The sequence below is a fragment of the Mesorhizobium sp. NZP2234 genome, assembly GCF_013170765.1.
Taxonomy (GTDB): Bacteria; Pseudomonadota; Alphaproteobacteria; order Rhizobiales; family Rhizobiaceae; genus Mesorhizobium; species Mesorhizobium loti_D.
In genome coordinates, this window is sequence record NZ_CP033364.1 from 5,599,845 (window position 1) to 5,657,515 (window position 57,671).

Annotated in this window: 46 protein-coding genes (2 of these 46 cut by a window edge); 19 read left to right on the forward strand and 27 right to left on the reverse strand. The window is 63.9% G+C overall.

What is annotated here, in order from left to right:
* The 6 genes from EB230_RS27545 to EB230_RS27570 all read right to left on the reverse strand — a co-directional run.
* Positions 1-482, reverse strand: the 5' portion of a protein-coding gene (locus EB230_RS27545; RefSeq protein ID WP_056565741.1) for an ABC transporter substrate-binding protein. 526 nt of this gene lie to the left of the window's left edge; 482 of the gene's 1,008 nt are visible here — the first part of the coding sequence; its start codon is at positions 480-482; its stop codon lies beyond the left edge, outside the window.
* 217 nt (positions 483-699) lie between these two features.
* On the reverse strand, positions 700-1,998 hold the full coding sequence (locus tag EB230_RS27550) for a hypothetical protein (protein WP_056564847.1): 1,299 nt from the start codon (positions 1,996-1,998) through the stop codon (positions 700-702).
* 107 nt (positions 1,999-2,105) lie between these two features.
* Positions 2,106-2,837 (reverse strand): histidine utilization repressor, encoded by a 732-nt coding sequence (gene hutC, locus EB230_RS27555; RefSeq protein ID WP_056564850.1) that lies wholly within the window; start codon positions 2,835-2,837, stop codon positions 2,106-2,108.
* A gap of 31 nt (positions 2,838-2,868) precedes the next feature.
* On the reverse strand, positions 2,869-3,894 hold the full coding sequence (locus EB230_RS27560; RefSeq protein ID WP_056564853.1) for a zinc-binding dehydrogenase: 1,026 nt from the start codon (positions 3,892-3,894) through the stop codon (positions 2,869-2,871).
* A gap of 15 nt (positions 3,895-3,909) precedes the next feature.
* Complete coding sequence (hisD, locus tag EB230_RS27565; protein WP_172374303.1) at positions 3,910-5,232, reverse strand: histidinol dehydrogenase; 1,323 nt, start codon at positions 5,230-5,232, stop codon at positions 3,910-3,912.
* 82 nt (positions 5,233-5,314) lie between these two features.
* Entirely contained in the window at positions 5,315-6,088 is a 774-nt protein-coding gene (locus EB230_RS27570) for a glucose 1-dehydrogenase (protein WP_056565743.1), read from the reverse strand.
* A 226-nt stretch (positions 6,089-6,314) separates the two neighbouring features.
* On the opposite strand from EB230_RS27570, the gene EB230_RS27575 reads away from it, so the two are divergent.
* Together EB230_RS27575 and EB230_RS27580 are read left to right on the forward strand one after the other, a co-directional pair.
* The gene (locus tag EB230_RS27575; RefSeq protein WP_246738860.1) at positions 6,315-7,418 is read left to right on the forward strand and encodes a histidinol-phosphate transaminase; all 1,104 of its coding nucleotides are present in this window, start codon (positions 6,315-6,317) and stop codon (positions 7,416-7,418) included.
* Positions 7,419-7,585: 167 nt separating this feature from the next.
* Entirely contained in the window at positions 7,586-8,869 is a 1,284-nt protein-coding gene (locus EB230_RS27580; protein ID WP_172374304.1) for an FAD-binding oxidoreductase, read from the forward strand.
* A gap of 44 nt (positions 8,870-8,913) precedes the next feature.
* On the opposite strand, the gene fghA is transcribed toward EB230_RS27580, so the two are convergent.
* Positions 8,914-9,771 (reverse strand): S-formylglutathione hydrolase, encoded by an 858-nt coding sequence (fghA, locus tag EB230_RS27585; protein WP_056564859.1) that lies wholly within the window; start codon positions 9,769-9,771, stop codon positions 8,914-8,916.
* Between the two features lie 172 nt (positions 9,772-9,943).
* Between fghA and EB230_RS33025 the strand changes: the two genes are divergently transcribed.
* From EB230_RS33025 to EB230_RS27600, 3 genes are all read left to right on the forward strand, one after another.
* Positions 9,944-10,075, forward strand: a complete 132-nt coding sequence (locus EB230_RS33025) for a hypothetical protein (protein ID WP_274534538.1) — start codon at positions 9,944-9,946, stop codon at positions 10,073-10,075.
* Positions 10,076-10,228: 153 nt separating this feature from the next.
* Positions 10,229-11,296: a histidinol-phosphate transaminase gene (locus EB230_RS27595; RefSeq protein ID WP_244493911.1), complete on the forward strand. Its 1,068-nt coding sequence runs from the start codon at positions 10,229-10,231 to the stop codon at positions 11,294-11,296.
* A gap of 48 nt (positions 11,297-11,344) precedes the next feature.
* A complete protein-coding gene (locus EB230_RS27600; RefSeq protein ID WP_056564865.1) occupies positions 11,345-12,247 on the forward strand; it encodes an allantoinase PuuE in 903 nt (300 codons plus the stop codon).
* A 91-nt stretch (positions 12,248-12,338) separates the two neighbouring features.
* Here EB230_RS27600 and EB230_RS27605 read toward each other — a convergent pair whose 3' ends face one another.
* The 4 genes from EB230_RS27605 to EB230_RS27620 form a co-directional block, all read right to left on the reverse strand.
* On the reverse strand, positions 12,339-13,241 hold the full coding sequence (locus EB230_RS27605) for an SMP-30/gluconolactonase/LRE family protein (protein WP_056564868.1): 903 nt from the start codon (positions 13,239-13,241) through the stop codon (positions 12,339-12,341).
* Positions 13,242-13,351: 110 nt separating this feature from the next.
* Positions 13,352-15,772: an FAD-dependent oxidoreductase gene (locus tag EB230_RS27610; protein WP_056564871.1), complete on the reverse strand. Its 2,421-nt coding sequence runs from the start codon at positions 15,770-15,772 to the stop codon at positions 13,352-13,354.
* A 117-nt stretch (positions 15,773-15,889) separates the two neighbouring features.
* Entirely contained in the window at positions 15,890-17,545 is a 1,656-nt protein-coding gene (locus EB230_RS27615; RefSeq protein ID WP_056564874.1) for an ABC transporter substrate-binding protein, read from the reverse strand.
* A 194-nt stretch (positions 17,546-17,739) separates the two neighbouring features.
* Complete coding sequence (locus EB230_RS27620; protein WP_056564877.1) at positions 17,740-18,627, reverse strand: LysR substrate-binding domain-containing protein; 888 nt, start codon at positions 18,625-18,627, stop codon at positions 17,740-17,742.
* A gap of 167 nt (positions 18,628-18,794) precedes the next feature.
* On the opposite strand from EB230_RS27620, the gene EB230_RS27625 reads away from it, so the two are divergent.
* The 5 genes from EB230_RS27625 to EB230_RS27645 all read left to right on the forward strand — a co-directional run bounded on the left by EB230_RS27625 (position 18,795) and on the right by EB230_RS27645 (position 25,280).
* Positions 18,795-20,213: an MmgE/PrpD family protein gene (locus EB230_RS27625; RefSeq protein WP_246738861.1), complete on the forward strand. Its 1,419-nt coding sequence runs from the start codon at positions 18,795-18,797 to the stop codon at positions 20,211-20,213.
* A 63-nt stretch (positions 20,214-20,276) separates the two neighbouring features.
* Entirely contained in the window at positions 20,277-21,185 is a 909-nt protein-coding gene (locus tag EB230_RS27630) for a dihydrodipicolinate synthase family protein (RefSeq protein WP_056564880.1), read from the forward strand.
* Positions 21,186-21,193: 8 nt separating this feature from the next.
* On the forward strand, positions 21,194-22,162 hold the full coding sequence (locus EB230_RS27635; protein ID WP_172374305.1) for a D-2-hydroxyacid dehydrogenase: 969 nt from the start codon (positions 21,194-21,196) through the stop codon (positions 22,160-22,162).
* 76 nt (positions 22,163-22,238) lie between these two features.
* The gene (locus EB230_RS27640) at positions 22,239-23,780 is read left to right on the forward strand and encodes a trimethylamine methyltransferase family protein (RefSeq protein WP_056564887.1); all 1,542 of its coding nucleotides are present in this window, start codon (positions 22,239-22,241) and stop codon (positions 23,778-23,780) included.
* Between the two features lie 12 nt (positions 23,781-23,792).
* Complete coding sequence (locus tag EB230_RS27645; RefSeq protein WP_172374306.1) at positions 23,793-25,280, forward strand: D-aminoacylase; 1,488 nt, start codon at positions 23,793-23,795, stop codon at positions 25,278-25,280.
* Here the strand turns inward: EB230_RS27645 and EB230_RS27650 are convergent.
* Genes EB230_RS27650 through EB230_RS27680 form a run of 7 tightly spaced genes read right to left on the reverse strand, consistent with a single transcriptional unit; the run spans position 25,265 to position 32,436 of the window.
* The gene (locus EB230_RS27650; protein WP_172374307.1) at positions 25,265-25,930 is read right to left on the reverse strand and encodes an isochorismatase family cysteine hydrolase; all 666 of its coding nucleotides are present in this window, start codon (positions 25,928-25,930) and stop codon (positions 25,265-25,267) included. The two genes, EB230_RS27645 and EB230_RS27650, sit on opposite strands and share 16 nt — an antisense overlap.
* Entirely contained in the window at positions 25,927-27,210 is a 1,284-nt protein-coding gene (locus tag EB230_RS27655) for a Zn-dependent hydrolase (RefSeq protein WP_172374308.1), read from the reverse strand. Before EB230_RS27655 ends, EB230_RS27650 begins: the two co-directional genes overlap by 4 nt.
* Positions 27,207-28,373 (reverse strand): FAD-binding oxidoreductase, encoded by a 1,167-nt coding sequence (locus tag EB230_RS27660; protein WP_172374309.1) that lies wholly within the window; start codon positions 28,371-28,373, stop codon positions 27,207-27,209. The genes EB230_RS27655 and EB230_RS27660 overlap by 4 nt, the downstream gene beginning before the upstream one ends.
* Complete coding sequence (locus tag EB230_RS27665; protein WP_172374310.1) at positions 28,370-29,719, reverse strand: Coenzyme F420 hydrogenase/dehydrogenase, beta subunit C-terminal domain; 1,350 nt, start codon at positions 29,717-29,719, stop codon at positions 28,370-28,372. The genes EB230_RS27660 and EB230_RS27665 overlap by 4 nt, the downstream gene beginning before the upstream one ends.
* A 12-nt stretch (positions 29,720-29,731) precedes the next feature.
* Positions 29,732-30,646 carry a nitrilase-related carbon-nitrogen hydrolase gene (locus EB230_RS27670; protein WP_172374311.1) on the reverse strand — a complete coding sequence of 305 codons (915 nt, stop codon included), beginning with the start codon at positions 30,644-30,646 and terminating at the stop codon, positions 29,732-29,734.
* Positions 30,631-32,061: a dihydropyrimidinase gene (hydA, locus tag EB230_RS27675; protein ID WP_172374312.1), complete on the reverse strand. Its 1,431-nt coding sequence runs from the start codon at positions 32,059-32,061 to the stop codon at positions 30,631-30,633. The genes EB230_RS27670 and hydA overlap by 16 nt, the downstream gene beginning before the upstream one ends.
* A 24-nt stretch (positions 32,062-32,085) precedes the next feature.
* Positions 32,086-32,436, reverse strand: coding sequence for a RidA family protein (locus EB230_RS27680; RefSeq protein ID WP_056564911.1), 351 nt, complete (start codon positions 32,434-32,436; stop codon positions 32,086-32,088).
* A 250-nt stretch (positions 32,437-32,686) separates the two neighbouring features.
* On the opposite strand from EB230_RS27680, the gene EB230_RS27685 reads away from it, so the two are divergent.
* The 6 genes from EB230_RS27685 to EB230_RS27710 are packed head-to-tail and all read left to right on the forward strand — an operon-like array spanning position 32,687 to position 38,894.
* The gene (locus EB230_RS27685; RefSeq protein WP_348646671.1) at positions 32,687-33,994 is read left to right on the forward strand and encodes an MFS transporter; all 1,308 of its coding nucleotides are present in this window, start codon (positions 32,687-32,689) and stop codon (positions 33,992-33,994) included.
* Positions 33,995-34,004: 10 nt separating this feature from the next.
* On the forward strand, positions 34,005-34,754 hold the full coding sequence (locus tag EB230_RS27690) for an SDR family oxidoreductase (RefSeq protein WP_172374313.1): 750 nt from the start codon (positions 34,005-34,007) through the stop codon (positions 34,752-34,754).
* 30 nt (positions 34,755-34,784) lie between these two features.
* Positions 34,785-35,810 (forward strand): NAD(P)-dependent oxidoreductase, encoded by a 1,026-nt coding sequence (locus EB230_RS27695; protein ID WP_056564915.1) that lies wholly within the window; start codon positions 34,785-34,787, stop codon positions 35,808-35,810.
* Between the two features lie 12 nt (positions 35,811-35,822).
* Complete coding sequence (locus tag EB230_RS27700; protein WP_172374314.1) at positions 35,823-36,758, forward strand: allantoinase PuuE; 936 nt, start codon at positions 35,823-35,825, stop codon at positions 36,756-36,758.
* Positions 36,733-38,115 carry a dihydroorotase family protein gene (locus EB230_RS27705; RefSeq protein ID WP_244493913.1) on the forward strand — a complete coding sequence of 461 codons (1,383 nt, stop codon included), beginning with the start codon at positions 36,733-36,735 and terminating at the stop codon, positions 38,113-38,115. The genes EB230_RS27700 and EB230_RS27705 overlap by 26 nt, the downstream gene beginning before the upstream one ends.
* Before the next feature lie 5 nt (positions 38,116-38,120).
* Positions 38,121-38,894 carry a glucose 1-dehydrogenase gene (locus tag EB230_RS27710; protein WP_056564919.1) on the forward strand — a complete coding sequence of 258 codons (774 nt, stop codon included), beginning with the start codon at positions 38,121-38,123 and terminating at the stop codon, positions 38,892-38,894.
* Between the two features lie 40 nt (positions 38,895-38,934).
* Here the strand turns inward: EB230_RS27710 and EB230_RS32760 are convergent, their stop codons facing one another.
* Positions 38,935-39,444 carry a hypothetical protein gene (locus tag EB230_RS32760; protein ID WP_244493914.1) on the reverse strand — a complete coding sequence of 170 codons (510 nt, stop codon included), beginning with the start codon at positions 39,442-39,444 and terminating at the stop codon, positions 38,935-38,937.
* A 342-nt stretch (positions 39,445-39,786) separates the two neighbouring features.
* Here EB230_RS32760 and EB230_RS27720 point away from each other — a divergent pair, with 342 nt between their 5' ends.
* A complete protein-coding gene (locus EB230_RS27720; protein ID WP_056564922.1) occupies positions 39,787-40,335 on the forward strand; it encodes a glutathione peroxidase in 549 nt (182 codons plus the stop codon).
* Between the two features lie 87 nt (positions 40,336-40,422).
* Complete coding sequence (locus EB230_RS27725; RefSeq protein WP_056564925.1) at positions 40,423-41,223, forward strand: SDR family oxidoreductase; 801 nt, start codon at positions 40,423-40,425, stop codon at positions 41,221-41,223.
* 402 nt (positions 41,224-41,625) lie between these two features.
* On the opposite strand, the gene EB230_RS27730 is transcribed toward EB230_RS27725, so the two are convergent.
* The 8 genes from EB230_RS27730 to EB230_RS27765 all read right to left on the reverse strand — a co-directional run bounded on the left by EB230_RS27730 (position 41,626) and on the right by EB230_RS27765 (position 57,082).
* On the reverse strand, positions 41,626-46,428 hold the full coding sequence (locus EB230_RS27730) for a hypothetical protein (RefSeq protein WP_056564930.1): 4,803 nt from the start codon (positions 46,426-46,428) through the stop codon (positions 41,626-41,628).
* Positions 46,425-47,561, reverse strand: a complete 1,137-nt coding sequence (locus EB230_RS27735; protein WP_056564934.1) for a MoxR family ATPase — start codon at positions 47,559-47,561, stop codon at positions 46,425-46,427. Before EB230_RS27735 ends, EB230_RS27730 begins: the two co-directional genes overlap by 4 nt.
* A gap of 14 nt (positions 47,562-47,575) precedes the next feature.
* Positions 47,576-49,273 (reverse strand): hypothetical protein, encoded by a 1,698-nt coding sequence (locus EB230_RS27740; RefSeq protein WP_172374315.1) that lies wholly within the window; start codon positions 49,271-49,273, stop codon positions 47,576-47,578.
* A gap of 146 nt (positions 49,274-49,419) precedes the next feature.
* On the reverse strand, positions 49,420-50,676 hold the full coding sequence (locus tag EB230_RS27745; protein ID WP_172374316.1) for a S8 family serine peptidase: 1,257 nt from the start codon (positions 50,674-50,676) through the stop codon (positions 49,420-49,422).
* Positions 50,677-50,720: 44 nt separating this feature from the next.
* The gene (locus EB230_RS27750; protein WP_196772367.1) at positions 50,721-51,584 is read right to left on the reverse strand and encodes a DNA/RNA non-specific endonuclease; all 864 of its coding nucleotides are present in this window, start codon (positions 51,582-51,584) and stop codon (positions 50,721-50,723) included.
* Between the two features lie 153 nt (positions 51,585-51,737).
* Positions 51,738-54,542 carry a S8 family serine peptidase gene (locus EB230_RS27755; protein ID WP_172374317.1) on the reverse strand — a complete coding sequence of 935 codons (2,805 nt, stop codon included), beginning with the start codon at positions 54,540-54,542 and terminating at the stop codon, positions 51,738-51,740.
* A gap of 4 nt (positions 54,543-54,546) precedes the next feature.
* Positions 54,547-55,527 carry a hypothetical protein gene (locus EB230_RS27760; protein WP_172374318.1) on the reverse strand — a complete coding sequence of 327 codons (981 nt, stop codon included), beginning with the start codon at positions 55,525-55,527 and terminating at the stop codon, positions 54,547-54,549.
* Positions 55,528-55,615: 88 nt separating this feature from the next.
* Positions 55,616-57,082 (reverse strand): YcaO-like family protein, encoded by a 1,467-nt coding sequence (locus EB230_RS27765; RefSeq protein WP_162258871.1) that lies wholly within the window; start codon positions 57,080-57,082, stop codon positions 55,616-55,618.
* Here EB230_RS27765 and EB230_RS27770 point away from each other — a divergent pair.
* Positions 57,081-57,671: the 5' portion of a hypothetical protein gene (locus tag EB230_RS27770; RefSeq protein WP_172374319.1), read on the forward strand. The gene runs 1,443 nt beyond the window's last position; only the first 591 of its 2,034 coding nucleotides appear in the window; it begins with the start codon at positions 57,081-57,083; its stop codon lies beyond the right edge, outside the window. The two genes, EB230_RS27765 and EB230_RS27770, sit on opposite strands and share 2 nt — an antisense overlap.

The following is a 57,671-nucleotide window of genomic DNA, read 5'->3' on the forward strand; positions in this document are numbered from 1 at the left end:
TTTGCCAGTGCGTATTTGAGCAGGATGTCGCTCGTCGTGCCTTCCTCGAAGGCAACCTGCTTGCCCTTGAGGTCAGCGATCGAGGTGACGTCCTTGCCTGCGATGATGGCGTCGGCCGTCATGGAGACATCGAGCAGCAGCACGATCTTCACCGGCAGGCCGGCGGCGACCATGCCCATCGCCGTGTGGGTGGCGATGTTGGCCGCGTCGAGCTGGCCGCTGGCCAAGGCGGCATTGATGTCCTTGTCCTCGGCGAAATTGACAATCTGGACGTCCGACAGGCCGTTTGCTTTGAACAGGCCCTTGGCGTCAGCGACGTGCCACTGGCCATAGCCAAGCCAGGGCTCGATGCCGATCTTGAACGATCCGGCCTCGGGCGTCGTGGGAATGGCCGCATCGGCCGCGTAGGCCGCTGGGGCGGCGGCGAGCCCGACGGCGGCGGCCATCATGAGCGCGCGAAATTGTCCTGCTAGGTTACGCATCATCTCTAAGTTCCCCTTGATGATCAGACCGCTTTTATACCCAGGCATCCGGTCTGGTGAGACTGTGGGTTTCTGCTCTCGCGGCAATGAGCCCCGGCGTCTTGCCCACCACTTCGTGGTGAAGTGCAAGGATATTTCAGCGTCAGCGGCAGCGGATGTCAAGGCTAAAATACATACATGCATATACAAGTTGGCGTGACTCCATTTTGCCCTGTGATCAGGCGCGTCCGCCCGTCCCTTCAGGATCGATCCGGTCGAGGAAATCGGTGACCCGATCGACCCCAGCGACGGGCTCGCTGCCGACCATGACCGCGACCGAAAAGGCAATCAGGGAAGAGACCGGCGTGTGGCTGCGCGCGCCGGCCCGCAGGTTCATGACCAGGGTCGGCGACAGGAAAAGCCCTGCGCGCAGAACCGCGCGCCAATCGGCCGGCAGCATGCCGCGCCGATTGAGCTCGAGCAGCAAGGGCCGCCACAGGGCGGTCGCCTTGACCTCCAGCAGGTCGCGGCGGACAGGACTCAGATCCCAGTCCGTGTCGACATGAAAGAGGCTTCCGTCCAGCCGCGCCCGCGCGCGAAAAACCTCCGTCGCGATGGCCGGATCGTAGAGCCAGAACGGGTGGGCGAAGATGTTGTGGAACGTTGCCTTCACCTCCGCCAGCAGCGTGGGGATGTGCGAACCGGCGAAGGCGGGATCGAAGAAGGACAGTTCCGCCCCACTCGCCTTCGCCGTGTACCAGACATTGGCATTGTGGGCATCGCCATGCGCGACCACGCCGCCGGCATCGGCAAGCCGGTCCGGCCGCAGCCGCGCGGCCGCGGCGTCGAAAAGCTCACCGATGCTGCTGGTGTAAGGCCGGCCGTTGACGACGAATTTCAGCCGGGAGAACTGCTCCCAGTCCAGTTCCTGATCTGGGAAGACAAACGGCTTGCCGATATAGAAATCGGCCAGTCGGCCGCCCGGCGACGAGCGTGTATCGGCGTCGATCAGCCGCTCATGAAACAGCCGGTGGATAGGCTCCGCCGCGACCTGCGCGACGGTCACCGGATGCAGCGTCTCGAGATAGACCTCGAGCAGTCTGGCCGAAAGCTCGCGCTCGGCATGAACCGCCTCGCGCCGCTTGCCCGCATCATCCTCGGTATCCAGCGCGAACAGCACGTCCGAAAATCTCGGATCCGTGCGGCGGCGATAGACAAGGATCTGCTCGCCAGGCTGGGCGGACATATGGACGGGCTGATCGACCGGCAGGCCTGCACGCGACAGGATCTCGGCCCGGTAGTATTCGCCGGTCATGCCCTCCTCGCGTTCTTCCTGATGGAACTTGAAGAAGTAGGCCTGACCGTCGCTGTCAAAAAAGCCGTTCAACGAATTGAGGCTGTATTTGTCGAAATTGATGCGGACATTGCTGGGGCTCAGCCCGAACAGATCGGCCAGCAATGTCATCAGCGCGCGCTGCGCCTCGGCGACATCGTGCTGTGCGAGAGCGCGGATCCGCGCCGTGCGGCTCTGCATCATCGGTCGTCCCTTCCAGCGATTCCGACCGCAAGGCAGGAAACGGCTCTTATCAGTGCATGTACATACATCTGCGTCGAAAGCTTCGTGATCCGCATCCGCTTTCGAAGTCAGTGGGTCCTGGAGGGTGAATACCGGCTGCCGAGCGAATAGCGGCTGCCGGCATAAGTCAGCTTGCTGATCGTCGCCACGACGGCGCCCGTCCATGTGCGGCGATGCAGGAACAGGCAGCAGCTGCCGACATCGATGTTCAGATGCCGCGCGGTCTCGGCATCGGCGGGAATCGCCGAGATGATATGCTCGACCTCGGTCACCGGAGTCTTCTGCATGAGGTAGTCGTAGGTCGCGGTCTTTGAAAAATCCTGCTTGTCGTAGTCGGGGATCAGGCTCGGATTGACGAAGCGCTCTTCCAGTTGCACCGGCAAATCGTTCTCGAAATTGACGACGACGGAGTGATAGATCGAAACCCGCTTTGGAAACTCGAAGGACAGAGCGAGCTCCTTGGTCGGCATGATGGTTTCGAGCACCAGGACTTCGGAGCGATGCCTGTTGCCGCGCTCGACGATTTCGGCCGCGATGTTGTTGATCTCGATCAGCGTCGATTGCGGCCGGGGCGGCGCGATGAAGGTGCCCACACCTTGCAGCCGGATCAGGAACCCCGCCGCGGTCAGTTCCCGCAAGGCGCGGTGGACCGTCATGCGCGAGACACCAAGCGAAACCACCAGCTCGTTCTCGGACGGCAGCTTGCGATCCTTGCCCCACCGGCCCGTTCCGATGTTGGCCAGGATGTAGTCCTTCACCTTCTCGTAAAGAGGGCTCGCCGTATCGGGCAAATCGATCATTTCAAAGTCCTTTCCGGCAATTTATCGGAAATCACGCCGGCTCAACAGGTTGCCGCATGCGGATGATTGTTTTCAAGCCATCGCTCTCCCCCGCCAACAGCCGCTCATAGGCGGCCGGAATGTCGTCGAGACCGATCTCGCGATCGATCAGGGCGAGCAACGGTTCGCTGAGTTCACGGAGCATCCCAACGGCGTCGGGCAGCTCGTCGGCGAAGGCATGGCATCCCAACAATGCGATCTCGCGTTCGACCAGGAGATTTGGGTCGATGTCGAGACGACCATGGAAAATGCCGACCATCGCCACCGCGCTGCCGGAATCGAGAACGCCGAGCAACTGAGTGAATGCGGCGATGCTGCCGGTCGCCTCGACGGCCGCCAGCAGCGGCGCATTGGCCGTCGCGGCGGCAATCGCCTCACGGTTGAGGTCGACGCTTGTTGCTCCGGTCACCTTCGCCACGCGGGCACGGCGCGCCTGGTTGCGGTCGGCGACAAGCACCGTGCCGGCAAAGCTCCGGGACAGCAGCAGCGCGGCAAGACCGCCGATCGGCCCGCAGCCAACGACCAGCACCGAGCCTGCCGTCTTCGGCAGGCGCCGCACCGCGTGAAGCGCCACCGCAAGCGGCTCGGCCATTGCTGCGACCCGCTCGTCAAGCGCGGCATCGACAACATGCAGCAGGCGTGCGGGCAGCACGGCTTGCTCGGCAAAGCCGCCGTCGCAGACTTCGCCGATGAAGCCCAGCGAAGCACAGAGATGGCGCCTGCCGGCACGGCACTGCGCGCAGTCTCCGCACCAGAACCGGGAATCGGCAACCACCCTGTCGCCGACGGCGACGGTGTCGACGCCCTCGCCCACGGCAATCACCGTGCCGGTCAGCTCATGGCCGGCCGTCGAAGGCGAGCGGCTTATCCATTGGCCGGTGCGGAAATTGTGCAGGTCCGACCCGCAGATGCCGGCGGCATCGATGCTGAGCTTTACCCAGCCCGCATCCGGAATGCCCGGTGCGGCGATATCCTCCACGCGCAGATCGCCGGGTCCATAAAGCCGTGCCGCCTTCATCGCGATCGTCTCCGTTCAGCCGGCGAGATAGCGGTCGCGGATCTCCGAGACCGCGTTTTCATGCGAACTGAAGCCCTCGTAGCGGGCGAGCCTGCGGGCATGTTTCGCCAGTTCCGGGTAGGCGGCCGAGGTGACATAGCCGACCGACGAGCGCTTGACGAAATCCGTCACCGAAAGCGGTCCATAGGTTCGCGCCCAGCGGCTGGTCGGCAGCACCGCGTTCGGCCCAAGGACGAAGTTGGCAAGCGTCACCGGCGTGTGCGGACCCATGAGGATTTCGGCGGCCTCGGTGATGTGTCCGAGATGCGCGAACGGCTCCTTCGACAGGATTTCCAGGTGTTCGGGCGCATAGTCGTTGATGAAGCGATAGCTGTCTTCCAGCGATGCGGTCAGCACGATGCCGCCGCGCTTTCCCGTCAGCACCGCGCGTGAGAATTCCACGCGCTGCTCCGTCATCCGCGACCAGTGTTCCGGGAGTGCGGCAAGTGCCGCCTCGGCAACCTTGCGGCTGTGCGTCACCAGATAGGCCGAGGAATCCGGCCCGTGCTCGGCTTCGATCAAGAGGTCAAGCGCGGCCAGGCCGCCGTCGATACTGTCATCGGCAAAGATGATGGCTTCCGACGGACCAGCCGGAAGACCGGTGTCGATGATCGACGACAGCACGCTTTTCGCCGCCACCACCCACGGGCTGCCGGGACCGACGATCTTGAGCGCGGGCTTCACCGTCTCGGTGCCGTAGGCGACGGCGGCGACAGCCTGTGCGCCGCCGCATTTGTAAACGGTGTGAACGCCGGCGAGGCGAGCGGCGACAAGGGTCGCCGCATCCACCGAACCGTCCGATGTCGGCGGCGTCACGATGGCGATCTGCGGCACACCGGCAATGACCGCCGGGACCGACGTCATCATCGTCACCGAAGGAAAGGCACCCTTGCCGCGTGGCACGTAGAGCGCGACCGAGGCGATCGGCGTGTATCGGTCGCCGGCATAGGCGCCCGGCCGGACTTCCTTGAGCCACATCGTCTCCGGCTTCTGCTCCTCATGGAAATGCCTGATGTTGTCGATGCCGAAGCCGATGCTTTCCACGACGTCCTTTTCGACCTTGTCGAAGGCCGCGTCGAACTCGGCTTCCGACACCTTCAGTCCGCCCTCCGTGACATTGGCCTTGTCGAGTTCCCTGGCGAAGCGGATCAGCGCGGCGTCACCCTCGTCCTTGACGGCCTGGATGATCGGGCGGACCTTTTCGACGAAGACCGACAGATCGGCCTCGGCGCGTTTCAGCAGGCCGGCCCGCTGGCTGGCATCGAGCGATGACAGATCGTGGAAGCTGATGTCGGACATGGGTATTCCTCTTTGTTGGAGCGCAACGTGCCGGCAGGTTACGTTGCGGGAGACGTTGATTTCGAACCAGTGGCGAGCTGCCTCAGATCGATGCCAGGAAACCGCCATCCACCGGAATGGACTGGCCGGTTATGTAGGCCGCGGCGTCCGAGGCAAGGAACACGGCAACGCCGTGCAGATCGCCGAGATCACCGAAGCGATGCTGCGGGATCTTGGCCAGCATGGACTGCTGCCATGCCTCGTTGTTGTAGAACACATCGGTCATGGCCGTCCGGAAATAGCCCGGGGCGATGGCGTTGACCCTGATGCCGAGATCGGCCCACTCCGCGGCAAGCGCTCGCGTCATGCCGAGCAGGCCTGACTTCGACGAGCCATAGGGCACCGCGGTGGGAATGCCGACTTCCGAGGTCAGCGAGCAGAGATTGATGATGGCGCCGCCACGCCCGGCGTCGCGCATCTGTCGCGCCGCGGCCTGCGCGCAGAAGAACGCCCCCTTGAGATTGGTGTCGACGATCCGGTCCCAGAGCGCCTCGTCGACGTCGAGCGAGGGCCGGACCTCTTCCATCCCCGCATTGTTGACGAGGATGTCGAGACCGCCAAGCAGGCCGGCAGCCTCGGCGATGGCCGCATGGCAGCGGCCGACATCGGTGACGTCGAGGGCGACGGCATGCGCCACCCCGCCGGCCGCGCGGATCGCCGCTGTCGTTTCCCCGAGGGAGGCCAGGCTGCGCGCGGTGACCGCGACGTCGGCGCCGGCAGCGCTCAATGCCTCGGCGATGCCGCGGCCAATACCTCGGCTGGCGCCGGTGACCAACGCCTTCCTGCCGGCGAGATCGAACAGAGAAGCATTGCGCATGTGATCCTCCTTGCCGGTGTCGGCTTGCGCTTCCATAGCGAGACTATCAGATCAAGTTACATATACAAGCATATACAAACCATTTCGGCTACGCTACTCCTGGCAAAATTCGCTGCACCAGCCGCCGCCGACGACCAGGCGCGCGCGGGGCGATGCAGCGAAACCAATGTTTGAGAACCCGATCGACGGACAGGTGTCTGTCGACCGACCACAGAGGAGCCCGCTCGTGTCGAAAGCTTCAGACATGGTCCGAACCGAAGTCACACGCCTGTCGCCTTACAATTCCGGACTGACCATCGGCGAGGTCATGCAGCGATATGCTCCGGCCAGGATCGCCAAGCTGGGCTCGAACGAAAACCCGCTTGGCCCGAGCCCGACGCTCGCCACGATGATGCAGGCCGGCCCCGAGATGTTCCGGCTCTATCCGGATCCGGCCGGGCGCAAGCTGCGCCAGGCCATCGCAGCCAAATATGAATTCGGCGAGGACCAGATCATCCTCGGCAATGGCTCGGAGGACCTTCTCTCCGTCATCAGCCGTGCCGTGCTGCGGCCCGGCGACGCCGTCGTCACGCTCTATCCGTCGTTCCCGCTGCACGAGGACTATGCGACGCTGATGGGCGCGACCATCCACCGTGTGGCCGTCAACGACGATCTCACGATCAATGTCGACGCCCTGATCGAGGCGGTGCGCGAAAGGCCGCGCTTGCTGATGTTCTCGAACCCTATGAACCCCGTCGGCAGTTGGCTCTCCGGCAGCGATCTGTCGAAGGTGCTGGATGCCGTCGGTGACGAGACGCTTGTTGTCATCGACGAAGCCTATGCCGAATATGCGCTAGGCGAGGACTACGCCTCGTCAATGCCTTACCTCTGCAAACGCGATCTGCCCTGGATCGTGCTGCGGACATTTTCAAAGGCGTTCGGCCTGGCCGGATTGCGGATCGGCTTCGGCATCGTCGGCGATCCGGAATTGCGTGCGCTGCTCGACAGGGTGCGCACACCGTTCAACGCCAATGGCGTTGCGCAAGCGGCCGCGCTGGCAGCGCTCGCGGATGAGGGACACCTCGCCAAGGTCGTCGCGCTGGCCAGGACGGAGAGAGCCCGTCTCGAAGATTTCCTGGTGAGCAAGGGCCTCGAAGTCGCCCGTTCCCGAGGCAATTTCCTGTTCTTCAACTGCGGGCAAGATGCCTCCGCCTTCGCCGAGGGCCTGCTTCGCGAAGGTGTCATCGTCAAGCCGTGGAAGCAGGAAGGTTTTGACAGCTACGTGCGTGTCAGCATCGGCTCGCCAGCGGAGAATGACCACTTCATGGCGGCGCTGTCGCAGCTGTTGTGATTTCCCGAAAGCCATGCTGAATTGCCTGGCGCGCACCGGGCACGATGGCCGACGGTCTGCCGTTGCCATATGGAGTTTTTCGCAGGTGGCGCATCCCCTTTCGCCCGACGGCTTCATCCAGCCTCCCGGGCCTGTTTTCCTCCCCGGTCACCCTGACGATGCCCAGCATGCTTGAGAGCAACCCACCGAAGAGCCTCTACCGCGAAACGGCCGGCGGCACCGGCTGCTACCCTGCCCTCGCCGGCGCGCAGCGGGCGAGGGTCGCGATTGTCGGCGGAGGTTTCACCGGCCTTTCGACTGCCCTGCATCTGGCGGAAGCCGGCGACGACGTTGCCGTGATCGAGGCCCGACAGCCGGGCTGGGGCGCGTCGGGCAGGAATGGCGGCCAGGTCAATCCCGGCCTCAAATACGATCCCGACACGATCGAGGCGATGTTCGGCCCTGAGCTTGGGCCTCGGATGGTCGATTTCTCCTATGGCGCGCCGGACTTCACCTTCGATCTAATCAGGCGCCTGTCGATCGCCTGCGAGGCGCGGCAGAACGGCACCATACGCGCGGCCATCCGGCCGAAGCCGGAAGCCGCCGCACAGACCACGGCCGCGCAATGCATACGACGGGGAATGCCGGTCGAAATGCTGGACGCACAGGCGATGGCGGCGCGCACCGGAACCGACAGATACATAGCCGGCATGTTCGACGCCCGCGGCGGCGACCTCCATCCCCTGAAATACAGCCTTGGGCTGGCAGCCGCCGCGCGGGACGCCGGCGCGCGGATATTCGGCGGCAGCGAAGTCCTCTCGCTGAAGAGGGAGGCCGGGCGATGGGTCCTCAAAACCGCGAACGGCTCAGTCAGCGCCGAGAAGGTGCTTGTCGCGACCAATGGCTATACCGGAAGCCTGTGGCCGGACCTGCGGCAGTCCCTGGTTCCGGTGTTCAGCGCGATCGCGGCGACCGAACCGCTTTCACCGGCGGCCGCGACCCAGATTCTCCCCGACAGGCCTGTCGTCTACGAGGCCGGCAACATCACCGTGTACTACCGCATCGACGCCCAGAACCGTCTTCTCATGGGCGGCCGGGGACCGATGAGGCCCATCGGAGATGCTTCCGCCATCCGCTACCTCACCGACTATGCGCTGCGACTTTGGCCAGCGCTTGCAGGGGTTCGCTGGACACATGGCTGGAACGGCCGGGTCGCGATCACCAATGACCATCTTCTGCACATTCACGAGCCGGAAGACGGCGTCCTGATCTGCCTTGGCTACAATGGCCGTGGCGTCGCCATGGCATCGGCAATGGGCGCTGCCCTGGCGCAGCGCCTGCGAGGCAAAGAGACGCCGCCGTTTCCCATGCCGATATCGCCGCTCCAGCCAATCCGGTTTCACCGGTTCTGGCCGCTCGGGGTGAAGGCCGCGATCCTTTCCGGGCGGCTGAAGGATCGGTTCGGCATCTGACGCGGAGCCCGCATGGCCTGGCGGCTTACGGGTCGCGAGAAAAACTATGCTTTCAGGTCAGACAATCTCTGGGCATGCCATCTCAGATGGTCGTCCATGAATGTCGAAATGAAGAAATACGAATGGTCATAGCCATCCTGCATGCGCAGGGTCAGCGCAATGCCGGCCTTGGCGCAGGCAGCCTCCAGAAGCCAGGGCTTCAGCCCGTCATTGAGAAATCCGTCAGATGTCCCCTGGTCGACGAAAAACTCCGGGAAACGGTGGCCATCCTCGATGAGCAAGGTGGTGTCGTAAGGCCGCCATGATGTCTCGTCCGCGCCGAGATACTTTTCGAAAGCCGGCCGCGACCAGCCGGCGGTGCTCGGCTGCACGATCGGCGCGAAGGCCGAGCAGCTTTTGAAACGTCCGGGATTCTTGAGCGCGATCGTCAGCGCGCCATGCCCGCCCATCGAGTGGCCGAAGATCGCCTGGCGCGTCATGTCAGCCGGAAATTCCCGCGCGATCAACGCCGGCAATTCCTCGGTGACATAGGAATACATGCGGTAGTTCCTGGCGTAGGGCTCTTGCGTCGCATCGAGGTAGAAGCCGGCACCGCCGCCGAACTGCCAATTGTCCTTCTCGTCGGGGATGCCGGCGCCGCGAGGGCTGGTGTCGGGACAGACGACGATCAGGCCAAGCTCGGCGGCCATCCGCCTGTACTCACCCTTGTCCATGACGTTGGCGTGGGTGCAGGTGAGGCCGGAGAGGTACCACACGACAGGACAAGGTTTTTCGCGAGCCTGCGGCGGCACGAAGACGGCGAAAATCATGTCGCAGGAGCAGACATCCGAAGCGTGGGAATAGACGCCCTGCACGCCGCCATGCGACTTGGCCGAGGAGATGGTCTTCATCCGGTCCGACATGTGTTTCTTCTCCGCCAAACGTCCTTCACGGCCGCCTGTCTACGGCATGGGCCGGGATCGCGGCAACCCTGATGGATTGGACCATGGTTCCCAGGCGAGGCGGCTGCCGAAAATCATCCCCATAAGGGCCAAACCATTGAGGGTCACCCAGTGCAGGTCCGGGTCGTCCGACGTGATGCGCGTAACAACGCTGACGATGGATGGAGCGGGCACATCGGCCGACACTTATGCGCCGGATGGCATTGACGGCGATATCCCCACCGTGCTGTGGCCCGTGCACAACGGCCTGCTGCGCTACGGATGACAAGCGCATCGCAAAACAAGGGCCAGAATTTCGCAGCCATTGCGCGGTAAGTTTTTGCTTGTGAACAAGCTGGCGGATTGTAGCCTGCGCACGAGCCGGTCCAACAAAGGTGGTGCGCGAGATGGTCGACATCCAAATCCCGATGGATGCAGCGTGCCGCTGAAAGCAGTAGCTCATATCGAGGCCATGTCCGCCTTCGCGCTTGCGAATTTCGGCGGCTATGACGGGCCAACCCTTGCTCAGAATGAAAGCGCTTTTCCGCCCAGCCCCATGGCCATTGCCGCTGGCCAGGACGCGATTGCCCGCAGCCATCTCTATCCCGATCCGGACTGGACGGCACTGCGCGGGGCGATCGCGCAAGCCTATGGTGTCGAGCGCGACATGATCCTGTGCGGCGCCGGTTCAATGGACCTGATCAATTGCACCATCGCGGCGTTTGCGGGCCCAGGCGCGGAGGTGCTGGGCACCTCCTATGCCTATAATTTCGCCGCATCCGCCGCCGCGCGTGTCGGTGCGGCCTACGTCAAGGCAGCAGAGTACGATTTCATCGTTTCGATCGACAGCATCCTGGCTGCCGTCACGCCCGCAACGCGTATCGTTTTCGTCTGCAATCCGGGCAATCCGACCGGCACCCGTATCCGCAACAGCGAACTGCTGCGGCTACGCGCGGCGTTGCGGCCGGACGTGCTCCTGATGATCGATCAGGCCTATGGCGAATTCGACGACCAAGACCCCGGGCAGATCCTTGCGCTTGTCGCGCGCGGCGATACCGTCGTGCTGCGCACCCTCTCGAAGGCTTATGGTCTGGCCGGGGCACGCGTCGGCTGGGGCCTGTTTGCGCCTTCGGTCGCGGCGCAAGTGCGCAAGATACAGAATTCGAACCAGGTCACGACGCCCAGCCTCGCCATGGCCGTCGCGGCTTTGGAGGATCAGGCCTACATGCGCGAAACGGTGGCCCGCACGGCCGGAATTCGCGACCGGTTTGCGCAGGATCTGAGGTCTGCCGGATACCATGTTCCCGAAAGCCGGGCGAATTTCGTGCTGATCCGCTTCGCCGGCGCAGCTGCCGCGGAGGCCGTCGAGAAAACCTTGCGCGGCGCCGGTATCATCGTGCGGAGCCTGGGCGGCTACGGCCTCACCGACTGTTTGCGAGCGACGGTCGGCCCGCAAGAGATGATGGATCGGGCGCTGCGCATACTGATCGACATGCGCGGCGACTAGATCCGGCGACCGCATGTTCTGCGACCTGCATCCTGGGAGATTTGAGAAATGCCGTACCTGCCCGTCCGAGACTTCATCGGCTATGGCGAAAAGCCGCCTGCCGCGCAGTGGCCTGGCGGGGCCAAGCTGGCCCTCAACATCGTCGTCAATTATGAGGAAGGCGCCGAATACAGCATCGGCGAGGGCGACGGCGTCTCCGAGGCGATCCTGTCGGACCTCGCGGTGTCCCCGGCGGCGCCGGGTCTGCGCAACCGCAACATGGAATCGCTCTACGAATACGGCTCACGCGTCGGCGTGTGGCGGCTGGCCTCGCTTTTCCGGGAAAAGAACATTATCCCGACCTTCTACGTCGTCGGGCGAGCGCTCGAGCTCAATCCAGCGGCCGGCAAGGCGATCGCGGCACTCGGCAGCGACATCGTCTGCCATGGCTGGCGCTGGATCGACTACGCCCCGCTGAGCGAGGAAGAGGAGCGCAATCACATCGCGATGACGGTGGACACCGTCCAGCGGATCACCGGCATTCGCCCGCTCGGCTGGTACACCGGCCGGCCCAGTCTCAACACCCGGCGGCTGGTGGCGGAGCATGGCGGCTTCCTGTTCGACTGCGATGACTACAATGACGACCTGCCCTATTTTGTCGACGTCGACGCCAAGCGGCATCTGGTCGTCCCGCACAGCTTCGACAACAATGACAGCCGGTTCTCGCGCGGCTCCGGCCTGGAGACCGGCAGCCAGTTCTTCGAGTATGTCAGCGATGGCGTGGACTGGCTGCTGGCCGAAGGCGAAAAGACGCCGCGCATGATGACGGTTTCGCTGCACTGCCGGCTGGCGGCCCGGCCGGGCCGCATGATCGGGCTCGCCCGCTTCCTCGACAAGATCAAGGCCAATCCCGACATATGGATCTGCCGCCGCTCCGACCTTGCCCAACATTGGCTGGATCGGTTCGGCTGAGAAAGCATTCGGCGGCATTGTTTTGACGCAATTCCGGACGGAAGACCGCTTCGCACTTTTCCTGCAATTGCTCTGGCAGCCGGCCACCACCCTACTTATTGGGAACCTCATAGACCTTGCCATGCCAGGGTGCTGCATCGATCTGGTCTAGCGCCATCACGTAGAGTTCTTTCTCGTCGGGTCCGAAGGCGAAGTTCGGCATGGATGGCGACGGAACCGAAAGCGTGCGCAACAGCTTCGCGTCCTTGTCGACGACGATGATCTTGCCTGGCGCGTCGAGCGAGCGTGGGCTCTGGCCGATATACATCTCGCCAGCCTTGTCCATCTTGATGCCGTCAGGCCAGATATGCGGCTGGCTCGGGAACAGATCATCGAGGCGCAGGAAGACGCGACGGTTGCTCAGGCCGTGGTCGGCCTGGACGTCGAACTCTATGATCCTGTTATCCTCGGTCTCGACCAGATAGAGGATTTTTCCATCGTTCGACATGACCAGGCCATTGGCATTGTGCAGGTCGCCGGCAACCTTCTTCACGCTGCCATCCTTGCCGATGTAGTAGGCAGAGGCGTCGATCAGCGGTCCGCCCTTGCCGGACCCGGTGAAGTAGATGCCGCCATCCTTGTCTGGCGCGAAGTCATTCGGTCCGCTGAACGGCCTGCCGTCCGTATCCTTGTCATAGGCCGGCAGCGTCTTGCCGTCGGCGGAGATGCGGCCGATCGAGTTGCTGTCGTAGCAGGTGACAAGAAACTCGCCAGAGGTCGTCGGCAACACCGCTGAAGGGCCACAACCGTCCATCTTCCAGAAGATCTCGTTCTTCTTGCCGTCCCAAACGGTCACCGTGCCGCGGCCGTATTCGACGTAGAAGAGCTTGTCCTGATACCAGATCGGACCTTCGGCGAACCACGCGTCTTCATTGATGACCTTGACGTCTCCCGCATGCGCGGAGGATGTGAGGGCCAGGGCAAGCATGGTGCCCAGCAGATGCCATTTGATCATGCGATTCCCCTTTGTTTTCAGATGGTCGAAATCTTCCTCGTTCAGCTTTGCCGGCGTTTCCGGCCGGTCACGGTTTGCGTCGGTTCGTCGAATGGATGGATGGCCGGGCTCTATGAGCGCAAACGCTTGCCTTCGGGGTCGAAGGGCGGATGCGGCAGCAGGATCGCCTCATGCGGCCTTCCGAGTATGGCGACCGAGACCTTGTCTCCGGCCTTGGCCGAGCCGGCCTTGACATAGCCGAGCGCCAGGGACTTCTCGACGAAATAGCCATAGGCGCCCGAAGACACCTGTCCGATCGGCGTGCCATCGGTGAGGAAGATCGGTTCGCCGCCGGTTGCGTCGGCATCCCTGGCATCGATCGACAGCATGATGAGTTCATCGCGCGCCGGCTTGCCGGCGATGGCAGCATAGGCATCGCGGTTGAGGAACGCGCCCTTGTCCATTTTGACAAGGCCATCGAACTTGACCTCCTGCGGCCAATATTCGGGCGAATATTCGCGACTCCAGCTGCCATAGCCCTTTTCAACGCGCAGCGACATCAGCGCACGCGATCCGACCGGTCCGGCGCCGACTTCATTGCCGGCCTTGAGCAGCGCGTCGTAGAGTTCGACCTGGTCGGCGGACTTGCAATGCAGTTCCCAGCCAAGGTCACCGGTGAAGGACACCCTGAGCGCCACCACATCGATGCCGGCGACGGTGATCCGGCGTGACTGCATGAAGGGGAATGCCTCGTTCGACAGATCCTCATTGGTCAGGCGCTGCAGCAGGTCGCGCGAACTCGGTCCCGCCACGTTGAAGCCGCAGAGCTCCTCGGTGCGCGAGCGGAAAGTCGTGCCCTCGGGCAAGGGGACGGCCTTGAAGAACCTTTGGTGGAAGCGTTCGGCCATGCCGGAGCCAATGACCATGAATTCGTCGGCGGCGAGCCTGGTCACGGTGAAGTCGCCGGCGATGCCACCGCGCTTGCCGATCAGCGGCGTGAGGCAGGAGCGGCCAACTTTTGCCGGCATGCGGTTGGCGAACAGCGCATTGAGCCAGGCCTCGGCACCGATGCCCTTGACCTCGTATTTGGCGAAATTGGAGATGTCGATGATGCCGGCGCGTTCGCGCAGCATGCGCGCCTCGCGGCCCACCGGTTCCCACCAGTTCTGGCGCGTGAAGCCGATCGTCTCCTCGTGCGGCTCGCCCTCGGCGGCGAACCACAGCGGGTGCTCCCAGCCAAAATTGAGGCCGAAGACGGCGTTCATTCCCTTTTGCATGTCGTAGACGGGCCTGGTCCGCACCGGTCGCCCGGCGGCGCGTTCCTCGTTGGGGAAATGGATCTTGAAGCGATGGCTGTACTGATCCTGGACGCGGGCCTTGGTGAAGGCCTTGCCGGCCCAGTGGCCGAAGCGCGCCATGTCCCAGGCGAACATGTCGAGCGAGGGCTCACCCTCGATCATCCACTCGGCTGCCAGCTTGCCCATGCCACCCGACTGCGAGAAGCCGGGAATGATGCCGTTGCAGCAGAAATAGTTGCTGAGTTCGGGCACCGGCCCGAACAGCACCGCGCTGTCCGGCGACCAGATCATCGGCCCGTTGATCACCTTCTTGACCCCGGCTGTGCCGACGGCCGGGACACGCGCGATCGCGCGCAGCATGTTCTCTTCGATACGGTCCAGATCGTCGGGAAACAGTTCGTGGCCGAAGTCCAGCGGCGTGCCGTCCTCGGCCCAGAACTTCATCTTGCGCTCATAGGCGCCGATGAGCAGACCAAGGCCTTCCTGGCGCAGATAGTACTCGCCGTCGCGATCGGCGACCGAAGGCAGGCGGCGGCCCATGGCGGCGATTTCCGGGATGGCCTCGGTGACGAAATACTGGTGCTCGGTCGGGATCAGCGGCAGCTGCAGGCCAGCCATGGCGGCGACCTCCCTGCCCCACAGGCCGGCGGCATTGATCACCCACTGCGTGCGGATGTCGCCCTTTGGCGTGCGCACGATCCAGCTGCCGTCTGCTTGCGCCTCGGTCGCGGTCACCGGCGTGAAGCGATGGATCTCGGCGCCGCGCTGGCGCGCGCCGGCGGCGTAGGCCGCGGTGACGCCGGACGGATCGACATTGCCGCCTTCCGGCTCGTACATGATGCAGCGTATGCCGTCGAAGTCGACCAGCGGATGCAGCCGCTCCGCCTCGTCACGCGCGACTTCGTAGAAATTCATCTTGTAGCGCCGCGCCTTGGCTTCCTGGAGCCTCAGCTGATGCTCGCGCGCCTCGGTCTGGGCGAGATAGAGCGAGCCCGGCTGGAAGATGCCGCACCCCTGGCCCGTCTCGGCCTCCAGCTCCTTGTAGAGCGCCATGGTGTAGTGCTGGAGGCGGCTGATGTTGGTGGAATCATGCAGGCCGTGGATGTTGGCCGCCGCGTGCCAGGTGGAACCGGAGGTCAGTTCGCTGCGCTCGAGGAGGACGACATCCGTCCAACCGAACTTGGCAAGGTGATAGAGGATCGAGCAGCCGATCAGACCGCCGCCGATAACGACGGCTTGTGCATGAGTACGCATGTTTCTTCCCTTTGTACGGCGACTGGCGTTTGACTTAGCTGACTGGTCGATCGCAGTCGCCCGGCGAGTTCGGGGGCGCAACATGCGCCCCCGAGATATTTGCTGTGGCTGAACGGCCTATGCCTTGTCGAGCCAGACCTTATCCAGCTGCAGCTCGAATGTCTGATGCATGCCAAGGTTCTTCACATAGGTGGCGTGGTGCCGGTAGAGCGAACGCCAGAACGCCTGGATGAGGATGCCGGAGTCCTGCAGAATGGATTCGACGTCCTTCATCAGTTCCTTGCGCTTGTCGACGTCCGCCACGGCAAGCGCCGCGCTGAGCTTCTTGTCGAATTCCGGATTGGCGTAGCCCGACTCGTTCCAGGCCTCACCGCTGCGATAGGCGATCGCCAGCACCTGGACGCCGAGCGGCCGCATGCCCCAATCGGTGGTCGACCACGGATATTTCGTCCAGTCGTTCCAGAACGACGAGCCCGGAATGATGGTGCGCTTGACCTTGAAGCCGGCCTCGCGCATCTGCGCGGCGACGACGTCGGCCGGGTCCTTCACAAAGTCCGCATCGTAGGAGATCAGCTCGAACTCGTGATCCGTCTGGCCGGCCTCGGCCATCAGTGCCTTGGCTTTGGCGAGATCGCGCGGAACTTTCGGCAGCGCGTAATATTCCGGATGGATCGGACAGACATGGTGGTTCTCAGCGACCTGCCCGAGGCCGCTGTAGCCGAGCTTCAGCACCGTCTCATTGTCGACCGCGAGCTGGATGGCGTTGCGCACGCGTTTGTCGTCATACGGCTTGTTGGTCACATTGGTGCGCAGCACGATGGTGCCGGCGGTGACCACCTGCTCCTTGACGAGCCCCATGCTGTCATAGAGGTCGACCGTGCCGCCCACCGTCTGGTAGTTGCAATCTATCTCACCGGCCTCGAAGGCGCTGCCGATGGCGGGGTTGGAGGCGTCCGATCCGTAGTCGGTCCAATCGACGCCATCGAGATAGGGCTCGCCGCCGAACCAGGTGAAGTCCTTGCGCCGCCGCACCGAGGCCGACTCGCCGACCTTGTACGAGATCAGCTCATAGGGACCGGTGCCGGGCGTCTTGAGCATGTCGGCGCCGTTCTTGTCGAAGTCGCGATGGACGATGACCGCCGGATAATCGGAAAAGCCCGGAATGATGGTGACGTCGGACTGATTGCATTTCAGCTTCACCGTGTGGTCGTCGACCTTGGTGATGGCGCCGGCCGCGGCTTTCTTGGTTGCGGGATCGATCAGGGAGCTCATGCGCCCGGCCATCGAATTGCCCTCGGCCGCCTTGTCGCACCAGCGTTCGATGTTGTGCACGATGTCGTCGGCGTTGAAGTCGTCGCCGTTCGACCACTTCACACCCTTGCGCAGATGCAGCGTGTATTGCGTGGCGTCGTCACTCACTTCCCAGCTCTCGACCAGATGTCCCTCGAAGGTGAAGTCGGTGGTGTAGCGGATCATGTAATCGTTGCACTGGCGCATGACGTTGGCGATCTCGGACCAGTCCCAGGAGCGCGGATCCTTCATGTCCTTGATGATCATCTGCATCTTCAGGATGCCGCCCTTCTTGCCAGGCACGATCGTCGCGGCCTTGGCCGGGGCGATGCCCGCCATCGAATAGGCGAACGCCGTGGAAGCGCCCATCGCGCTTGCCATGGCCAGGAATTCGCGGCGATCCATCCGGCCGCTTTTGACTTCGGCTGCGTAGCTTTCGATGACCGCCGGGACGCGGTCACCGTTGCTCTTGAACATTGTCATCGTTGTTCTCCGGTTCAGGGCTTTCCGCCCGTTACATTCCCCTTGCGACATCCATGTTAGGGGCGATGCAAAAATCCCGGAAGGGCTCGAGCCGTGAAGAACCGCCAAAACCCGGCCCTAAAGGCCTAAAAAAACGATGCCATTGGCGTGTCAAATTTTTGAGCGCAGGCCTGCCGCCCGCTCGCGGACGGCTGTCAGGCGCCGTCTTCGCGCGCTCGCGACAGGATCCATTCGCGCACGATGCGAGCGATGTTTCCTTTCGAGAGTTGGCTCTCGGTGAGGTAGTAATTCCAGGGGCTTGGCGGCCGGACCGGAAAGGGTTCGACGAGCAGTCCGCGACGCAGATAGGCATGGGCAAGCGACCGTTGGGTGGCGACCAGTCCGGCGCCCATGGCGGCGAGTTCGAGCGCGATGTTGGAGGCGTTCGTCGACAGCCCCTTGTCGTGGTCGTCCATGTCGACGCCAAGCGCGGTGGCAACAACCTGCCAGTATTCCTGGCGGCCATGCACGAAGATCCAGTCCACCTTGAGGATATCTGCGGGCGCCTTCACGGCATGCTCGCCTTCGAGCAGCGAAGGCGCGCAGAGCAAGAGCAGTTCGTCGTTCCAGAGCGGGATGCCGGCAGGCGGGCGGTCGTCGAAACGCCGCGTTGAAATCGTGATGTCGGCGATCTGTTCGCTGATATCCTCCCAGATCGTGCCGTGCAGCACGATCTCGATCTCGGGATGTTTCTTGCGAAACGCCGCCATGCAGCCCGCCAGCCAATTCTCCGCCAGGCTCATCGGGCAGGAGACGACCACGGTGCGATTGCGCGAAGAGGTCACGATCGCCTCCGTCGCCTGGTCGATCTGATCGAGGGCCTGGCGCAAGGTCGGCAGGAAGGCCTCGCCCATTTCGGTGAGCTTGAGGCTGCGCGGATAGCGGATGAACAATTGCCGTCCGATGTAATGTTCGAGCGCGCGGACATGCGTGCTGACCGCCGCCTGCGTGTATCCGAGTTCGTTGGCGGCGGCGGTGAAGGAGAGATGCCGGGCCGAACTCTCGAAGGATCTGATATAGTTCAACGGGGGTGGCGGCTTCATCGCTAACTCCTGCAAGACGCAGTGATAGCTATCCCACAGACGGGCTGGCGTTCAATCGTGACCGACCACAAGACGTGAATTTTTTTGGCCAATGCCGCCGAACTAATTGCGTGAAAGCACGATGAACCCAAATTAATGATGTCGTGACGCAGAGGGGAGTAATGCAAGTGGCTGTGCCGTCGCATCGGCGTGAAGGGCCTGACGCGAGTACCAGCGTTACCGTCCGCCTGGCTGATTTCGTGTTACGGCGGCCCGCGGCGGCATTCCCCGCCCCTGTCCTAGAGCAGGCGCGCTACCTCCTGCTGGACACAATCGGCATTGCCATTGCCGCCGGTCCGATGGAAGCGGGCCGCATTGCCCGCGACACCGCAGTACTTCTCTACGCTTCGGCCGACCCGCGGCATTCGGCACGCATGCTTTTCGATGGACGCCGTGCCAGCATCGCGGGAGCCGCCTATGCGGCCGCGACGCAGATCGACAATCTCGACGGCCATGACGGATACAGCCCGACCAAGGGCCATATCGGCGTCGCTGTCGTGCCGGCGCTGGCAGCGCTTGCCGAGGCACGCCCCGACCTCGGCGGGCCGGAGGCACTGGCGGCCCTGGTCGTTGGCTACGAAATTGCCGGGCGGGCGGGCATCGCGCTGCACGCGACCGTGTCGGACTACCATACATCGGGTGCCTGGAATGCGCTGGGCGTCGTCGCGGTGGCGGCGAGGTTGCGGCGGCTCGGCGACGATCAACTGCGCCAGGCCCTTGGCATTGCGGAATATCACGGCCCACGCAGCCAGATGATGCGCGAGATCGCGAACCCGACGATGCTGCATGACGGCTCGGGCATCGGCACGCTGGTCGGCCTGTCCGCGGTCGTGCTCGCCGAACGCGGCTTTACCGGCGCGCCGGCGATCACGATCGAGGAGCCCGAGGTCGCGCCGCATTGGCAGGATCTCGGCGCCTTCTGGCAGGTGCTGCATCAGTATGTGAAGCCGTACCCGATCTGCCGCTGGGCGCATGCCGCGATCGACGCGACGCGCGGGCTCTGCCATGCGCATCATCTGGCGCCCTCGGACATCAGCCATGTCGAGGTGAACAGCTTTCACTACGCCGCAACGCTTTTCGACGGCATGCCGGACACGACCTCGAAGGCGCAGTACAGCCTGCGCTTCGCCGTCGCGACCTTTATCGTCCATGGCCGTATCGGACTCGAGCACATTTCCGGCAGCGGCCTGGGAGATGCTGCCGTGGCGGATATGCTGAGCCGCATCACTGTCCTGGAATCCGAGCGCCACAGTGCCCGTTTTCCGGCGGGCCGCTGGGCCGACGTGGCGATCACGACATCAGATGGGCGGATCCTCGCTTCGGGCGACGTCCATGCGCGCGGCGGACCGGAGGCGCCGCTGACGCAAGCTGAAATCGAGGCCAAGTACATGGAATTCGCCGCGCCGGTGCTTGGTCAGGGCCGCGCCGAGGCGATCCGCGACACGGTGCTGTCGCTCGGCGACCGCGACAGCCTCTTCAGCGATCTCTCGGCATTGCTCTACGATCCTCCGGTGATCACCAGGATGCTGCAACGGCCAGCGTGGTAGCGCCGGACAGCGGCCGCGGCGGTCACACACGGCATCGAATACCATCACGCACAGAGGACACAGATGACCCGCCCGCAAGGAACGATCGCACCGATCCTGACGCCATTCGCTGACGACGGCAGCATCGCACGCGACCTCTTTGTGTCCCATGCCAGCTGGGTGCTGGACCAGGGCGCGCATTTCCTGTCCCCCTTCGGCACCACCGGCGAGGCGCTGTCGCTCTCGCTGGGCGAGCGCATGCGGGCTCTGGAGTGGCTGATCGAAGCCGGCATTTCGCCTGACCGGCTGATGCCCGGCACCGGCGTCACCGCGCTGCCCGAAACCGTCGAACTGTCGAGGCACGCGGTCGGGCTCGGCTGCGCCGGAGTGATGGTGCTGCCGTCCTTCTTCTACACCGCCGCCGGCGATAACGGCCAGGCGCGCTACTACGGCGAACTGATCGAGCAGGTAGCGAATCCGGCAATGAAGATGATCCTCTACCATATCCCGCAGAACTCCGGCGTGCCGGTCAGCCCGGCCTTGACCGCCCGGCTCAGCGCGGCGTTTCCTGAAACGGTCGTCGCCTACAAGGATAGCGCCGGTGACTGGAACAACACGGCAGCGGTGATTGCCGCGGCACCTAAGGTTGCGGTGTTCCCGAGTTCCGAAGCGCAACTGACCAAGGGCCTGGCCAGCGGCGCGGCAGGCTGCATCTCGGCCACCGTCAACCTCAACGCCGCGGCCATCCGCTCCCTTTACGATCGCACGCTGGCCGGGGAGGACGTTGCCGAAGCGGATGCCGCGATCAAGGCATTCCGCAAGATCATCCAGGATGCCGGTCTGATCCCGGCGATGAAGGCCGTGCTGGCGGTGCGCTCCGGCGACAGGCGCTGGCTGAACCTGCGCGCTCCGCACGAGAATGCAACGCTCGAAGGCGGTGAGAAGCTGCTCGCTGCGCTCGGCTCGTCGGCAGATCACATTGGACGGAACTGAGCAGCATCATGTCGGCTGAACCATCCGTCATCCTGCACACAGACCGGCCGGGCGCGGCGCTGGCCGTGCTGATGGAGACGCATCCGGACCTCGCGGTGCATGCCTGCGACAGTTACGCCGCCCTGCCCGAACTGATCGGGCGCGTGGCGGCTGAAGTGGTTTATTCCGTCCGCTTCGACGGCACGCCGCGCTTCCCGCGCCGGGCCCTGGTCGAAAGCGTGACCGTGAAATGGGTCTCGGTCGGCGGCTCCGGCACCGATCATCTCGGACGTTGGGACCCGGAGCGGCTGACGGTGACGAACGCCGCGGGCGTCGCCGCCGGCATGCTTGCCGAATATGCGCTCGGCTCCATGCTGTCCTTCTCGCTCGACCTGCGCGGCTTTGCGGGCCGCCAGCAGGCACGACAGTGGGGTGGCGGCCCCGTCGAGCCGATCGAAGGCAAGACGGTGTTGATCATCGGCCTTGGCAAGACCGGCGAAGCCGTCGCCAAACGGGCGCATGCGATGGGTATGCGCACGCTGGGCATCCGTGCGCGCCCCAAGCCGACACCAAGCCTGGATGAGGTTCATGGCGTTGACGCGCTGCTGCCACTCCTCGGCCGTGCCGATTTCATTGTCTGCTGCGTGCCTTTGCTGCCGACCACGCGCGGCCTGCTTGGCAAAGCGGCCTTCGCCGCGATGAAGCCTTCAGCCGTGCTCGTCGATATTTCGCGCGGTGGCGTGGTCGATGAGACCGCGTTGCTCGAAGCCCTTGACGACAAGCGTATCAAGGGGGCGGCGCTCGACGTCTTTGCGACCGAGCCGCTACCCGCCGAGCATCCTCTCTGGGGTTACGACAACGTCGCCATCACGCCGCATTGCGCGGCGGTCTATGACGGCTGGGACATCAAGTCGGTGCGCATGTTCACCGACAATCTGGCGCGTTATCGCCGCGGCGAGCCGCTGGAAAATGTGATCAGTCCGGAGCGCGGCTATTGAAAGCAATTCCAGGAAAAGTGTGCAGCGGTTTTCCGTCCGGAATTGCGAGAAAGAGAATCGGGAAGGAATAAATCCGATGTCACAGGACAGGCGCGGCGGCGGCCGCAGATCGAAGCTCGGGCGCAGCGGTGGCGGCATCCCGCAACTGCCGTGGCAGAGCGTCAAGAATCCCTATCCGCCCATGCAGCTTCTCGACGAAGAGCGGATGCAGCAACTGCACGACACCTCGATGCGTATCCTGTCCGAACTCGGCATCCGCGTCATGAGCGAGCGGGTGATGGACCTGTTTGCTTCCGCCGGCGCCATCGTCGATCGCGAAGAGAAGACCATCCGCATCGATGAGAGCCTCGTGCGCGAGGCGCTGCGGGCGGTGCCGTCCTCCTTCACGCTGACCAGCCGAAATCCGGAAAAGCAGGTCCATCTCGGCGGCAACTCGCTGGTCTTCGGCCTGGTGGCCGGCCCGCCCAACGTGCATGACCGCATCAACGGCCGCCGTCAGGGCAATCTTGCCGACTATCAGAACTTCATCCGGCTGGCGCACCACTTCAACGCCATCCACATCATCGGCAACCAGGTGGTGGCGCCGATGGAGCTGCCGGCGAATGCGCGCCATCTCGACACCTACCATGCCAATCTGACGCTGAGCGATCTCTCCTTCCACTGCACCGCGATCGGCCGCGCCCGGGCCATGGACGGCATCAACATGATGGCGATCGCGCGCGGCATCTCCGTCGAGGAGATGCGCGCCTCGCCTGGCGTGACCACGATCATCTCCATCAACTCGCCGCGCCTGTTTGACGACGCAATGGCGGAGGGCCTGATCGCCATGGCGGAGCACGGCCAGCCGGTGACCGTCACGCCTTTCACGCTGATGGGCGCGATGACGCCGGTGACGCTGGCCGCCGCACTCTGCCAGCAGAATGCGGAAGCGCTATTCGGCGTGGTGCTGACGCAGCTCGTCAATCCCGGCACGCCGGTGATGTATGGCGCCTTCACCTCCAATGTCGACATGAAGTCCGGCGCGCCGGCCTTCGGCACGCCGGAGAATGCCAAGGCCAACATCATCGCCGGCCAGTTGGCGCGGCGCTACAACCTCCCCTATCGCACCTCAAATGCGAATGCCTCGAACGTGGTTGACCTGCAGGCCGCCTACGAGACGGAAATGGCGACGTGGGGCGCGGTGCTCGGCGGCGCCAACCTGATCTACCATGCGGCAGGCTGGCTGGAGGGCGGGCTGACAGCGTCCTATGAAAAGCTCGTGCTGGACGTCGAGATCCTGCAGAACATGATGGAGTTCCTGCGGCCGCTGCCGTTCCAGGAGGACGACCTGGGCTTCGAAGCGATCAAGTCGGTGCCGGCCGGCGGCCACTTCTTCGGCGCCGAGCACACCATGTCGCGCTACACCACCGCGTTCTACCAGCCGATGCTCTCCAACTGGCAGAACCATGGCGCCTGGGAGGAGGCCGGCGGCAAGGATGCGCTGGAGCGGGCAACGGAGCTCTGGCAGCAGGCGCTGCACGATTACGAAGAACCGGTGATGGACCCCGCGACCCGCGAGGAGCTCGACGCCTATGTCGCGCGCCGGCGCGAGGAGATCGCCGCCAATCCAGAAGGTTAGGATTTCTACCCGATGCCCCATGATCTCGTCATCCGCCACGCGACGCTGATCGCCGGCGACGGCTCGAAACCTTTCGATGCCGACATCGCCGTCACCGGCGACAGGATCGCCGCCATCGGTCGGCTGGACGACGTGACTGGTATCGAGGAGATCGATGCCAGGGGCAAGGTGGTCGCGCCCGGCTTCATCGACGTGCACACCCATGACGACGGTGCGCTCTTGGCGCCCCGCGGCATGGATCCGAAGATCAGCCAGGGCGTGACGACGGTGATCGCCGGCAATTGCGGCGTCAGCCTGGCGCCGCTGCTTCTCGACAGGACGCCACCGCCGCCCTTCACGCTGGTCGGCGGCCGCGAAAATTTCCGCTTCGATCGCTTCGCCGACTATGTCGCCGAGCTCAAGCGGCGCGGCATCGCCACGAACGCGGCCTTGTTGGTCGGCCACACCACTTTGCGCCAACGCTGCATGCCGGTGACCGACCGTCCGGCCAACGCAGCGGAAACGGCGGCGATGCAGGAGGCGGTCGCCGAGGCCATGGCCGAAGGCGCCTTCGGCCTCAGCACCGGGCTCGACTATCCGCCCGCCGTGAAGTCCTCGACCGAGGAGGTCAAGGCGCTCGCAGCCATGGCGGCCGGCCTCGGCGGCCCCTATGTCACCCACACACGCAACTATTTCGAGACGATGGACGAGGCGATCGAGGAAGCGATCGACATTGCCGATCATGCCGGCGGCAAGCTGTTCATCTCGCACCACCAGTGCACCGGCCACGCCAATTTCGGCAAGAGCCGTCCATCACTGGAAAGGATCGACCGGGCGCGCGAGACGATGGACATCGGCATGGATGTCTATCCCTATGCCGCAAGCTCTACCGTGCTTCGCCTGGAACGTTGCGACACGGGCCTGAAGATCCTCGTCACCTGGTCGGATCCGCATCCGGAGATGGCCAGGCGCGAGCTCGCCGACATCGCGCGGGAATGGAATTGCAGCGAACGCGAGGCGGGTGAGCGCCTGCTGCCGGCCGGCGCTGTCTATTTCCAGCTCGACGAGACGGATGTGCGCAACATCATCGCCCATCCGCGCACCATGATCGGCTCGGACGGCCTTCCGCACGATATCCACCCGCATCCGCGCCTGTGGGGCACTTTTCCGCGCGTGCTTGGCCACTATGCCAGGGATGTCGGCCTGTTCAGCCTGGAGGAAGCCGTGTTCCGGATGACCGGGCTGCCCGCGAAGGAATTCGGCATCGCGCAACGGGGGCTGCTGGTCGAAGGCAATTTCGCCGATCTTGTCGTCTTCGATCCCGATACGGTCATCGACACCGCAACGTTCGAGGAGCCGCGCCGGCCCGCCGCCGGCATCGAGCACGTCATCGTCAACGGCGTATCCGTATGGCGCGGCGGCAGGGCGACCGGGGCACTGCCTGGCACAGTGCTCAAGCCCTCGGCCTCAAAGGTCGTCAGGGGCGCATGCGGCTGCGGCGCCGATCACAGCGCCTCGTAAATCCGGTCGACCGTTTCGAGCGTGTAGGCAAACTCCACCGGCCGCGTGCAGCGCCATGCCTGATAGGGCTCGCCCCGCAGCAACTTGATCGCCTCCGACGTCGTCAGCACACCGCCGCCGTAAAGACGATTTGCCATGTCGAGGGTGGCGGTGCGATGCATCATGGTGGTCATACTGCCCATGGCGTCCTTGACCAGCCAGACGCGAAACCCCGCATAGACGGCGTCGAAGACGGTAGCGCGCACGCAACTGTCGGTCAGGATACCGGTGACAATAAGGTTCTCGATGCCGCGGTCGGTGAGATCCTTCTGGAGACTCGTATCCCTGAAAGCCGTTGGCCATGTCTTGCGCACCACGATCTCGCTCGGCACCGGCGCGACCTCCTCGCAGATGTCGGAGCCCGCGCTGCCGGCCACCGCGTAGCGGAACTCGTCCGACACGCCCTCGTTGAGGCGGGCGTAGTTCGACCTCTTGTCCTCGCCAACCCATGCCTGCACATGGAAGGCCTGCACCTGAGCGGCCCGTGCCGCTTCGAGAATCGCAGCGGTCCGGGCGAGCACCCCGTCGTAGTCGACGATCGGCCAGGCTGCACCGGGCCGGTATTCGTTTTGAAGATCGATGGGCATGATCGCGGTCTTGGCAAGATTCATGGCTCTCTCCTGTTGGGATCGAAGGAAATGACGAACTGGAAAAGCAGACGAATCGCCTGATCGAGATCGGCGATTTCCATCGCTTCATGCGGGTTGTGGCTGCCGTTCTCGTTGCGAACGAAGATCATGGCGGTCGCAATGTCGGCGCCGGCAAAGGTGGCTGCGTCATGCCCCGCCCCGCTCGGCACATGCGGCGCCCGCATCCGCAGTTCGGTGGCGGCGCGGTCGAGCTTCGCAATCAGAACCGGCGACATGGTTGCCGGCTCCCAGCTGAAGCGTGGTCCGGCCTCGAAGCTGACGCCGCGTTTCGTGCCGACTTCGGCGAAGAGCGCGTGCAGCCTTGCCTCGATCCGGTCCAGAACAGCGGCCTCGGCGCTGCGCACATCGAGCGTGAAACGAAGTTCGCCCAGGACGCGGCTGCCGCCGTGATGGCTCGGATCGGATTCCACCCGGCCGAAGGTGATGGTGGCCTCATGCCCTTCACGCTCGAGCGCGTCCCATTCCGCTTCAAGACCGGCGACCAGATCGGCAAAGCCGAGCACGCTGTCACGGCGGGCAAAACGCGGCTCGGCGCCGGAATGCGCGTAGGCGCCAAGGCATTTCGCATCAACGTAACGGAAGCCGCCCGCAATACCGGTGACGATGCCGACCGGCGCGCCGGAAGCGACAAGGCGCGGCCCCTGCTCGATATGCACTTCGACGAAAGCCGCGATGCGGCCGGCATCGATGCCCGGCACGCCACGCCGCACGGCGTCGGGGTCGAAGCCTTCCTCACGCATGTGATCCGCGAGCGTGCGTCCGCTGTCCGACCGCTTCGCGTCCAGCGCCGCCGGCTCAAGCAGGCCAAGTGCGGCCTGGCTGCCGGGATAGGACAACGGAAACCACGCCGCTTCCTCGGCGCGGGTCGCCAGCACGACCAGATCGCGCGGCAATTGGCTGCCTTGCCCGACCAGTTCGGCCATCACCGCCAGGCCGGCCACGACGCCCGCGGCGCCGTCGAAATTGCCACCATGCGGTACGCTGTCGAGATGCGAACCGACGACGATCGCCGGCAGATCGGGGTCGCGGCCTTTCAACGTCAAATAGAGATTGCCGGCGGCATCGACATCCGCCGTGGCGCCGAGCTTTTCCGCTTCGTCGCGCACGAGATCATGGGCGAAGCGCTCGCCAGGTCCGTAGGCGATGCGTGTGATCCCCGGCGCATCGGTGGTGGCGTTCGCAAGCCTGTCCAGCAGATGCCCAGCCAGCCTGCCGCCAGCTGTGAGGACGGCATCGCTCATGACGCAACCTGCCTGGCTTGGGACGCGACATCGCGCAGCCGGTGTGGCGTGAGATCGTCCATCGACACGCCCTGCCTTGCGACATCGTCTGGAAAGCCCTTGCCCGCGATCAGGCTGGCGCAGACGCGCGACAGCGCCGGCGAGGTCTTGATGCCGTAGCCGCCCTGCCCAACCAGCCAGACGAAATCAGGCACTTCGTCATCCGGCCCGACCACCGGTGACCCGTCGGCGACGAAGGTCCGCAAGCCTGCCCATGAGCGTGACACGCGCTGCACCTCGATCGTCGTCGCCCGTTCGAGACGCTCAGCGCCGATCGCCACATCGATATCCTCGGCGTAGGCATCCATCGGCGCTGAGGGCGTCGCATCGGCAGGCGAGACGAACAACTGCCCTGCATCCGGCTTGAAATAGAATTCGGCGCCGACATCGTTGACCAGCGGCCACTCCGATATGTCGACCCCGGCAGGCGCCGCGATGTTGAAGGCGGTGCGGCGCTTCGGCTGCAGGCCGATCGGGCGGACGCCGGCCATGACGGCGATCTCGTCAGCCCAGGCACCGGCGGCATTGACGATCCGTGGCGCGAGGAATGTTCCCGCCGGGGTTTCGACCCGCCACTGGCCGCCTTGCCGACCGATGGCGTTGACGCCGGCATTGGTGACGATCCTGGCGCCATGCGCACGGGCGCCACGCAGGAAACCCTGGTGCAGGCCGTTCACATCGATGTCCATCGAATGCGGTTCGATATAGGCGCCGGCGAGATAGTCCGCGCGCAGCACCGGCACGCGCGCAATCGCCTCGGCGGGCGTCATGGCGACGATCGAGGGCACCAGCGCCTGCGCGGCCTCCATATCCTCACGCAGGAGGTCGAGTTGATCGCTGCGCGCCACCGTGATCATGCCGCGTTTGCTGAGCAGCGGATAATCGGTGAAGCCAGCCGGCGGCTCGGTCAGGAAGGACCGGCTCGCCAGCACGATCCGGCGGATGATGCCGTTGCCGTAGTTTTCGGTGAAGCTCGCCGCCGAGCGGCCGGTCGTGTGGTAGCCGCAATGGCTTTCCCGCTCGAGCACGACCACCTTGGCGGAGTGGGAAATCTCGAAGGCGGCGCCGGCGCCGGCCATGCCGCCGCCAATGATGATGATTTCGGTTTGCTCGGCGGCACTCATATCAGCTCATCCTTCAACACGCCCATCGCTTCAACATGATGCACAGCCTTGCGTTCACGCGGCACGGCAGGCGGCTCACCCAGGCGTCCGCGCCGGGCGCGGTCGCTGGCACCGCGCCCCTCGGCCAGATTCTCGGCCAACGAATTCTGTACGGCGCAATCTTCAAGTGCGAGGTCGGTGACAAAAGGTATCGGCTTGCCGGCGATCGCCATGCCTTTCAGCCGCGCCCAGACGGCGCGACGCTTGCGCACCTGGTGCGACTGCAATTCGCTGATTTCGGCTATGCTGGTTTCACGCTTGATCTCCAGCGCGCCGGCTTCGACCGCCGCGTCGAACAACTCAAGGCCGCGCCTGGTGCGCACGATGATGCCGTTGAGCGGCTCGTCCTCGACCGCCGGCCCGCCGTTCAACCAGGCGTCATGAACCGCGATATCCGCCACCTGGCCGATCGCGTCCGGGCAGATCTTGCAGCGCGGCTGGATCATCCATTTGTCCTCGTCTTCCCACAGCTGCCGATAGGTGAGTTCGAAGGAGCGCCCGTCGCTGGTTTGGATTCGGTTGAGGCCGGGATTGCCGTGACCCCGATAGCGGAACAATCTGAGCTCGTCCTCGCCGAGGCCGAAGCGCTGCAGCACCTGTTCCGATTTCGACAGATCCGAGGCACCGCCGCAGACGAAGGCCAAGGCATACCGCATCAAATCATTGACGCGGGGATCGAGCCGCGCCAGGTTGCGCACGGCGGTGATGTCGCAAGGCTTGGCGATCAGCGCGAAGGGCTCGCCGCGATCAAGGATGTCGCCGAAATCCGTCAGGGTCGCAGCCGGGCCGTAGCGCGAGCCGGCGCCCTCAAGCACCGAAGCGGCATCAAAGCTGAGCCGACGCTCGCTGCGCATCGGCTGGGAATGCGACGCGGCGACATGCAGCACGAACTTGACGCGTCCGGAGTTCAGCAGGAATTGGCCAAGCGTCGTCAGCACCCCACCTCCCGAGCCGACAAACCGCACCGTGGGATCTCCCGCGCGGCCGAGCACAAGCCGTTCGGCAGGCCCCCAGACGGTGTCCGTCAACGCGGCATTGCTTGCCTGCGCAGGCGGCGGACCGGCGATGCGCGTTCCCGGACAGACGGCGTTGATCCGCATCAGCGTCGACTTGTCCAATGCCTGGTTCGCCACCGGCCGCTCGCGGCCCTCCGGCGTCATCACCATCTCGACGGCGCCGGGGCCGGCGATCGATCGGCAGAGGCCGCAGCCGATGCAAAGACCGTTCTCGACGATCTCGCTCAGCGAAAGTGGATCGGTCGAGAGCATCATCGCGGCTTGGCTATGGCTGGCTTCGATCAGGCCCATCTCGTTTCGATCTCAGACCGGTTCCGAAATACGCCGGTACTGATCGGGGCGACGATAGAGCGCGAAGTTGAAGTTCACCTTCCGGCAGGTCTCGATCAGGTCGAGGTCAGCGCGATGGACGATGATCTCGTCGCCGAGCGACATCGCCTGCGCGGCAATCTCGCCGGTCGGCGCGATGATGCAGGAGCCGCCGATCAGCGCCTGGCCGTCTTCCAGCCCCGCCTTGGCTGCGGCCGCCACCCATAGCGTGTTCTGGTAGGCGCCGGCCTGCATCGGCAGATGGTTGTGAAACATTCTGAGATGTGCCAGCGCCGGCGCCTCGTCCAGCAGCAGCGGCGTGTTGTAGCCGAGCAGCACGACCTCGGCGCCGTTGAGGCAAAGCATGCGATAGGTCTCCGGCCAGCGGCGGTCGTTGCAGATCGCCATGCCGACGCGGACGCCGCGATAGTCGAAGACCGGGAAGCCGAGATTGCCGGGCTCGAAATAGCGGCGTTCGAGATGCGTGGTGGTGCCTTCCTCCGGCTCGCTCGACCCCGGCACATGCATCTTGCGGTAGCGGCCGATGAAACGCCCGTCCGGGCCGACAAGGTCCATGGTGTTGAAATGGCGCGCCCGGCCATCTTCCCCAGCAATCTCGCAATAGCCGAGCGCGAAGCCGACCTTGAGGCGCGCGGCGGCATTGTAGAGGCGCTGCGTTTCGGAGCCTGGCATCGACTGTTCGAAGAAAGCGTCGATCTCCGCCTGATCGTCGATGCGCCAGCGCGGGAAGAAGGTGGTCAGCGCCATTTCAGGGAACGCCACAATTTCCGCCCCTGCGGCCGCGGCCTGTTCCAGCAAGTGGACGAGGCGATCGACAGTTTCGGCGCGCGAAGCGCTGCGCTGGATGGGTCCGGTCTGGGCGACCGCTATGGTCAGGCATCGAGCCATGGCGTCGTCTCCTCGACTGGTTTTCCCGAGCGGGCCGGATCGGCCGCGCTGCGCTCTACGAATTGTCCGAACCCAGGCCGCACCTGCAGCACGCCGTCGGCGACCACCGGCACGCCGCGCACCAGCACGGTGGTCGGCTTGCCGGTCACGCTCCTGCCCTCGTAGGGCGTGAAGTCGACGCGTGAATGCAGGGCCGAATGGCCGAGCGTCCAGGTCGCCGTGGGATCCCACAGCGCCAGATCGGCATCGAGGCCGATCGCTATCCGGCCCTTGGCGTGGGCCAGACCATAGATCGCGGCGGCATTGCGCGAGGTGAGATCGAGATAGCGCTCCAGCGTCAGGCGGCCGGAGAGCAGCCCTTCCGAGAAGAGCAGCGGCAGACGGGTCTCGATGCCGGGGATGCCGCTCAGCGTGGTGGTAAAACCGGGTGTTTGCGATCGCGCAATCTTGTCGGCGAAGAAATAGGGCGAATGATCGGAGGACCAGAGATCGATGCCGCCAGCGATCAGCGCCTGCCAAAGATGCTCATGGCTGCGCGGCGAACGCGGCGGCGGTGAAAAGACGAAACGCGCCGCATCCAGGGCCGGCCGGTCGAGGTCGGCGGCGCCGATGAACAGATATTGCGGACAGGTCTCGGCGATCGCATCCACGCCACGGGCCCGCGCCCGCGCCACCTCCTCGGCCGACTGCCAGGAAGAGACGTGGACGATGGTCATGCGCGCGCCGGTCATTTCGGCGAAGGCCAGCGCACGATGCGTGGCCTCGCGCTCCATCGTCTCGCTGTGGGCAACGACATGGTAGCGGATGTCGGTTCGGCCAAGATCGATCAGCCGCTGGCGCGTGCGGCGGATGGCGGCATCGTTCTCGGCATGGACCATGACGATCCAGCCAAGCCTGTGCGCGGCGTCGAGTACCCTGAAGAAGAGATCGTCGTCGACCGCAAAGCCCTGATAAGTCATGAACAGCTTGACCGACGCGATGCCGCGTCCGGCGAGCTGTGAAAGCTGTTGCTCGACATCGGGGCCGGTGCCCATGGTCACCACCGCGTGCAGCCCGTAGTCGATCACCGCGCGCCCCGTGGCGCGATCGAGAGCGCGGTCCACGGCGCCAATCGTCGTCATGTCCGGACCCGGCATGCCGAACGGGACGATGCATGTGGTGCCGCCGAAGGCCGCCGAGATGGTGCCGGACTCGAAATCGTCGGCGTTGCCGGCGCCGCCCCAGACCGGCTGGTCGAGATGGCAGTGGGCGTCGATGCCGCCGGGCATGACCCAACGACCGCCGGCGCCGATCACGGATTTACCGGCCAGGCCGGTTCCAATGGCGGCGATGCGGCCCTCGTCGATGGCGATGTCGCATTCGGCCCAACCATTGTCGAGCGCAACCCTTCCGCCTTTGATCACCAGCTCATGCATTCGGTTTGCCCACCCCAATCGGCATCAGCCGACGGCCGCCGTGACCATGATCTCGACGCGATACTGGTCGCCCGCAAGCCGCGCCTCGACCGTTGCGCGCACCGGCATGGCGCTGCGGTCGATCCAGGCGTCCCATGCCGCATTCATCATCTCGAAGTCGGCGATGTCGCGCAGCCAGATCTGGGCACTGAGAAGCTTCGACTTGTCGCTGCCGGCCTTGGCCAGAAGGGTATCGATCTTGGCGAAAATCTGCTTCGTCTGCGCGGTCGTGTCGCCGGAAAGGTCGTCCGCGGTCAGGCCGGAGACATAGACGGTGCCGTTATAGCGCAGCACCCGGCAGAAGCGTTGCCCGTTCTCAAGACGTTCGATCGTCATCCCCTGGTCTCCTCTCGATCTTCGGCGGGTGACCTATCGTAGGGAGCGTGCAAAAGGGCTGTAAAGCCCGTCGCAGGGCGCAAGGCCGTTTTCCGCCACCGGGATGGCCAAAAAAAATCACGCCATAGCCGTGTCAATCTTCGCTTGTGGCATGCATGCCGAAGTGTAGCTTCTGCTTGGGAGAGCAGCCGCAGGCCGGCGTGACTGCCAAGGGGAGCCGTCGCAATGCATCAAGGTTCAGCGTCGGTCATTGACCCTGCTTGCGATCGTCGGCGCCTGTCCTAGCCGGCTGACGGCGGCAGTCATGGGGTCGATCGCTCAATCCGCGATGCGCTTCTGGCGGAATGCCGAGCGCTCCCGCGCCACGATGCCGATCATGGCAAGCATCTGCCTCGCCTGCATCGGCAGCGCCATGCTGACAACCGCGGTCTCGTTCCATCTGGGCAAACCTGGCGTCGACCCCGACGTCGTGCAGATCGTGCTGACCGCCTATCCGGTCGGCTTCCTGATCGGATGCCTGATGACGCGGCCATTGGTCGCCCGCCATGGCCATGAGCGGACCTTCCTGCTGATCCTGACAACCGCGCTGCTGTCGGCCCTGGGCTTCATCTTCACCGACTTCATGCCAAGCTGGTTCTGCTTCCGGCTGCTCGGCGGCATGTCGATGGCCTCGATGTTCGTCGTCTGCGAGAGCTGGATCAATCTCTATGCCGAACAGCACAATCGCGGCGCGATGTTCTCGATCTACATGCTGACGACAGCGATCGCCGTGCTGCTCGGCCAGATCCTGGTCGCGCTGGTCGGTCCACAATCTCCGCATCTGTTCTTGGTGGCGACAGCGACAGTGCTTCTGGCCTTCGCGCCAAAGTTCGCCGGGCTACGCTGGCCGACGCTGCCTTCGGTGCCAGCCGATCCGGCACCCGCGCACGGAGCGAAGGCAGACAGGCGGCTCGGACCGCTGGCGCTTTTCAGGCTGGCGCCGGTGACGGTTGTCGCCATTTTCCAGGCCGGCATCACCAACATGAACATCTTCGTGCTGACACCTCTCTACGGGACGCAGATCGGACTGTCGGCGGTGGCCACGGTCTGGCTGGTGACCACGATTAGCATCGCCGGCATGCTCGCGCAGACCCCGGTCGGCTGGCTGTCTGACCGGTTCGACCGCCGCCTGATGCTGCTCGTGCAAGGGCTGGTGTCGGTGACGACCTGCGCCGCGATCGCATGGGTTGGCGCCCTGTCGGTGCCGCTGCTGTTCGTGCTGTTCTTTCTGTATGGGGCCACGGCACTGACGATCTATCCGGTGGCGATGGCCTTCGGCGCATCGCAGCTTCACAGCCGGCACATGGTCGCCGCGTCCGGCACGCTGCTCCTGCTCTACTCGATCGGCAATGTGGCGACGCCGGGCGTCGCCGCGGGATTGATGGCGCATCTTGGCCCTCCCGCCATGTTCCTGCTGCTCGGTGGCGGCGCTGCCCTGGTCACGCTCGCGGCCTGCTACAATCTTCTGCGACGGCCGCTCACGGCGCCGGTCATGCAAAATGTCGAGGAACGGGCTTGAGGTCACCGCAATGAACCGACTGCAAGGCAGCGTTGTCCTGATCGCGGGCGCCGCTAGCGGCATTGGCGCCGCCATTGCCCGGCGCTGCGTCGCGGAAGGCGCCAGCGTGGTCTGCGCCGACTATGATCTCGCGGCGACGACGCAGCTTGCCGATGCACTTGGTCCTTCGGCTGCCGCCTGCCAATGTGACGTGACCGACATCGGTTCCGCACGGGACGCCGTCGAATTCGCGAGACAAAAATTCGGCCGGCTTGACGGACTGGTGCACAACGCCGCCGCGCCGTCGACGAACGCCACCGTCGTCGATCTTGACGAACAGTCCTGGCGGCGCGAGCTCGATGTCAGCCTGACCGGTGCGTTCCTGATGAGCAAGTACGCGGTGCCGTTGATCGCGGCTGGCGGCGGCGGTTCGGTGGTGTTCATCGGCTCGCAGTTCGGACGGGTCGCGACCACCAAGGCCGTCGCCTACTGTGCCGCCAAGGCGGGACTGATCCATCTCGCCAAGGCGATGGCGGTCGACCATGCGCCGAACAAGGTGCGCGTCAACAGCCTGTCGCCGGGCGCCGTGGCGACGACGCGCCTGCTGCGCAGATTTCCGGACTTCGAGGCGGCCAATGCAAGTCTTGGACCCGCCCATCTGCTCGGCCGCATCGCGGAGCCGGATGAAATCGCCGCGGCGGCGGCCTTCCTTCTGTCATCGGACGCGTCCTTCGTCACCGGATCCGACATGCTGGTGGATGGCGGCTATGCGACGCGCTGACCTTCTTCATTCAACTTCAAAGGAGTTCGCATGACGCTGCTCGTCACCGGAGGCACCGGCTTTGTCATGAGTGTGGTCGCACGCGCATGGCTGGACCGTGACCCGCAAGCCCGTGCCGTGATCCTCGACCGGTCCGGCCTCGACGCGGCGGCCGAGAAGCATTTCGCCCCGGTGCGCGACCGGCTCACGGTAATCGCCGCCGATGTGCTCGACCCGCAGAGCTGGTCCGCGACGCTTGACGAGCAAGGTATCACGGCAATCGTGCATGGCGCGACGATCACGCCGATCTCGCGCGGCAGCGCCTCGGAGGCAAAACGCCAACCAGAGGCCGAGGACCCTGCCCGCATCGTCGACGTCAATCTCATGGGCACCGTGCGGATGCTGGACTGGGCGCGCGCGAGAAAGGGGCTCAAGCGCTTCGTCTATGTCAGCTCCGGATCCGTCTACCGCCACAACGGCCCCGACTGGAGCGGCGAGCCGCTGCCTGAAGACGGCTATGTCGCGCCGCTGACGCTCTACGGCATCTCGAAATTCGCCTCCGAAATGGTGACCAACCGCTATGCCGACCTGTTCGGCCTGTCGGCAGTCTCGGTGCGGCTTGCTTCCGTCTATGGCCCGATGGACCGCGCCACCGAGAGCCGCAACTTTCGCCATGTTCCCAACCGCGTCGCACACATGGCCCTGGCCGGCGAGACGATCAGGCCGAACAGCCTGGAGCCGGTCGGTGACTACGCCGCCTCGACCGACGTTGCCGCCGCGATCCTCGCACTGATCGATGCGCCACGCCTCAATTACCGCCACTACAATATCGGCTCCGGCTCCAGCCAGACCATCGGCGAGATCATCGGCTGGGCAAGGGAACGGGTGCCCGGACTGAAAGTCGAGGTGACATCGGGAGAAGACGCCAACATCGTCCAGGATGTGAGCCTGAAAGGCGGCATGTGGGGGGCGTATGACATCGCCCGCATCCTGCGCGACACCACATGGCGGCCGCGTCCCGGCAAGGAAGCCTTCCACGCTTACATGGACTGGATAGAAGCCAACGAAACGATCTGAGAGGAAATTGTCATGACGCAGAGCGTCGCCTCGCAACCGTCGCAGCCGCGCGACTTCGTCGGCTATGGTCCGCATCCGCCCTTCATGACTTGGCCAGGCGGCGTCAAGCTCGCCATCAACCTCGTGCTCAACTACGAGGAAGGCTCGGAGTATTCCTGGCTCGAAGACGGCCGCAACGATAATTGGGGAGAGTACAATCTCACCGCGAGCCCGCCGGTGCGCGACCTCGGCACCGAGACGCATTTCGAGTACGGCAGCCGGGCCGGCGTGTGGCGCCTGGTGCGTCTGTTTGACCGCCATGATATTCCGATCACCATCTCCGCCTGTGCGGTGGCGCTGGAGAAAAACCCTCCCTTCGTCGAATGGATGAAGACGCGGCGACACGACCTGCTCGGCCACGGCCTGCGCTGGATCGACTACACGACGATGGAACGCAGCGAGGAAAGGCGCCACCTGCATGAAGCCGTGGCCCTCTACGACAAGCTGCTGGGAAGGCGCCCGTTGGGCTGGAACTGCCGCTCGCTGCCCAGCGTCAACACGCGCGATTTGCTCGTCGAGGAAGGTGGCTTCCTCTACCACTCCGACCCCTGCAATGACGATCTGCCCTACTTCGCCGATCACCAAGGCACGCAGATATTGGTCGTTCCCTATTCAAAGACACTCAACGACAGCCGCTATCTGGTGGCGCCCGGCTACAGCAATCCGCGCGACTTCGCCGAGGATTGCCGCTCGGCCATCGATTACATGCTCGACGAGGCTGACGAGACTGGTGGCCGCATGCTGACGATCGGCATCCATGCGCGCTGGATGGGCCAACCCAACCGGGCTTCCGGTCTGCGCGAGGTGATCGAGCACGTGAAACAGAACCCGGCGGCTGCCTTCATGCGGCGCGAAGACATCGCCCGGTTCTGGCTCGCCAACCATGCCGGCTTCGAGCGGCGCGGCTGACAAGGGCAAAGAGAATGGCGGCATGTTCGAAACGCTGATCCGGGGAGCCACCATCGTCAACGCCGAAGGGTTCGAGCGGCGCGATGTAGGCATCACCAACGGAAGGATCGTAGCACTCGTCGCGCCGGGCGAGACGGCTTCGACCGGGACCGTTTTCGATGCCGCCGGTGCTTATCTATTGCCCGGGCTGGTCGACGCGCACGCGCATCTGCGCGAGCCGGGCCTGACGCACAAGGAGGATTTTTCCTCCGGCACGCATGCGGCGGCCCTTGGCGGTGTGACGACGGTGCTCGACATGCCGACCGACGAGCCATGGACGGCCACGGCCGAACAGCTTGCCGACAAGATGGCGATGGCCGAGGCCCGCATCCATGTCGATGTGGGCCTGCAGACCGTCATCAGCCGCAAACTGTCGCGCATACCGGGCTTGCTCGATCTCGCGCCGGTCTCGTTTGAGCTGTTCACCGCCGATGTGCCCGATGACTTCCTCTTCGCGACGCTCGACGCCGTGGCCGAGGCGTTGCGGACTTTCGCCGGCACCGACACTTTGATCGGCATCTCGCCCGGCGATCAATCGATCCTGGCCGGCAGCACGATGCGCGACCGCTCAGGCACCATCGCCGCCTTTCAGGCCAGCCGGCCGCCGCTCGCCGAGGCCAACGGCATCGCCCGAGCGCTTGTCGCCGCCACCTCGGCCGAGACCAGAATTCATGTCCGCCAGATCAATTCCGAACTCGGCGTCGAGACGTGGAGCCGGCTGCGGGGGATCGCAGACGCCAGCGTCGAAACCACGCCGCAGAACCTTTTCTTCAACGCCGGCGACTATGAGATGCAGGGCGCCAATCTCAAGGCTTCGCCACCCCTGCGCTCGCCGCATGATGTGGATGCGCTGCGCGCGGCACTCGGCGCGGGGCTGATTGACATCGTCGCCACCGATCACGCGCCGCACGCGCCAGCCGAGAAGGCGGCGCCCTACGCGGCTTTCGCCGACATTCCGGGCGGCATGCCGGGGCTGCAGACACTGCTGCAGGCGATGCTGAAACTGGTCGATGAAGGCCTGATCGCCTTGCCCGACCTGGTGCGCCTGTGCGCCCGCAATCCGGCCGAGCGCTTCGGGCTTGGCCGGCGCAAGGGGAAGATCGCCAGCGGCTACGACGCCGACATGCTCATCCTCAATCCGCGCCAGTCCAGCACGATCGCCAACGCCGATCAGGTATCGCGAGCGGGCTATACGCCATTCGACGGCTGGACCGTCCAGGCGCGGCTGACAAGCGTCTTCCTGCGCGGTCGCGAGATCGTGCGCGAAGGAAAACTGATCGACCCGAACGTCGGAAACATCGTCACCCGGGAAAGCTGAGAACCATGCCCCTGCTCGCCAACAAGACCGTCATCGTCACCGGAGGCAGTTCCGGCATCGGCCGCGCGATCGCGCTGAAATTCGCGACCGAGGGGGCGAACGTCATCATCGCCGACACGGTGGAGCAACCGATCGAGGGTGGTGAGAGCACCGTGGAGTTGATCCGCTCGGCCGGCGGAGCTGCCGTTTACATCCGGACCGACATCTCCGACTGGAACGCCGTCGACGCGCTGGTCGGTGCGACGGTCCAGCAATTCGGACGGCTCGATGTGATGGTCAACAACGCCGCGATCTATACCAGCACCAACCTGATAGACACCACGCCGGAGCAATGGAACCGCGTCATCGGCGTCAACCTGACCGGCTTCTTCTACTGCTCGAAGCGGGCGGTGATGCAAATGCTCACACAGACGACTGTCGACGGCGTGCGCGGCCGCATCATCAACATCTCCTCGCAGCATGGCATGGTGGCCTGCCCCGGCGACCTTCCCTATTCGGTGAGCAAGGGCGGCATCGTGCAGATGACGCGGCAGATCGCGGTCGACCACGCCGACGATCTGATCGTCTGCAATGCCATCGCGCCCGGCAAGATCATCACCGGCAAGCCTGGTGTGGCCAACGACCCCGACGCGCTCGACTATTCGCTCCGTCGTACGCCTTGGCCAAGGCTTGGAACCCCGAACGATGTGGCGGGAGCGGCGCTGTTCCTTGCCAGCGACATGGCAAGCTACGTCACCGGCATCAACCTGATGGTTGATGGCGGCTGGATGGCCGGCTGACGGATGCAGGCCGGCCGCAAGGCGACCGGTTGGGTTTTGATCATTGCCTGATGAACGGGCCCCTATAGGTCTGGCCAGCGAGCGCATAGGTTCCGGCCAGGGTCCCGTCAGGCATCATCGTCAGACTGATGTCCGCGCCATTCGGCAGGCGCCCGAGCTTCAATGTGCTCCCGACAATTCTTCCTTCACCGGCGGCCTCGCCCGGATTGTTGTCGCCCAGATTGCCCCAGGCAAAAGTGACCGTCACCTTGCCGTTTGCTGAAATCGTCTGCACGGCGACTTTGGCCTCATACGCGCCCTCCAATCGCCCGGCCCACATGCCCGAAAAAGCGGCGTACTTTGTTGGAACGCCCTTCGCAGGAGGAGTGATCGTGACGGATGGATCCATGATCGCCGAACCCGCTGAGGCCGCGGCGATACTCGAGACAGGCTGAGCAGGAGTGCCAACAGGATCCGGCGCAGGTTCCGGAGCGGCGGGTTGCGGCCCCGCGGGAGCCGACTGGCACGCGACGAGAGCAAGTGCCATGAAGCCCAGCATCGTGTTCCGCATCGAATTCTCCACATCGTTTCGCGGACTGGCGCCGGGCCGCGGACCCGCCGAATTGCACGTCATTCTATGCTACTGCCGTATCCAAAGCGTATAGCGCTTTACATCAAAGACGCCGTCAACAACCTAGCTTCTGATTTGGCTGATCCCTTCCAATTTTAAGGTGTGAAGCTCACCACGACCTTTGCCATAAGACCGCTATGGCAGAGCATCAGCCACGGCGTGAGGGTGGCGAAAACGTGATCTTGCAAACCCGGCAATCTCAGCTCTGGAGAACAGCTTTCCTTGACGGGAACCAGAAAGCCACCAATGTACCGGGCGATCTCACCTGCAGGGTATTTGCTTATGACAGCCTCGATCCACGACATTCCGTTCAGCCGCGCCGACGGCTCAACCACAAGCCTGGGCGAATATGCCAACAAAGTCTTGCTGATCGTCAACGTCGCCTCCAAATGCGGCTTCACCAAGCAGTATGACGGACTGGAGGCACTCTATCGCTCGTATCGCGACCAGGGTTTTGTGGTGCTCGGCTTTCCGGCCAATGACTTCGCCGGACAGGAACCGGGAACAGATGCCGAAATCCAGGAATTCTGCCGGTTGACCTATGGGGTCGAGTTCCCGGTGTTCGCCAAGATCGAGGTGACGGGACCGCGAAAGCATCCGCTCTATCAAGCCTTGATCGAGGCGCGGCCAAAGGCTGTCTTCAAGCCGGACAGCACGCTGGTGACCCGGCTGGCCGGGAGGGGTGCCGCGCCCGCGGCCGGCGAAGTGAGTTGGAATTTCGAGAAGTTTCTGGTCGACCGCAAGGGGGTCGTTGTCGCCCGGTTCGGTTCCGACACGGAGCCGCAGGACGAGGCGATCGTCGGCGCGGTCCGCAAGCTCCTGGCGGTTTAGGCAAGAGGCGAAGCTCCCAACACAGGTAAATTCGCGGCAATATCCAGCCTTCGCGGAGAAGCCGCCCGCATAGCCGAGGACCAAGCCATGGATCTGCAACTAAACGGCAAACGCGCCCTGATCACAGGCGGCAGCAAAGGAATTGGCCGCGCCATCGCCCGGCAATTGGCCCTGGAAGGCGTGGATCTTGTCATCGCCGCCCGCAACGCTGCCGATCTGGACATCGCCGAGCGCGAACTGGCTGCGGAAACCGGGCGCAAGATCGTCGGACTAGGCGTCGACACACAGGACGACAGTTCGGTCAAAGCGCTAGTGGCAGGAACGATCGCGGCGCTCGGCGGCCTCGACATCCTGGTCAACGCCGCGGCCAAGCCGGGCGGGCAGACACCACCGCCCAAGCTGGCCGAGATCACCGACGACCTGTTCTGGGATGACGTGGACGTCAAGGTGATGGGCTATCTGCGTACGGCGCGTGAGGCCGCTCCCCATATGGCCGCCGCCGGCTGGGGCCGGATCATCAACGTAAGCGGGCTCGCTGCCCGGCAGACAGGCTCGATCATTGGCTCGATCCGCAATGTTGCCGTCTCTGCCCTGACCAAGAATCTCGCCGACGAATTGGGCCCGAAGGGGATCAACGTGACGGTGGTCCATCCTGGCCTGACGCGCACGGAAAAGACCGCTCCCCTGGTCGCCGCCCGCGCGGCTTCGGCAAGCGTTTCGCCCGAGGAAATCGAACGGCGACTTGCCGCCAATGTCGCGATCGGCCGCCTGGTCGATATGGCCGAAGTCGCTGATGTCGTCACATTCCTCGCCTCGCCGCGAAGCGTCGCCATCAACGGCGATGCGATCGCCTGCGGCGGCGGGACCATCGGGCCGATACACTACTAGAGCAATTCCAGGAAAGGCGTGAAACGGTTTTCCCGGGAAAAGCGCGTAGCGCTTTCCCTAGGGAATTGCGTCAAAACAAGGAGGTGGTCTGTAGGATCTGACCCTACTTTGCTTTTTGGCCGCCGGGCGTCGGGGGTGGGGCCGGCGATGGCTGTTGCGCTGAGTCCGAACCGACTGCGCCATCGATCGGAGGCGGGACAATGTCGTTGGCGGAATTCGCGGGCAGCCGGGGTGAAGCTTGCCATGCCACGCCAAGGCCAAAGCAAAGAAGCACCAGAGCAAGCGCCCCCATAGCGGTTGTAATTCCCCAAGGACCGAGCAGGGCCAGCAGGAAGGCCAGGAGATTTGGAAATGAAGTTGCCGGCAGGCCATCCCGATCGGGGTCCGGTGTTGTCAGCTCAGTCATTGGCGCACCGCTTCTTCCCTGGTGGTGTTCGCGGGATTCGAGACAGCCTCATTGTCTGAACCGAAGACAGCTTCCCGGCCGGCGACTTCCTCTCGCACGCTTCCGAAAATGGCTTCGCTCAAGCGGCGGGGCGCGCCCGACAACGACCACCTGCTTTCCTCGCGGCGGGCAAGCATCATATCCGACGCGGTTTGACCGAACCGGATAAAGGCCGCGGCAAGCGCCATGGCGGGGATCGAGGCCACCAGATCGGCGAGAGGCGACGTCAGAGCCTCCGGCTGGGTCACGAAAACGACTCCGGTCCATGAGCCGCTGCTTGCCAGCGCCGCATAGAACGGCGCCAGTGCAGTGACGGCGGCCATGATCGAGCCAACGACAAGAAGAAGAAACCGCATCCGCTCCCCAGGAGGGCTCAACAGGCCGATCGTCAGGGATAGTATGGCTACGGTTGCTCCCGTGGGCTTGTACAGAACCCCTGTCGGCAGTTGAATGAACGTGCCCACGGACACCCCGCCATTGCCGAAGCTCAGGACGATTGCCGCCGCGATCATCGCGCCGAGAAGGATCGCACCTGCGGCCAGCGGCGCGCGCCGCAACCTCCTGGCCATCGGCACGGCAAAGTAGGCGAGCACCAGATCGAGCGCCTCGCCAGGGGATAATCCAAGGCCGAGATCGATGCTGGTGTCAGCCAAAGCATGGCTGAGCTTGCCGACAGGAAAGCCAGCGAGAGCGACGTGCAGACCAAGGGCGACGAGCACGGGCCAGCGGGGCAATCGCATGGCGCCGATCAACACGAGGACAGCCACTCTCACCAGGTCCGGATCGATCCTCACTGTCAAGCCGCTGGTCTCGGATCCGCTGGTCAAAGCCGGTGACAGCAGCAGCACCAAAGAGAAGATAAGCGCGAAGATGACAAAGGAATTGGCGGGCTGGCCGCCAAAACCTCCACCGAAGCGCAGCAGGCGCTGCGCCAGAGCGGGCTCGCGCGCGAGGCGCAGCAGCAGGAATACGAGAGGAACCATCCAAACCCCGCCGGGCGTCGACATTGGCGGGATGGTCACGGCCAGCAGGAAGGGCAACAATCCGAGGAAGATCGCCCGATCCGCAACGGGCCCATTGCGCAGGCCAAGGCCGAATGCCGCCGGCAAGGCGAGATAGGCCAGCCAGGACCATGTCGAGCCGCCGAGCCAGAACAGGACCTGCAGCATCCAGGTAAGCGCCGCTGTCGTCGAATCGATCGCGCCGAAGCCTTGCGCGCCAAGCTTGCTGAGTGCCCCGATGTTCATCAGGTCAGCGGTCGAGAGCCAGTTGTGCAGGGACGGCGGCAGGACAGCGACGGCCCACAGGGCAAGCACCACCAACCATCGCGCAACGGCCGGTTGCTGCTGTCTCTGCGCCAAGGCCGCGACAGGTGCCTTCGCTACCGGATAGATCTTCATCGCAAGACGGCAGAGTACGTAGCTGGCCAGGAGGAGCGAAATCACGGCGGCGGCCTGTGCCGGCAGTTGCGGGTCAACCTTCGACGCCAAGCCCGGCAACCGCATCGGCTGCGTGGTGGACACTATGCCAGTTCGCAACAGCAGGAGAGCAACGACAGCATTGGCGACAAAGGCAACGACGGTGCCGCCTAGAACAGCCTTGAGGAACAGGCTGATCCAGGCGGACCCAAATCGGCCGGCTGCACCGAGTGTCAGGAACCTCAAGGCATATATCGCCAGACGCAGCCCGATACGCCGGTTCCTCAAAACGAGGTACCAACAGAGCACGATGGCGCTCGCCAGGAGACCCAGGATCGACAAGGCCGCCGTCGAGGCAAACGTTCGGTAATACAGCAGTGAAACGAAGGCCGCCGACGTGGTGGACACGAAGACGAAGAGGATGCGTTTCAGATTTACGGAATCATTGCCAGCAAAGGAAGCGGCTCCGATCAAAGGAAGGCAAATTGCTATATATAATGGAAGCTTATAGTACTCATAATATACGTCATTATATTTATATATTACTGAATTTGCAATGTCGGTAAAGAGGAAAAATATCGTTATCTGCCAGAACAGGATGAATACACCAAACGTCACCCTTGATTTTGAGACATTGGATCCTGCCGAAAAGGCAAACAAGAACGACATGATAGCCGCAGGGATAAAAGCGGCAAGTTCGTCGACAAAATTGTTCAGGGATATGGGAAGGAGGGCGAAGAGCGAAGAGATGGCTATCGAAAACCTGATGGAGATCGAATTTGCCTTACCCGTCTCGGGAAACTCCACCTCCGCCGGCGATTTGAAAATGAGCCTCGGCAAAAGTGCCGCCACACCCAGAAATGATCCATAGAAAATTGCGTATTGAATTATGTCGAATGCGTCTCCACCGGACCTTATCGACGAAACCGCTGCGTACTGAATGGTGTGACACGCCATCTCAACCAACAATACGCAGACATAAAATCCGTATGCATATGTGGTTGTCGGATAATTTCTTATACGAAAAATGTCCCTGAACGACAGACCGATCCCTACTGCCAGGATCGGCAGGCAGGCGAGCAGCATGTACACCTGGGTGGTAGGCTGGTCGCGATTGAGATCGAACCTCACCGCCGCCCATGAATATGCTGCTCTCAGGCCCCAGGGCGCGAATGCGGCCGCAACGAGCGCGGCAATGCCGAAACCCAACAGCGAAAGGCGCATTGCCGGCGTAAGCCGGTCCGGCGCGGGGATGTGCACGGCGAGATCCGCGTCCGCCACCTCGCCGCTCTCGACGAAGGTCAGGAACAATCGTTCTTCGACCAGCGCCCGAGAAGCAGGGTCGGCGCCTTTTCGCAGCTCGCGCATCTGCGACAGCAATTTCTCGGCAGTCGTCGATGGGCGATAGACCTGGGTCCCGAATGCCGCCGACGACCTCACCAGACACAGATTGGCAAACACGGTGAGGTCGGTGCGGAGTTTCTTCCAGAGATCCTGCCTGGCAAGCCGTTCGGTCTGGCGCTGGAAGCACCTGGCGAGGTCGGAGCGGAACCAGTCCGGCATGCGTCCCACCCGGAACCAGGGCAGCCGGGCAAGTCGTGCGAGCCGGGCAGCGCTCGGCGCCTGCCCGGTTGCCTGCCGCCACAGCGCCGGCGTGAAATTGGGATCCAGCCTGGGAAACAAGGCCAGTGCCGCCAGCCCGGCTCCCGCCCGCAACGCGAAATCGTCCTGCTGGTAGGGGTCGTCAGGCAGTTCGCCTTCCTCCAGCTCGCCTATGCGGGCGCAGGCATAGGCGGTGACGCGCCGCGCCAGCCGGTCGCGGAAGGCATCGTCGACGGGCGGTATGTCGCTCGCGAAGTCGGCACGATCAAGTTCCAGCAGCAGCGGATCATAACCGGGAGTGGCCTGCGCCATCACGCCACGATCGACGGCCTGCGATCGCCTGCTTGTGACAATAGCTTCGACCGCGCTTTCCAGGCCGGCGTTCGAGTCCTCCGCAAGGCCCAGGCTGATGACGGCGAAGCCGGCCTCCTGCAAGGCCCGCTCTGCCGGCCCCCAACGATCGGGCGGAGACGGCGTCATCAGGATCGGGGGCTCGCGAAAGGCCGGAAGGGCGCGCGGCAGCTGCCGTAATTGTCGGTCGGCGTCACGGTAGTCGACCCATGGCAGTTCTTCGGGCTCGCCGAAGAAGGGTTTGCCGCGCCGCAGCTTGTTCTGTTCATAGGGCTCGAAAAAACCGCGCCCCGTGCCGACGATGACGACCCGAGCTCCCGGGTGGCGGCGCGAGAGGGCGGCGAGCGAAACCACCGGTTGGCCGCCAAAACGGCGCCCGACGGCTTCAAGCACGTCGGGAAAGACCCGGAATTCGTAGCGCAGCAGATCAGCGCCACCATCGCGCAACCGTTTAGCCAACGCGTCGGCAAGAGCCGCCAGATGGTCGTCATTGCCGAGGCGTTCGATCAGCATGAGGCAATCGGGAGCACGCGGTTCCACGCCCGTTTCCAGAGTCGGGTAGCCGGCGGCCTCGATCGACGCCGCGACGCTGCGGCGTATATCGATGCGGTGGCCGGCAACGCGAACCGGCCGGCGCAGCAGACGGCCAGCCCGCCGCACCACCGCAGTGGGAAACAAAATCTCGCTGGCTTCCGGCGACATCGTCGAGGCGACGGTGCCGTCTTTCCTGTCACGAGCAAGGCGCTCGTCGCGCCGCTTGCCGGCATAACCCCACCAGAGCGCGGCAAGGCACAGCACCGCAAGAATGGCAAACAGACGATGCAGGAGGTCCTGCATGAAGAGCTCCGCCAGCCACGGCCAGAAGGTGGCGGATGGCTGCGGCGAAGGCGGCGGATGGACAGAGGGCGACTTCGGCGTGATTTCAACCGCCGCATGCGGCACCTCGAAAACAACATAGCCCACGGCGAGCACCAGGATGGCGATCAGCGCCGCGACAAGCAAACTGCGATAGCGAAGCTTGTAGAGCCGTTCATGCCACGGCACGGGCAAGGCCTGCTTTTCTTGATCGCATATGGGCGGGCCCGATTGCTGCCGATTCCAGAAAGTCGCTATGGCGGCACGCCCAGCCAGTTGCGCTTCGCCGTTGACCGTGAGCAGAGGCATCATCACATCGGCGGCTTCGGTCGCCGATGCGAACCGCACGTCGCGGCCCGCAAGAACCGCCAATGCAACGCCCAGCCTCGTCACCCGGTCGACGCCAAGCGCAACGCCGGCAATACCGGCCAGTTCCGACAGCAGGTGCTCGATGTCACCGCGACCGCCAAGCTCGTCCCAACACCCCTGAAGCGGGTGGGATTGCGGCGTGCTCGGTTCGCGCGGGCCGGTCATCGTGTTTGCGATAGGGACGGGAATACGCCGAGCGCCTTGCCGAGATCGTCAGCCGTCTTCACCAGGACGCCAAGCAGGGCCTTGATCAGATCGACCGAGGGTGTCTTGACGTTGCTGTCCATGGCCGCCAGGAATTCGGCGGCGCTGATCGGCGAGACATGGACCGCACGCGCAAGCGCGATGTATTCGGCGGTACCTGGAGGCCGTGACGAGCCCTTGATCCGGTTGGCCACCTGGTCGCCGACGGCGAAGGCCGCATTGGCCAAGTCATTGGCCTTGCCGTCGTCGAGCTTGTCGATGGTCCTCAGATGCTCGGAAACGATCCGCTTCAGCTGCGCCTCGTCAGGCATGGCGATTTCATGAAACACGCAACGCCGCAGAAAAGCGTCCGGCAAGTTGTTTTCCGCATTCGTGGTGGCAACGATCACCGGCCGCGAGCGACGACGCTCGGTGTCGTCCCCGGCGGCATCCTTGGCGCCGATCTTCAGGCCGAGCTCATCGACGGTAAAGCGCATCGCCTCGAAACTCTCGAGCAGATCGTTGGGCGTATCGCGCGGAGCCTTGTCGATCTCGTCGATCAGCACGACGCTGGGCCTGGGTCTGTCCGGTGGACATTCCGCCGGCTCAAAAAGGTCGCGCAGCAGCAGCGGCCCCGGCTCCCGTGCCACGTCGCCGACGATTGCCGCAATGCGCGATGGCTCGGTGACCGGCTGATCCGTGGCCGCGTCCAACACCAGCGCGCTGCCGCCGCAGGCGGTCACGATAGCGCGCCCAAGCGCCTCGAAACGCAACAGGCGTCGCAGCGGCAAATCCTTGTCGTGAAAACGGGTCAAAAGGTCGAACTTGTAGAGGAGGTCGCGGCCCGTGGTTTGCGTGGTGACGGTGACGCGGATCGGCTCCTGGCCCTCTCCGAACAGGCTGGACGCGATATGATAGGCCGCCCCGGTCTTGCCGACACCCGGCAGGCCACTCAACAGCAAGGGCTGTCCAAGCAGGACCGCGAGCGCTGCCGCTGTCGTCAGGCTGTCGTCGGGCAGATATGGCCGCTTCTTGGCGCCGGCGGCGCGGCCGCCGAAAGAAGCGCCGTCGAGCCTGTTCTTGAGAAGATCACCGTTAAGATCGAGACCGATCATGCTTGTCTCCTGTTCTATTTCAGCGCGTTGAGACGTTTCCAGATAGTGTTGAAGCGCAACGTGCCACCCGTGAATGGCGGCTCCATCGCGTTGCCGAGCGTGCCGGAAAAGTCGGCGGTGCGGAATTGCTGCTCACACCAGGAGCCGAAGTCGGAAAACGAAATCTCGTCGAGGGGCTGACTGCACACTTCGCAATGCATGCCTTCGGGGGATCCACATTCGTCCTGGAAAAGGGCGATGGCGCGCTGGGTCAGATCCTTGGCCTGTTTGAAGGCCTGGTGAGCCTCGCACGACGACGACACCTGGATCCGCAAAACCGTGACAAGAGGGTTTGCCCGCTGGTATGAAATGCCGCCCTGTGGGATCAATTCCTGCTTTGCCCAGCCGGCGATTTCCAGCATCAGCTGCCGCAGCATCGCGACCGCGCCTTCCAGCCGCTCGCCCGTATCCTCATCGAAAATCCGAGACTCATCGACGTCGAAAAGCAGCAGGCGCGGCCCGGCGCCGCTTGCCAGCCTGTCGGCGATGGTCGGCTGGGCCGGACTCTCGCCGGGTGCCCGCGCCCCGATCTGCCTGGCGAGGGTGGCGAACAGCCGCGCGCAGTCCGCCGCACCATTCATGCTCTGAATGGTCACCAACGGTGGGTTCAAGGCAAAGGAGCTGTCGAATAGCGGCTTGTCGCTGTTTGTGCTCACCTCTTGCAGCCGTCTGCATAGAGCGTCCGGACCGTCCCAACTCGTGGTGACAAAGACATAAAAGTAACTGCGTGGGCGTTTGATTCGAAATCCGTCGAGGTAAATCTCTACCGGCTCGATGCGGTCGAGCCGATGAATGACGTCCAGCGCACGCTGCCGGGAGTCCGCCTCGACAAATGCCATGGCCGCCGGGACGAAGGACCAGAAGTCAGCGTCGGACTGGTTGCCATTGGGCTTCGGAACCGGCGCGACGGACAACAGGCTGGTTGCGCCATCATTCGACAACAGGCGGTTGAGCACGCCATAGATCTCGACGTATTCCCCGGCCTCTTGCACACGATAAACAGACGCGCCGGATATGCCCACCAAGGGGTTCGGTTGCTCGGGCGTCGGCGGCCAGATCTGGGTGGTGTAGAGAAAGATAAGATAGCCCTCGGGCGGATCCGCGAGAGGGACAGCGCCGCCGATAGGCAGCGGCAGCGGAATGTTTTCCCGGCCGATGGCCTTTTGCACCGTCTTCAGGGCTATTTCTCCAGCGAGGGGATAGCCCATGAAATCCACCGCCGGCGGCCGATGCCCGCTGATGCCGAGACGTATCCGCCTTGTGGCTTCCTCGAGGTGATAACGCCTGATCAAATCCTGCGCGGCGAGCACCCAGTCGTCGGGAAGATAGCCTTCATCCCCTTCGTTCAGGCCTTCATTGTCGAGCGCCAGGAGCGCGATGTCGCAGAAATCTTTCGACGCCGCGGCGCCGGAAGGCGGCCATACCAGCCGAGCCGGATAAAACTTCACAATGGTCCCGGGCGCCACGCTGGATGCAATCTCGAACCGTACGGAAAGCTTCAGCAAATGATGCGCCGGGACAACACGATCTCCCCCGAAAGGACAGACCACGTGGAGCGCGGTCATGACCAGGCGCGGCGTGATCAACAGGCCAGTTCCCGTTTCTTCGCCCCCCCCGGCAATCCGGCGCCGGACGAACATGGTCAGGTCGGCTATGGGATTACTTTTTGCCACCGCGAACCGCCCCGATGCAGCCTATTTATCGTGAAAACACTTTCGGCCATGAGAATACCCTTCCTCAGAAATTCCGGCTGTCCGCACATACTTGGGCTCGCACTGCCGGTGCCAGAATAGAATAGGCCCGGCCCGAAACCGGCCCTTCATTTCATCTGCGGTGCCTGGACCAGGCCCTGGCCGACATCCTGCTTGGACAGCGGCGCAAGCCCCAACGCCGTCGCCTTGAGCTTGTCGATGACATTCCTGGCGGTGAACTGGTCACCCTGCCTGAGCTTTTCCACCCACAGCGCTGCCACTCCGGCAACATGGGGAGCTGCCATGCTGGTGCCGCTCATGGCGACGAGACCACCGCCTGTCCGAGCCGAGACGATCTCTTCTCCAGGCGCCGCTATCGTCGCGCCTTCATTGGAAAAGGGTGCGACGCGGAAGGTCTTGTCCTTCTTGCGGCCAAGTGCCGCCACGGATAGAAACCGCTCTCCGGTGGCCGGCGGTGCGACGATGATGGAGTAGTCCGGCCGGTGGCTTTCATTGCCGGCGGCGGCCGTCACGACCTGCCCGGCCATCAGACCATCGTGATCGACCATGCTGCGCGACAGGTCGTCGAAAAGCCTCGTGTTGAGCCGGTAGCCCGCGAGCGCAAGCGACGTGGCCTGCGCGGGCGCGTAGTGGTATTTGGTCATCAGCAATTGCTGGTAGCCGGGAAAATCCATCCCCAGCGACATCGAGAGGACATTGGCGCCTTCAAGCTGGGCCCACAGGATCGCCTGTACGATCTGTTCGGACGACCCACCCCCTTCACCCAAAACCTTGCCGATGAGCGCCCGCTTAACCCCTCTGGCCACACCGATCCGGCAGTTGTCGACATCCCGGCCGAATATGATGCCGGCACAATGGGTTCCATGTCCCTCGGCGTCCGTGACGTCATCCGGGGCGCCACCTATGAAATTGCGGCCGACCAAGTCGACACCGGTGAACGCCGGATGGGTTCTGTCAATGCCGGTATCCAGCACCGCCACTGTCACGCCGTCGCCGCTGAACGGGCTCGTTGTAGCGGCCACGGCTTCGATGCCCCAACCGACGGTCGCGGCCTTCGGCGAAGCCTTCGCCGTGGGGAAGGCCGCGATGAGCATGACCGGCATCTTCGGCGTGATCGACAGCACCGTTGGATCGGCGGAAAAGCGCCGGCGATCGCCGGCGCTCATTTCGTCCACCTGAACGTCGACATCCTCGAAACCATGGGCAACCGCGCGAGGCCTCCTGGCCGCAATCAGTTGCGGGTCCATGACTTCGTCCAGGCTGCCGCGACGCACGCTTTCAGGATTTGTGCTTTCGAGCCCAGCTTCCAGACCACGCGGGGCGCGGCTGCGAAGCACCACCATTTCCAGCTTCATCTTCTTCATGCCATCCCCCTTTGCCTTGCGGCTATGCCCCTCGCGAAAGCGCCCTAGACGCGCACATCGCCCAACACCCTGATCTCCGACGAAATGGACAGCCCGCCTTCGATCTCTTCCTCATTGGAAAACCCGTCGAAATTGGCGAGCGAGCCAAAAGAGAGGCCGGAAAGCCCTTCGACGTATTTGACGCTGCGCTGGTAGGTTTTGTAGGCGCCGAACGCCGCCTCCAGCTGACTGAGCTCCTTTTCCTGCTCAACCACATAGGCCGTCGATGACGGACGGCCGTCATCGGAGATGAACGACACCACTTTCCAGAAAGCTTTCGGAATGAGCGCATCGCGGTAGCGAAGATCAGTGGCGCCGAAGACGGGTCCGGTGAACACGGAACACCGCTCGGCCCAGGCCCGCGCATTCTGCAGGATGTAGTTCTCAAGTCCGAGCCAGGTCTTCTGATTGACGATGTCCATCTGCGGCGCACAGTTCGTGAAGTGAAACGTGTCCGCATTGGCGACGAGGGCGTTGGCCCCCCAATTGGGATCCTCGCGCCTGACGAGATGTCCCCTGTCGAGGCGATTGCCGGCATAGAGGTCCTCACCGAGTTGCGCTTCGGCCGGCAGGCGGCCGTCCAGCGCCCATTTGTCGTCCTCGCGCCCAATCGAAATGGAGCGGGCGCCCTCGATATTGACGGCAGTGAACATGGCCATGCGCCGGGACGCGCACATGACGACGGAAAAGTTGCAATAATCGAGCCGGCCGCTGGCATCGCCGCCAACCGGCGTTATGTCGCGGGATCGTTGGCCGGTCGGCTTGGGCAGGTCGATGGGGAACCTGGTCAGGAAAGTCCGATCGAAGCCGGTACGGCCAGCAAAGGACTGGGGCGACGACGTGCGCGGTCGAGCCGCGCGCTCGGCCATGGCACCCTCACTGCGAATGTGCGTTTCGAGAGCTGCCCCGTTCCCCGGCCCGCGCAGCCGCCGCATATCGCGAAGCTGCGGTCGCCGGTCCATCCTTACGGTCACAAGTTCAGTCGCGGACATGAGTTCTCCAATCGAAAAAAGCCGAGGACATCACCTGGCGTTGAAAAAATTTCCAAAGGCCTTCAAATCGAGCAGTTGCGCATCGCCGTCGACGGCATGGCGAATGCTGGCCAGATCGTGGGCGAGGTTCTGCCGTAGCGTCTGCCCGCCAAAATGCAGGCCGCCTATGCCATAAGGATTGCGCAAGCTGATAAGGGGGGCGCCCGAGTTGCCGGCAAGGGTGGTGCCGTCATGGCTCACGGCCCAGCGGTGCTGGTCCCCGACCATCTCTCCCGGCTTGTTGACGATCTGACCGGGGCTGACATATTTGGTGCCATACTCGTCGCCGAACAGCTCCCAGAAACGGTCCCAGATATCGGTCGAGACCTCGCCGGTGTCCGGATCGATGGCCGCCGACAGGTTGGGTTTTGCCGGGTACCCGACAGCGATGAACTTGGACTGCTCGGCCGATTCCATGAAAAGCGGACCCGAAGGGGCCGGCTCCGGCAGGCTGGCGCCGGCGGCGTTCGTGGTTTCCACCTCGAGGATGGCGATGTCCAGCTTGCCGATATCGGCGAACTGGCCGATCTGCCAAGGCCCCGCCGTCAGCACGCTCTTGATCAGGAAGCGGCGCTTTTCGTCGATTGCAGCCTCGTCGAAGCAGATGGACACCGGCGCGTTGAGCACAAACCGGCGCGGCCCGCCTGAAGACGGAACCGGCTCGGAAAACGCCTCGATGACGTGCCGGTTGGTCATCACCAGACCCTTGGCGATTACCGTTCCGGTGCCGACATGCGAATGGCCGCCGGCCTCGTCGATGTCGATGCGGCCAACCGCATCGATGAGCGGCTTTAGAACCTTTCTCGGCGGCCCCAGATCGCCGGCCCAGAATTCCAGCTGCGGATCCTTGGGATCGACCATCCCGGCCACGACCCGGAGCGCGGGACGGTCGGTCAGCCGCACGATCGCTTCCGCCGTCGCCCTTACGGCCCCCACCGATCCGGCATCGATACTCCTGCCCTTCGCCCAAGCGTCGACGACGCCTTCGGCATGAGTCATGATCACACGGCCGGCCGCGCGGGCGGATTCGGTTGTGCCAGCCCGCGCTCCTCGGCTGCTCAGGACCTTCTCGATACGGTCGAGCATCTCCTGTTTCCCGGATCGGGCAAGCATCGTCCGCGCGGTGATGGGCGGCGGCACCGCGCTTTCGGAGGCGGAGCCTTGACGCGGCTGCGAAGCACCCGACGGCGTGCGTGGTCCGACGAAAGCGGTCAGCGGTCCCGATGGTCCCGGCAAGGTGGTGCGATCGAGCAGCGCGGCTGCAGCGCCGGACGTACCGGTGGCTGCCGCCAGGGCCCGGCTGGGGCGCGGTGCGACGGCGCTTTCGAGTGCCCCAACACGTTTGGGGTCCATGCGCTGGCGCCGATCAAGCGTCAGAAAGCCTGTCTCCGCGACGAAGCGTTGCGGGTCGGACGTGGCCTCGAGGATCGGCTGGCCGGGATGTGCGCTTTCCACGGGAGCGGCAGCCGGGATATCGGAAAGCGGCAATGCCAGCAGCTGTTCCGCATCGACCACACCGGCGCCCATGGACCTGCCGGGCCAGTTTGCCGGTCTGCGCGCCGATTTCCTGACGGCGGCGCGGAATAGTTCCTGGACGTTCACACCGCGCCTGGCCGCCTCGGCCTTGACCGCGGCAGGAGAGTGCCTGGCCAGCCAAAGTGCCGCGCACCCAGCAGTCAGAGCCACGGCAAAGGATGTCCCCTGGCCCGGCTCGACAACCGATTTGTCGACATCCATGGGCCGGTTCCGCCGCGCCACATAGACATTCTCGCCCGGAGCCGAAATGTCGACCTTGGGGCCGCTGGACGTCCCTTTCCAAGGTCGATCGTTGAGGTCGACACCAGCAACGGCAATGACGTTGCGGTCCCAGGCGGGATAGACGACAGTTGGTATGCAATTGCCGGCCGCGGCCACAACGATCATATCCGCCTTGACGGCCCTTTCGATAGCCCGCCGCAAATCCGCGCCTTCGATAGGCCCGCCAAGACTCATCGTGATGACGTGGCATTTCGCCAGGCGGGCATGGTCAACGGCGGCCGCGACGGCGGCGCCACCGCCGATCACCACCGAATTGACGCAACGGATTGGAACCAGCGTCGCTCCGGGGGCCGCACCGACGATCGCCAATGAGGGACGGCTCACGACCGTACTCGACGTCGCCGTACCATGGCCCGGCGAAGACATCGACGAGGAGAGTGGGTCGATCGGAAGGCCGCCGCCGGCCAGAATGTCCGTGCCTTTTGCCAGATCGAGCGCACCATCCAATTCGCGATGATCGGCGACCCCCGTATCGGGCTGCCCAACCAGAATCCCCTGGCCGGTGGTGCCGAACCTGGCCCATGCCCGGTCAGCCCGCACCGCCGAGATCGCCCAGCGGATGGTCGGGGGAACCGGAGCGCTCGACTTGCAAAGCGTCCAGACGATACCGCCCACCGATTCCGGTGCACTGCGGTTAAGCTCGTCGTCGGCAATCCAGCCCGGATCGACATCGGGAACGCAGGAACGCAGGCCGCAGTCATCGATCAGATTTTGCGCGACCTCGAAGAGGAACCCCGCCGATTGCTCGCGCCGCACATTGGGAAACTGCAAGACGTGGACGAGCGGATCTTCACCGGGCGGCAAGGGGAAGAAAGCAAAGCGCTCGCTGCCAATCAGTCCGGCCAGCTTCGCGCGTTCCGCCGGAAGATCGGGCGGCGCGCCGTATTCGAGCGTGAAACGGATGATGTCCGGTGCGAGCGTTTTGGAATCCGGCTCGTCGGTTGCGTCGGCGGCCGCCTTCAGGAATTGACGATACATGGCGTTATCCTCCCGCGCTCAAGTCGACGCCGGCATTCCGCTCGAGCGTGATTTCGAAGTCCGCTATCGCCCTGTCGGCAAACGACCCGGTCCAGCTCCAGATCGGCTTGAGCGTGGTCTTGATGACTTTTTCGCCCTTTGTCGGCGGAGGATCCTGCACGACTTGCGACAGCGTGATCGCGTAGGGCTTGCCCGTTGGTACGGTGTAGCCGCCGCTCGACGGGTAACGCATCGGATCGCGTGAAAAGACCCGCCTCAATCTCTCCCCCACACTGCGCCTGGCCAGCACGCCAAGCACGGGATCCCCGGCCACTGATTGGTCAGCCAAGGTCAGGCCGACGACATAGTCGGCCCGCGGGGCGCTTCTCGAGGCGACCACCCGCACCGAAAACCACGCCGAACCGGTTTGCGGCTTGGGCGGTTCGGCGGCGGCGGAGGGCGTGCGCAAGCCAAGGTTGACCAGCAAGGTGTTCACGCCGGCGCTTCCGCCTGCGATGATCAACGCCGACAGGACGGTGGTCAGCACCGTTGTCGGCATGGTCGCCGGCACCTGCTGGATACCGTTGGCAAAGCCGATGATCTTGCTGACGGGATCGTATCCGGAGAGGCCGACGAACAGAGCCGCGATAACCAGCATCACCAACGTCTTCACCGCGCGCGCCGAAAAAAACTCCTGATAGAGCCGCCAGTTGAAGATTGCGGCGAACGCCTGCTCGAACACCGCGGCGATCAGAAACACCTTCATCAATTCGGTGAGGATGTTGGAGGCATTCGGAATGTCGTTGCCCTGCGCGACTGCCTGCTGGGTCGATATGATGAGAACCGGAAGAACGTACGCAAGGGCCTTGCGCCAACCCGCGGCGGGTGACCGGGTGCCCACCGCGTCCGCGCAACGCCTCTCGCCAATCCTGCGAGCCGCCGCGGTTTCCGGCTCCCTTGTCGTCGCGCCAGATTTGACGTCGGTCGAACTGTATCGGTTCTTCATCGCCGCACCCCTCCCCTAACCGTCGCGGCAATTTGGGAGGAGCACCGTGAACTCAGCGTGAAATCAACCTCAGGCGGAGCCCAAACCCTCAGACGAGGAGGGGCATCAGCCGCTCAAAATCGCGGCGGCCGTAAGTTGCCTGCCAACCTCGTTGTTGAGGTAACATCCAGAGCCGTTTACACCCTGACCGCGGCTTGAAATGCGCGAGACCGACGCAGATCGCCTTGACCACGGGGACCTCGAATGAGGGCCGCTGCAAGTCCGCGAACCATACATTGCCGCCGCTTGCGCTGCTTATCTCTTCCATCAGGCGCGACAGCATCCCGGCTTGGCCTGTCTGCGTTGCCGAGCCGGGATCGGAGCCGCTCAAAAAGCCCATTGTGTCGAGGTTTGCGTGCTCTAGCCAGGCCGCGACGCGACGGTCCGCGGCAGACATCGGCGCATTGCCGTTTGTTGCGACCCGCATCTCATGGGCATCGAACGCGAGCTCGGTCTGGATCATCTCGAGGAACGCGGCCTTGGCCGCCGCCTGCAAATCGAAGGCCGCCGCAAATCCGACCGCCAGGCGCCGGCCGTCCCCGTCGCACGATATCGCGGCTGCCACATGCGCGCTGTGAAAGGTTGAAATGTCGAGGAACCAGACACGCCGCCCGGTTTCGATGGCGTGCTCCGTCAAGGCCGCTGCCAGGGAAGCATCGTGCCCGGTGGGAGCAAAGCGCCGACGCCGGCAGCCTCGCCACCACCATATGCCGGTTGCATCGCGCTCAACGAGCTCGAGCACGGCGCGCGACATAGCGGCGTCGATGGTGCTTCCGGCGGCGCAGCCATTGGAATCGGCGTTCAGGCTGTTGTCTCCATGGACGGCGTCGCCAAAGCCACCGAAGCAAAGAAATGCGGGGCACATCGCGGTGCGCGAGCCCGCGAAGTCGCGCACGCGGGCCAGCCGATCGGGATCGTGCAGTTGCCGGGGCGGGGGAATCGCATCCCAGCCATCCCACATGCGGTTGAGACGGCGGCGCTGCTGTATCTGGCGCCTGGAAAAACCCAGTACCGCTTCGGCCGGGATGATATCGCTGGCCTGGCCGGCCGCTACAAGCGTGCACTCGTCCAAGGCCTGATACATCCAACTGCTGATTTCCACGGCTTCGCCAAGGCATCCCAACAAGGCCTGTGACCGGCTGTATCCCTTTCCGCTTACAGTCACTTGGCGGATACCGCCGCTCCACGGCAGACCGAGATTCGCCGCGGCCAGAATACCGCCCGGTATCTCGAACAGATCGACAATCAGGCCGTGAAGGGCGGCGAAGCTGTACAGACGCAGGCGATCGGAAGCCTCGACATCCGTTTCCGGCCGGAGCTCCAATCCCGCGAGCCGAAGATCCCGCCTTATTGTATCGGGCACCTTGTCCAGCACCGTGTTCGAAGAGTCGACTGCGGAATGCGGCTGTGCGCAAAGCACTTCCCAATGACTTTTTTCTAACCGCATTCTTCGATCTTCGCTTAACGTCAGTCCGGTTCTGGTATTAAATGACCAAAGGGCGTTTGGGTCGATCATGTCAGTAACCATGATCCACAGGCAGAGAGAAAGGGGCTCTTCCAGGAAAAGCCTCGAGATCAAACTCGTCGGCAATTTCGAGATACGCAGCCTCGATAAGGTTTATGCTCTCGACAAACGCAAGGCCTGCGCGATCCTGGCCTATCTCATTTTGTCCGAACAGACGCGCGAAACACGCGGACGTTTGTCCGCGCTGCTGTGGAGCGACAGCGATGAAGAACACGCACGCGCCTCGCTGAGGCAATCCATTCGCGATCTGAAGCAGATCGAACTCACGACGGGGGTGCCGTTTCTGGTCCTCGACAAGCTCTCCGTCGGGATCGATCCCAATGTCCTGCGCACGGATCTCGCCGCTCTGCGCCATGCGCTCAGGGATCGGGATTTCCCGGCTGTCGACGGCATCCTGGCGCGAAGCGACAGATCACTTTGCATCGGGCTTCAGGATTGCGATCCGGTATTCGACAACTGGATCGGGATGATTTCGACCCAGTGGTCGGATGGTCTGACCCATCAACTGTCGAAATCGCTCAACGAGGCAAAATCGACCCTGGCGGAACGCAAGGCGATCGCCGGCTGCATCTTGCGCCTC

Bases quoted from the DNA above. Each gene is read 5' to 3' on its own strand.
- EB230_RS27550 (WP_056564847.1), bottom strand. From the start codon at position 1,998: ATGATGCAGAGCCGCACGGCGCGGATCCGCGCTCTCGCACAGCACGAT.
- hutC (WP_056564850.1), bottom strand. From the start codon at position 2,837: ATGATCGATTTGCCCGATACGGCGAGCCCTCTTTACGAGAAGGTGAAG.
- EB230_RS27560 (WP_056564853.1), bottom strand. From the start codon at position 3,894: ATGAAGGCGGCACGGCTTTATGGACCCGGCGATCTGCGCGTGGAGGAT.
- hisD (WP_172374303.1), bottom strand. From the start codon at position 5,232: ATGTCCGACATCAGCTTCCACGATCTGTCATCGCTCGATGCCAGCCAG.
- EB230_RS27570 (WP_056565743.1), bottom strand. From the start codon at position 6,088: ATGCGCAATGCTTCTCTGTTCGATCTCGCCGGCAGGAAGGCGTTGGTC.
- EB230_RS27580 (WP_172374304.1), top strand. From the start codon at position 7,586: ATGCTTGAGAGCAACCCACCGAAGAGCCTCTACCGCGAAACGGCCGGC.
- fghA (WP_056564859.1), bottom strand. From the start codon at position 9,771: ATGTCGGACCGGATGAAGACCATCTCCTCGGCCAAGTCGCATGGCGGC.
- EB230_RS27600 (WP_056564865.1), top strand. From the start codon at position 11,345: ATGCCGTACCTGCCCGTCCGAGACTTCATCGGCTATGGCGAAAAGCCG.
- EB230_RS27605 (WP_056564868.1), bottom strand. From the start codon at position 13,241: ATGATCAAATGGCATCTGCTGGGCACCATGCTTGCCCTGGCCCTCACA.
- EB230_RS27610 (WP_056564871.1), bottom strand. From the start codon at position 15,772: ATGCGTACTCATGCACAAGCCGTCGTTATCGGCGGCGGTCTGATCGGC.
- EB230_RS27615 (WP_056564874.1), bottom strand. From the start codon at position 17,545: ATGACAATGTTCAAGAGCAACGGTGACCGCGTCCCGGCGGTCATCGAA.
- EB230_RS27620 (WP_056564877.1), bottom strand. From the start codon at position 18,627: ATGAAGCCGCCACCCCCGTTGAACTATATCAGATCCTTCGAGAGTTCG.
- EB230_RS27630 (WP_056564880.1), top strand. From the start codon at position 20,277: ATGACCCGCCCGCAAGGAACGATCGCACCGATCCTGACGCCATTCGCT.
- EB230_RS27635 (WP_172374305.1), top strand. From the start codon at position 21,194: ATGTCGGCTGAACCATCCGTCATCCTGCACACAGACCGGCCGGGCGCG.
- EB230_RS27640 (WP_056564887.1), top strand. From the start codon at position 22,239: ATGTCACAGGACAGGCGCGGCGGCGGCCGCAGATCGAAGCTCGGGCGC.
- EB230_RS27645 (WP_172374306.1), top strand. From the start codon at position 23,793: ATGCCCCATGATCTCGTCATCCGCCACGCGACGCTGATCGCCGGCGAC.
- EB230_RS27650 (WP_172374307.1), bottom strand. From the start codon at position 25,930: ATGAATCTTGCCAAGACCGCGATCATGCCCATCGATCTTCAAAACGAA.
- EB230_RS27655 (WP_172374308.1), bottom strand. From the start codon at position 27,210: ATGAGCGATGCCGTCCTCACAGCTGGCGGCAGGCTGGCTGGGCATCTG.
- EB230_RS27660 (WP_172374309.1), bottom strand. From the start codon at position 28,373: ATGAGTGCCGCCGAGCAAACCGAAATCATCATCATTGGCGGCGGCATG.
- EB230_RS27665 (WP_172374310.1), bottom strand. From the start codon at position 29,719: ATGGGCCTGATCGAAGCCAGCCATAGCCAAGCCGCGATGATGCTCTCG.
- EB230_RS27670 (WP_172374311.1), bottom strand. From the start codon at position 30,646: ATGGCTCGATGCCTGACCATAGCGGTCGCCCAGACCGGACCCATCCAG.
- hydA (WP_172374312.1), bottom strand. From the start codon at position 32,061: ATGCATGAGCTGGTGATCAAAGGCGGAAGGGTTGCGCTCGACAATGGT.
- EB230_RS27680 (WP_056564911.1), bottom strand. From the start codon at position 32,436: ATGACGATCGAACGTCTTGAGAACGGGCAACGCTTCTGCCGGGTGCTG.
- EB230_RS27690 (WP_172374313.1), top strand. From the start codon at position 34,005: ATGAACCGACTGCAAGGCAGCGTTGTCCTGATCGCGGGCGCCGCTAGC.
- EB230_RS27695 (WP_056564915.1), top strand. From the start codon at position 34,785: ATGACGCTGCTCGTCACCGGAGGCACCGGCTTTGTCATGAGTGTGGTC.
- EB230_RS27700 (WP_172374314.1), top strand. From the start codon at position 35,823: ATGACGCAGAGCGTCGCCTCGCAACCGTCGCAGCCGCGCGACTTCGTC.
- EB230_RS27705 (WP_244493913.1), top strand. From the start codon at position 36,733: ATGCCGGCTTCGAGCGGCGCGGCTGACAAGGGCAAAGAGAATGGCGGC.
- EB230_RS27710 (WP_056564919.1), top strand. From the start codon at position 38,121: ATGCCCCTGCTCGCCAACAAGACCGTCATCGTCACCGGAGGCAGTTCC.
- EB230_RS32760 (WP_244493914.1), bottom strand. From the start codon at position 39,444: ATGCGGAACACGATGCTGGGCTTCATGGCACTTGCTCTCGTCGCGTGC.
- EB230_RS27720 (WP_056564922.1), top strand. From the start codon at position 39,787: ATGACAGCCTCGATCCACGACATTCCGTTCAGCCGCGCCGACGGCTCA.
- EB230_RS27725 (WP_056564925.1), top strand. From the start codon at position 40,423: ATGGATCTGCAACTAAACGGCAAACGCGCCCTGATCACAGGCGGCAGC.
- EB230_RS27730 (WP_056564930.1), bottom strand. From the start codon at position 46,428: ATGACCGGCCCGCGCGAACCGAGCACGCCGCAATCCCACCCGCTTCAG.
- EB230_RS27735 (WP_056564934.1), bottom strand. From the start codon at position 47,561: ATGATCGGTCTCGATCTTAACGGTGATCTTCTCAAGAACAGGCTCGAC.
- EB230_RS27745 (WP_172374316.1), bottom strand. From the start codon at position 50,676: ATGAAGAAGATGAAGCTGGAAATGGTGGTGCTTCGCAGCCGCGCCCCG.
- EB230_RS27750 (WP_196772367.1), bottom strand. From the start codon at position 51,584: ATGGCCGAGCGCGCGGCTCGACCGCGCACGTCGTCGCCCCAGTCCTTT.
- EB230_RS27755 (WP_172374317.1), bottom strand. From the start codon at position 54,542: ATGTATCGTCAATTCCTGAAGGCGGCCGCCGACGCAACCGACGAGCCG.
- EB230_RS27760 (WP_172374318.1), bottom strand. From the start codon at position 55,527: ATGAAGAACCGATACAGTTCGACCGACGTCAAATCTGGCGCGACGACA.
- EB230_RS27765 (WP_162258871.1), bottom strand. From the start codon at position 57,082: ATGATCGACCCAAACGCCCTTTGGTCATTTAATACCAGAACCGGACTG.